We start from the raw sequence: 54,534 nt of genomic DNA on the forward strand, positions 1-54,534 counted from the left end.
GGAAACGAGTTCCAAAGGCGTCAACGCCGGGGCAACGACCATCGCGCCGATGAGGATTGGAATCGAGTTGGTTAGGAGAGCCACGCCAGCAAGCACACCGGACATCGTCATCAAAACAAGATACGACGTATCAAGGCCGACCTGTTCGTTGAGGTTCTCACACTTTTCGACGAGTGAGACTCCGGGAGACATATCGAAGAAACACGGGCGTGTCGGTTGAAACAATTGCGACTATGCGAGAGTGTCTAATGATGGAACTCCTGCCGTACTATTGCACTCTTCTTCGCCCCATCTACCCTCTGTGTTCAGCACGCACCCCGCAATACCATCTGTAACTGACATAATTCTCATGGTCAATTCGCACCACACATTGATCAAAACCATCGGATTAGCTACGGACTCGAAACTGGGCAAAGAAACCGTGCTACAAGCTACTGATAGGCGTCTTCTCAGGAAACCCGGGCGACTCCCTCGAAACGCAGAGCGTCACCGAAACGTCAGGTAGTGGCCGTCGGGGTCGCGCACGCGGACGCCGCCGTCGCCGTCCAGTTCCTCGACCGCGCACGCCCGGTCGGCGACGGCGTCGGCCGCCGCGTCGGGGTCGTCGGCCGAGAACCCAACGTCCACGTGGAGTCCACCGCGGGCGTCGGCGATGCCGCGCTGGGGTTCCCAGAGTTCGAGGTCGACCGGGCCGGCGAGTCGGACCCGACGTCGCTCGTCACCCCGGTCGACCGCCTCGAAGCCGAGCGCCCGATAGAACGACTCGGCGCGCGCGAGGTCCTCGACCTCCAGGACGATCTCGAACACGCCGGAGATGGCGTCCTCGCCCGACCCGACGCTCCCGATTTCGACGCAGTTCCCGTCGGGGTCGTAGAAGTACAGCGACCGCGACCCGCCGAAGTCGAACTCCGAGAGGTCGAACTCGGCGTCGAGGCGGTCGCGCCACGACTCGTAGCGGTCCGGCGGCGCGGCGAAGGCGTAGTGGGTGTGGACGCCGCCTCGCGGCACCGGGCCCGGTTCGCGAAGCCGTAGCTCCGTCTCCCCCGCCGAGAGCGCCACTTCGCCGTCGGTTTCGTCGACGACCGGTAAGTCGAGGTGGTCCTCGTAGAACGCGCGGGCGCGGTCGAGATCCTTCGCTTCGAGCGCCAGCCAGCGCAACCCCGAGAGCATCGCTCGGGAGGTACGCGAGCCGTGCGCTTAAACCGTCGGGAACGGGGTCTTTGTAGGTCGAGTCCGTAGCCGCCGACATGCCACTCAAACGGAGCAACCCGGCGACCGACTTCGAGGAGATAGACCGCTGGGACGGCGGCGTCGGCTGGATCGCCCACCCCGACGAGTCGATGGAGCGCGCCAGCCACGCGCTCGCCGTCGACGGTGCGGTGTGGGTGGTCGACCCGGTGGACGCGCCGGACGTGGACGACCTCGTCGGCGAGTTCGGCGAGGTCGAAGGCGTCGTCGTCCTGCTGAACCGCCACTACCGGGACGCCGACCGAATCGCGCGGCGTCACGACGTTCCCGTCTACGTCCCCTCGTGGTTCGACCGACCGGACGACGTGACCGCCCCGGTTCGGGGGTTCGAGAACGGACTCCCCGAGTCGGACTACCGCCTGCTGAAGGTCGTCGACTCGTTCGGCTGGCAGGAGGCCGCCCTCTACGACGGCGAAACCGGGACGCTCGTCGTTCCGGAGGCGGTCGGGACCGCCCCGTTCTTCCGCGCGAAGGGCGAACGCCTCGGTGTCCACCCGATGCTCAGGCTGACCCCGCCGCGCGTGCTCCGCGGTTTCCGACCCGAGCGCGTGCTGGTCGGGCACGGCCGGGGCATCCTCGACGGCGCCGGCGACGCGCTGTCGACGGCGCTCGGCGGCGCGCGCCGCCGAGCGCCCGGCCTGTTCGTGCGGACGGTCCGGGCGCTCCTGACGAACTGACTCGCGGGGTTCCGGTCGAACGATTCGACGGAAACCACTCTCCCGACGGAAACTACTCCTTGCGGGCGGTAAATTTTTGTCGCCATCGGCTCAAATCCCCACCGTGAGCATCGTCCGAGGGGTACGAGCGGGGAGTCTCGGAGGAGGCGGCCGGTGACCGTCTCGTTCGAATCGCTGGCCCGGCCGCCGGGCGTCGAGATACGCGACCGCATCGAGCGTCGGTCGTTCGCGCTCCACACCTCCGGGCGTCCGGACCCGCGACCGGTCGCGACCGACGACTTCGCGTTCCCCGTGGACGCCGCCGTCGCCGTGACCACCGACCGCGTCGTCCTGCCGCAGGTCGTCGTGGGCTACGTCCGGGACGACGAGGGGTCGATGGAACAGGAGATCGTCAACGGGACCAGCCGCGAGCTTCCGCCGGGGAGGTACGACGTGGAACTGTGCGCCCCGATGAAGGTCTACCTCCGGGTCGAGAGCGGAATCTCGGTCGCGGCCGACCGCGACCGCGTCCGACTCGACTTCGCCCCCGAAACCGAGGTGCGGGTCGGCGCTCGCTCCCACCACGAGCGCCCCGAAGCGACGGTGACGACCACCGCCGACCCGCGGGACGTGATGAAGGCCGTCTCGACGTTCGGGTCGGCGCTCAAGACCACCTCGCCCGAGCGGAGTTTCCCGACCCTGCGGGGACACCCGCCGCTGGTCGAACTCGGCGACGAACTCCGGATTCCGCCCGAACTCGACGTCCCGGAAACGGGCATCAGGCTCGAACTGCCGCCCGAGCACCGGTACGTCTTCGTCGCGGCGCCGCTGGCGTTCTACCTCGGCGCCGAGGTGGTCCCCGGTTCGACGCCGCGACTGGTCACCGAAAGCGGATTCGCCTACGACCTCGACGGGCCGGAGGGCTACGAGCGGGCGGTCGAACGGACCCTGAAGCGGACGTTCCTCCTCGATTGCCTCGTCCGGACCGAGGGCTACTACGAGGTCGACCTCCACGAGCGAACCGAAATTGAACCGCTCGTCGACCTCGACTTCGCGGCGTTGTACGACGCGCCGCTGGCCGAGCGAATCGAAGCGTACCTCTCCGTTCCGTGGAGCGTCGTCGCCGACCACGTCCCGGCCTGGAAACTGACGACCCACGTGACGCCGACCGCGGAGAACGTCGAGTCGCTCCCGTTCGTCGTGAACGACCTCGCGGTCGTGCGGACGCCCAGTCTCCGGACGCGCTCGCTACCGCGGCAGTCCGACGTCATCGGGGAGTTCGCCCGCGACTCCGAGTTCACCCGGAGCACGGCCGACTCGAGCGCGGAGATTCCCGTCGTCCGACCGGAGCGGTCGGACTCGGTCGAGGAGGCGTGGATCGGCGACCACGCGCCGATGGACGCGAGCAAGGCGACGACCGCGGCGTTCAGGAATCGGCTCTCCCGCGACGTCTCGGCGGAGACGGTCGACATCACCGTCGTCTGCAACGACACGGAGATGGGCGACGAGCGCGACCTCGCGGCCGAGGTGTACGGTTCCCGCGAGAACCTCCCGTTCGACGTGACGGTCCGGCGCGACCTCACCACCGACGAACTGCGAGCGGTGCTCGAAACCGAGGCGGCGTTCCTCCACTACATCGGTCACATCGGCGAGGAAGGCTTCCGGTGCGCCGACGGCCACCTCGACGCGACGACCCTGGAGTCGGTCGGCGTCGAGGCCTTCATCCTCAACGCGTGCAGGTCCTACGAACAGGGACTGGCGCTCGTCGAGGCGGGGAGCGTCGGCGGCGTCGTCACGTTGAGCGACGTCATCAACAGCGGCGCGGTCCGGGTCGGGAAGACGATGGTTCGACTGCTGAACCGCGGGTTCCCGCTGCGCGCGGCGCTGTCCATCGCGCGCGGCCGGAGCATCGTCGGCAACCGGTACATCGTCGTCGGCGACGGCAACGTCGACGTCGTTCAGACCGAAAGCGGACTCGCGGTGCTCCTCGACGTCGACACCGAGGGAACCGACTTCGAGGTAACTCCGAGGACACACGTCGCCAATCAGGGCGGGATGGGCGGGTTCTTCACGCCGCACGTCGGCGGCGACGAGTACCACCTCGTGTCGGGCGAGCACGGACCCTTCTCGCTCACCCGGGAGGAACTGGCGCTGACGCTGAGCGCCGAGAACGTTCCGGTCAGAATAGACGGTGAGTTCGCGTGGAGTCGGTCTATCGACGTCGACTCGCTGTAGCTCTCTTCCGTTTGCGGTTTACGGTCCGATACAGGTCCCCGCGTACGCGCCGGCGGCGCTTCCCGCCTGGGTGAGTAGCAGCACCATCGTGAACAGGACGCCCATCATTCGCGGATTCTCTGCGAAGTACGTGCTCATGTCAGTCTCTGCCATGACAGCCGCAACTCCACTCGCCACCAATATAAATTTTTTGACAATAGGTTCGACAGATAATCGTCTGACGAGAAGCGGACAGTTGGCAGACGATCGGAACGCGCTCAACGTTCGTCGCGGTAGCGGCGAAGACAGGGCGCTCCGTCACGTTGGGTGGGCGATGGCGTTATACCCGAACGCGACCAAGCGATGGCGTGGTTTACGTCACTCGGGGCCTCGTCGACGCGCTGCTCGAACTCGCGGCGGGGGCCGAACCGGAGGCGCTGACGATCGCGCTCGCGGTGACGCCCGTCGAGCAGTTGGAGGGCGAGGCCGACGCACCCGCGGGAACGCCGGTGTTCACGCACTTCTACCCGCCCGAGACAGGCCGGTCGCTGACCGCCGTGTTCGGCGTCGACCTCTCGATTCCCGCCGGACAAACCCAGGGCCGGTTCATCTCCCACCCGAAGGGGAACCTCGGTGTCGACAGGACCGACGACTTCGCCGAGGCCATGCTGGTCGCGGTACCGCCCTGGGACGACGCATCGCTTGCCGCCTTCGACCGCTCGGGCCGTCGCCAACCCCTGGAGATCCTCGACGCCGAACCGCCGACCGAGTCGTTGGCCTGACCGTCGGCGGGACGGCGCCGGAAACGAGAGCGGTCGAACCCACGACGCCGCGGCGTCGTCGGTTCGACCGTTCGGGAAACGACTATTCGAGGTACCCCAGTTCGCGGAGTTGGCCCGTTATCTCCTCGAACTGCGCCTCGGTGAGTCTGCCCTCCTTCTGGTGCTGGATGACGATGCTCCGGAGCAGAAACCGCACGAGGTCGCTCGTGCTGGAGAAACTCGTTCCTTCGATGGTTTCGTCGACCCGGTCGGCGAGGTCCTTCGGAATCGACACCGTGGTGTACTCCGTCATACCCGAAGGTGGGACGCCGCGCGGGATAGATTTTGTGTCCTCCCGCGGGTCGGAGTCGTTTCTAGGTCGGTCCTACGGTTACAAGTCGTCCTCTGCCGACCACGAACATCATCGACTGAGGCAGTGGCTGCAACGAGAGAATCTTCGAACGCGCGGCCCCTTTCAGTCCCACCCTGCCGGTTGATTCACCGGTCGTCTGCGAAAGTACGAATTTCTGTTCTTAGAACCCCGCGCACTGGCGCGGTCACGTGCCGCGCCAACCTCGCCCGAAAGATGAGCGAGTGACTACAAGGAACGAGCGAATCGGCCGGGGACGATCGACGTTTGGTCTGCGCTCCGCTGGGCAGTGAAGCGTTCGTCCCATAGCCCCAGTCGATCACCGAACTTCCCCTTCACATCCCCATGTCGCTCGCGGCCTCCGGCACGGGGAGGTCGTTCGGGTCGACGCCCAGCAACTCCCCCGCGTGGTCGAGCGCCATGTCGAATCCGTAGTAGCGTTCGAGTTCATCGCCGTCGGCGGTCGGGCGAACCTTCAGCATCGCGTAGCCCTCGACGTTCTGGGCGATGGCGGCGGTGGCCCCGTCGCCGTCGAATTCGAGGACGCGCTCGTCGTCGGTCTCGTAGTAGCGAGCGGCGACGCCGCCGGCGCTCGCTTCGCGGTCGGTCATGGCCGGGGCTTCGGAGTCCCGATAGTCGAAGCTACCGATTCGCGGCGACCGGCGACCCGGCGCGCAAGCGAAACTGACGTACCGCCGGAGTTCAACCGGACGACCATGACCAAGTGGCTCCAGAGCGGTCGTCGCCGGGACCTCTGCGCGTTACTGTACGAGGCCGACGAACTCCGCGGCCAGAAGCTCAAGACCACCCTCGAAGCCCACTACGAGGGCCACTTCGACTCGAAGTCGTTCTACGGCGCGCTCGACTCGCTGGTCGAGAAGGGGTTCGTCGAGCGCCGGACGGAGGGCATCTACGACACCTACGCGCTCACGGGGGCGGGCGAGCGCACGCTGGAAGCGCACTACGAGTGGCTGAAGGAGCGGGTTGAGCCGAGCGAGTAAGCGAAAACGTTCGAAGAGAGAGGCCGAAGGCGGAGCCGCGTCAGTTCAGCAGTTCGTTCGCGATGGTGTTACGCAGGACCTCGCTGGTCCCCTCGTAGATCTCGTTGAGTTTGGCGTCGCGGTAGTACCGCTCGGCGGGGAAGTCCTTGGTGTAGCCGTAGCCGCCGTGGATCTGGATGCCCTCGTTGGCGACCTCCCGACTAATTTCGGAGGCGTAGAGCTTCGCCTGCGCGGCGTGCTTGATGTAGTCCTCGCCGCGTATCTTGCGGTCGGCCGCGCGGTGCATCAGCATCTTGGCAGCCTGGACCTTGGTGTCCATGTCGGCGAGTTTGTGCTGGATGGTCTGGAACTCCGAGATGGGCTGGTCGAACTGCTCGCGGTCCTGGGAGTACGCCAGGGCGTCTTCGAGCGCGCCGCGGGCGAGGCCGATGGACCGCGCCGCGATGGTGATGCGCCCGCCGTTGAGCGTCTTGAGCGCGTGGACGAACCCGCGCCCCTCGTTGCCGAGCAGGCGGTCCTCGGGGATGCGCATGTCGTCGAAGCGCAGTTCTGCGGTCGGACAGCCCTTGTCGCCGAGTTTGTCTTCGGTGCCCTCGACGTAGAAGCCGTCGTCCTCCTCGGGACGGACGACGAACGACGAGATGCCCTTGTTGCCCGCCTCGGGGTCGGTCTTGGCGAACAGCGTGACGGTGTCTGCGACCGAGCCGTTCGATATCCAGAGCTTTCCGCCGTTGACGACGTACTCGTCGCCGTCCTTCTCGGCGGTGGTGTCCATCGCGGGGACGTCCGAACCCGCGCCGGCCTCCGAGAGCGCGAACGCGCCGATGTCCTCGCCGCGGTTGAGCGGGGTGAGGTACTCCTGCTTCTGGTCCTCGTCGCCGAACTCGTAGAGCATGTTGCCCGCGAGGCTGGTGTGGGCCGCGACCACGGTGCCGAGGCCGCCCGACCCGCGCGAAATCTCTTCGAGGCCGATGGCGTAGGAGTGGTAGTCGAGGCCCGCACCGCCGTACTCCTCGGGGAACGGCATCCCCATCAGGCCGAGTTCGGCCATCTCGGAGACGAGGTCGGCCGGGAACTCGTCCTCCTCGTCGATTTCGGCCGCCCGGGGCTTTATCTCCTCGTCGGTGAACTCCGCGACCATGTCGCGAATCTGCTTCTGCTCCGCGGAGAGGCTGAAGTCCATGCGCAAAACTTGCGTCCAATCGGTCCTTTAGTTTTCCCTTCGGGTGCGAGGGGCGACTCGCTCACGCTCGGCGCCCCTCGAAAATAGCGAGCGAGGAGCGAAGCGACGACTTACGAGACGCGAGGGCCGCCTCGCGTCTCGTCCTCAGAACAGTTTCCGGCGAACGTCGTCGGCCGCGACCGCACCCTGCACCAGGAAGGACAGCCCCTTGTGGCGGTGGGCTACGCTCGCCATCCCGAGCAGGAGGAACGCCTGCGCGGGCTTGCCGTTCCGGAGTTTCAGGGCCGCCTGCGCGACCAACGAGAGCGCGTTCAATTTCCCCTTGTTCAGTCCCAGCGGTGCGCCGACCAGCACCTTCGCGGCGTCCTTCGGACTCGGTGGCATGACGCGAAAGACGACCGCGTCCGGCAAAAGGATTTGGACGAGTCCGGCCCGGTCGACCGGGAAATCCGAAGATAGCCCCGATTCCGTACTGGGAACCGCGGCGGTACTGGGGGACGGTTCTGTCCCCGACGCCGTCCGGACGACGAAACCCCGAATCGGGGGCGTCGGCCGACCGCAACCAAGTTCTCTCCGGGAGGTCAGAATCACGTAAACCTCAGTAATGTTGGAAGAAATCCCTGTCTCATTGCTCAAGCTTTTCAGGCTCGGGGTCCAAGGTGTCGAAAGTCAATGGACACGGAGCCTCCCAGCGAGCGCCGTGCGGTCCCCGAAACGGAGTGGTGTTTCGAGGCCGTAGAGGGCGTCTCTCGGACGTTTGCCATCACTATCGACGTGCTAGAGGAGCCGATGGCCTCGGCCATCTGCATCGGGTACCTCCTCTGTCGAGTCCCCGATACGGTCGAGGACGCCGGACACATCCCCGCCGACGAGCAGGCCCGACTGCTCGACGCCTACGACCGGGCGCTCGACCCCGACGACTCGACCGGGGTCGAGACGTTCCAACGGAAGGTCGAATCGTGGCTGCCGCCCGAGGACGAGTGCGACGACGACTGGCGGGTCGTCGCCGAGGTCGACCGCGCCTTCCGGGCGTTCGAGGCCCAACCGCCCTCGATTCGCCGGGCGGTCCGCGAACCGGTCCGCGAACTCGTCTCCGGGATGGAGATGTTCGTCGACCGCTACGCCGACGACGGCGGCCTGCGCATCCAGACCCCGGGCGAACTCGAGGAGTACTGCCACTACGTCGCGGGCACCGTCGGCGAACTCATCACCAACCTCGCCACCCGGGGCGACGTCGACCCCGAGCGCGAACAGCAACTGTACGAGCGCGCCGAGTCGTTCGGCCGCCTGCTCCAACTGGTCAACATCTCGAAGGACGTCTACCTCGACTACCACGAGGAGAACAACGTCTACCTCCCCGAGACGTGGCTCCGCGACGAGGGCGTCTCGCCCGACGAGGTCTGCGACCCCGAGAACCGGGCCGGCGTCGCCGCTGTCGTCCGCCGGACCGCCGACCGGGCGCGAGGCTACCTCGACGAGGCCCAGGCGTACCTCGAATCGGTCCCGCTGGAGCGGGGCAACACGCTCGCGGCGTGGGCCATCCCGTACCTGCTGGCGGTCGGCACCCTCCGGGAGGTCCGCGACCGACCGGAGGACGCGCTCCGGGAGGCCGGCATCAAGATCGCTCGCAAGGAGGTCCACGCGGTCATCGCGGCGTTCGCGGCGGGGGCCGACCGGGAAGCCGTGGGCGAGATTCGGGAGGCCATTGCCCGGGGGCCGCTCCACCGCACCGACGCGACGTGACGCGAGAGAGAACGAATTACCGCACGTCGAACCGAGTCGACCGCCGGTCCGGGGGTCGACTCAGTACTCGTAGAATCCTTTTCCGGTCTTCTTCCCGAGGTCTCCGGCGTCCACCTTTCGCTTGAGGAGGTAGGCGGGCTTGTAGCGGTCGCCGAGTTCCTCGAACAACGTCTCGCTCGCGTCGAGACAGATGTCCAGACCGATGTGGTCGGCGAGTTCGAGCGGCCCCATCGGGACGTTCGTGCCGAGTTTCATCCCCTTGTCGACGTCCTCCTTCGTGGCGACGCCCTCGTCGTAGGCCCGGATGCCCTCGTTTATCCACGGCATCAGGATGCGGTTGGTGACGAAGCCGGGCTTGTCGTCGGACTCCCAGGTTTCCTTGCCGAGCGCCTCGGCGAACTCGTGGGCGAACTCGGTCACCTCGTCGTAGGTCTTCTCGCCGACCACGACCTCGACGCCCGTCATGACCGGCACGGGGTTCATGAAGTGGAGGCCGACGACCTGGGATTCGCGCTCGGTCGCGGCGGCGATGGTCGTGATCGAGAGCGTGGAGGTGTTCGTGGCGAGGATCACGTCCTCCGGCACCGCCTCGTCGAGGTCGGCAAAGATGTCCTGCTTGACGTCCATGTTCTCGACGGCGGCCTCGACCACGACGTCGCACTCGGCGAGGTCCGACAGTTCCGTCGTCCCCTCGATGCGCTCTTTCGCCGCCTCGGCCTCCTCCTCGCTCAGTTTCTCCTTGGAGACGAAGCGTCCGAGGCTGTCCTCGATGGTGTCGAAGCCGTTCCGGACGAACTCCTCCTTGATGTCGCGCATTACCACGTCGTAGCCGTTCTGGGCCGCGACCTGCGCGATGCCGCTTCCCATCGTTCCCGCGCCGACTACGCCGACCGTCTCGATGTCGTCGAGCGTTCGTACCATGCCCGGCAATACTTGCGGTCGGGCCGTAAGCCTACCGAAGGTGGCCGGGCGGACGAGCGACTCTGCCACGTTCGTTCCAGATAGATACACGTACCCCCGGGCTGATTCGTCTCCCCTCCGCACGTCGACATGGGTTGGAGGGCGCTCCGTTCGAGGGAGACGGCACATCTCCTGAAAGTTCGAACCGCTGCGAACCGGTCCCAGAACTCCGTCGACGCCGATTCCTGACGGGGCCTCGAAAATCGGCCGACAGTGAACTCGCGCGAGCGAACTTCGAACGGTCGGATTTGCGTACACGACTCTTTCACCTTATACAAAACATTCAAGACAGATGAGTGTGAGTCCGAAATGAACTGGTGACGTCCCGTGAGCGAACACGCCCCTGACGACGAGAACACGAACGCCGCGGAGACGCCGTCGTCCGACGCGCAGGCGTCGGACGACCCCCGGAAATCGACCGACGACCTCCGGTCGGTCACCGACATCCGCTTCGTCGGCCCGGCGACCGCGGACGTCCTCGCCGAAGCCGACTTCGACGCGACCGGCATCGCCGAGAAGACGATTTCCTACGAGATGCTCGTCGACGCCGGCGTCAACCCCGGCGTCGCCACCCGCCTCCGGCGCGAACACTCCCTCCACTGGTCGTTCGGTGGCGACGAGGACTCCCTCGAACGCCGCTCGTCGAAGGTCCGCGGACTGCAGGACGAGGAGCGCGCCTGGGTCGCCGCGAGCAACGGCGACTGGGAGAACGCCGACCCCGAACCGACCGCCACCGCGACCGCCGACGGGAGCGGGGCGGCCGAGGCCGCCGAGGCCGCCTGGCGCGAGCGGAGCAAGCCCGACCCGGTGACCGACGTGCCGGGCGTGGACGCCGAAGTGGCCGAGCGACTCGCGGAGGGCGGGGTCACCTCGGTTCGGAGTCTCGCCACCGCCGACCCCGAACACGTCGCCGACTCGCTGAGCCTCGACCACGACCGAGTCGTCGAGTGGTGGAAGGCGGCCCGCAGACTCGCCTGATCGGTCTAGCTCTATTTTTACTATCTGAGTAGTAATTTCGCCGGGCGCTCGAACTCGCTCACGTCGCCTCTTTCGGGCGAAAACGCCATCTGTGAACGTCTGTCTCACCGTCGAGCTGACCATTAGACTCTTATGTGAGGTTATCGGAGTTTGGAATGGATGATTCCGCTGACCGACTCCCCAGTGACGCGCGACGGTAAATCTCTTATTCTCGCCATGGACCACGGTCTCGAACACGGTCCGTCGGCGGACTTCGATTCGGTGCCCGAATCGCTGAACCCCGAGACGGTCTTCGAGACGGCCACCCACGACGCCGTCACCGCCCTCGCCGTCCAGAAGGGTGTCGCCGAGACCTACTATCCGTCGTACGACGACGACGTGAACCTGCTGGCGAAGCTCAACGGCACGAGCAACCTCTGGATGGGCGAACCGTACTCGCCGACCAACTGGACGGTCGACTACGCCGCGGAACTCGGCGCCGACGCCGTGGGCTACACCGTCTACTCCGGGTCGAACCACGAACCGAGGATGTACGAGGAGTTCCGCGACGTCCAGGAGCGCGCCCACCGCGAGCACGACCTGCCGGTGGTCATGTGGTCGTACCCGCGCGGCCAGGGGCTGAAGAACGACACCAAGGAGAGCGTCATCGCCTACGCGACCCGCATCGCGCTCGAACTCGGCGCCGACATGGCGAAGGTCAAGTACCCCGGCACCCGCGAGTCGATGGAGTGGGCGGTCAAGTCGGCGGCCGACATGCCCGTCGTGATGTCGGGCGGGTCGAAGGTCAGCGACTACGAGTTCCTCTCCAGCGTCGAGGCTGTCATGGACGCCGGCGGGTCGGGCCTGGCGGTCGGACGTAACGTCTGGCAGCGCGAGGACCCCCAGCGAATCCTCGACGCGCTGGAGCAGGTCATCTTCGAGGGCGCCACCGCCGACGAAGCGCTCGACGAATGAACGACCCCATCGCCGAAGCTATCGAGACGGTCGCAGCGACGGCCCCGGAGATCCGCGCCGGCCTCCCGGGACGACGCCGGAAGGCCGACGAGGAGAACCCCAGCGGCGAGACGCAGATGGCCGCCGACGTGTGGGCCGACGAACTGCTCGCCGAGCGACTCGCCGCCGTCGACGGCGTGGGCCAGTTCGCCAGCGAGGAGCGCGAGGAAGTCGTCGACGCCGGGAGCGGCGACTACGCGGTCGCCGTCGACCCGCTCGACGGGTCGTCGAACCTCAAGTCGAACAACTCGATGGGGACGATTCTGGCGGTCTACGAGGACGAACTCCCCGCGAAGGGGACGGACCTCGTGGCGTCGGCGTACGTCCTCTACGGCCCCATCACGACGATGGTGGTCGCCCGCGAGGGTGAGGTCACCGAGTACGTGATAGAGGATGACGGAAGCAGACGGGCAGTCCGCGAGGATGTCTCGCTTCCCGACGACCCCACGGTGTACGGCTTCGGCGGCCGCGTCCCCGACTGGACCGACCGCTTCGCCGAGTACGCCCGGGAAGTCGAGGATGAACTCAAACTCCGGTACGGCGGTGCGATGATCGGCGACGTAAACCAGGTGCTGACCTACGGCGGCGTGTTCGGCTACCCCGAACTCGACTCGCGACCCGAGGGGAAACTCCGCCTCCAGTTCGAGGCCAACCCCATCGCCTACATCGTGGAGTCGGCGGGCGGGCGCTCCTCGAACGGCGCGGAGTCGCTACTCGACGCCGACGTCGAGGACCTCCACCAGCGGACGCCGGTCTACGTCGGCAACGCCGACCTCATCGAGCGACTGGAGTCGACGTTCACGTAACCCGTCTCGCTTCGCTACCGCTCCGTTTCGCTTTTCGCGCCCGACGCTCCGACGCCCCGGAAGTGTGCGACCGACGCACCTGCGAGTCCGAGCAGTCCGATGGACACCGCCTTCGTCAGGGCGTTGTAACCGACCCCGAACACGATGGCGAGCGACGTATCCGCTGGCGAGAGCGGTGCGGCGAGCAGGACGGCCGCACCGCCGACCAGGAATCCCAGTCCGCCGACGACGCCCGCGGTCAGCGTGAACCCGGCGAACTCGCGGGAGAGGTCGACGCTACTTCCGGCCCAGTAGCCGATCGCCGCGACGACCACCGTCGAGAGGAAGAAGAGAACGAAGCCGAGCACCATCATCGGGAAACCGAGCGAGCGCGGCGTCGAGTCGGAGAAGAGCGCGGGGGCGAGATTCCGTATCTGTCCGACTGCTCCGAGGACGAAACCGAGGAGGGCGAACGCGAGAGAGGCCGAACGTTTCATGCGAATCACTGGTATCCCGATGAGACATAAACCCTGGCACGTCGCCGTCGAGGCTTTCCGACGTCTCCTCGCCGTCTCCCCGACGTCTCTGCCCGGCTACCTCCCGGCGTCCGACTCGCCGACCTCGACTTTCCGCCCGCTTTCGGCCGACTCGTAGATGGCCTCGACGGCTTCCATGTCGGCCAGACCGTCGTGGCCATCGGGTTCGGGGGTCGCGTCCGTGAGGACGCAGTGGGCGAAGTAGTCGAACTCCTCGGCCACCTCGTTGACGAACTCGCCGGTGTACTCGACGCGTTCGCCGTCGCGTTCGACGGTGAGTTTCGGGCTGATTTCGGAGTTGAACGCGGGGTTCAGACTCGCCTGACCCTCCGTACCGATGACCCTGAGCCTGTCGTCGGCCTGAGCTTCGTAACTGGCGGTGCAGGCGGCCGTGGCGGCCCCGGGGAACTCCAACTGGAAGGTGACATGTTCGTCGACGCCGGCGAACGTCTCGTCGGGCGTACGGGTCGTCGCCGTCGCGGCGGTCGGGTCGGCGTCGAACAGGAACCGCGCGGCGTTCAGCGGGTAGACGCCCACGTCCATCATCGCGCCGCCGCCCGCGAGGTCCGGGTCGAGGCGCCACTGGTCGGGGCCGCCGCCGTTCTCCAGGATGTGGCCCGTGAACCAGCCGTGGAACGCGACCGGGTCGCCCAGCGCGCCGTCCCGGATTAGCTCGCGTAGGCGGCGCATCGAGGGGTCGGTCTGCATCCGGTAGGCGACCATCAGCGTCACGCCCGCCTCCTCGCAGACCCGGACCATCTCGCGGGCGCGCTCGGCGGTCGCCTCGATGGGCTTCTCGCAGAGGACGTGCTTGCCGTGGTCGGCGGCGGTCCGGGCGTGGTCGAGGTGGAGCGCGTTCGGCCCCGCGACGTACACCGCGTCGTACGCCTTGCTCGACTCGCCGGCCCCGAACTCCTCGTAGTCGATGGTCGTCGACACGTCGTACTCGTCGGCGACTTCGCGGGCCTTCTCGGGCGACCCGCTGACCAGCGCCGTCACCTCGCAGAAGTCGGTGTCCTCCATCACGGGCAGGACGTGCTCGCGGGAGAACTCCCCGAGGCCGACCAGCGCGAACCGGACCGTCCCCTCGTCGGTCGTCTGCCAGTCGCGCGCCGCGAAGTCCCCGAAGTAGGTGTCGAAGTTCACGCCTCGGTCGTCGGCGCGCAGGCCGGAAAGCGTGTCGGTGGCGCGGGCCGGAGCGGGCGTGTCGGTAGCGCGAGCCAGCGAAGGCGTTCTCGCGAACGCGGCCGGGCCATTCATCTCGCCGGGCCGAGAATGGCCGTCGTGGTCGGGACTGGCATCTGGTACGCGACGCTCGCGGCGCTCGTCTGGGGCGGCTACCTCTTCGAACTGAAACGATACTTCTCGGAGTACCCGCCGGCGGTGGTCATCGTGACGGCGAACGCGGCCGCCGTCGCGTGGTATCTCCCGTACGTCCTGCTCCGCCCCGCCGACGGCCCGGTGACCGGCGAGCTAACGCTTCCGGCGCTGGGACTCGTCGGCTTCGTCCTCGTCGCCAGCGCCGTCGCCTACCTCGCGCTGTTGTACGCGCTGTCGGCCGGCGACGTCTCCTACGTCGCGCCACTCGGGAAACTGGTCCCGGCGTTCACGCTCCCTCTCGAAGTGCTCCTGGTCGGCGAGCACCTCGCGCCCGAACAGGTGGTCGGCGTCGGCTTCGCCACGCTGGCGGTCTACCTCGCCAACTACCAGCACACCGGCCCTCTCGCGCCGATTCGGCGGGCCGCGACCCACCGACCCGCCCAACTGGCGCTCGCGAGCGCCGCGCTCTACGCCGGAGTGGACGTGGGGACCCGGGTGCTGTTGCAGGGCGTGGGCATCCGGTCGGACGTCTGGGCGCTGGTCTACACCGGCGGGGTAGCGGCGGTGTTGCTCCCGATCGCCGTCCGCCAGTGGCCCTCGGGGTTCGCCGCCGCACTACCGAAGTTCCTCGCGGCGGGCGCGGCCGTCGCCGTCGCGACCCACCTCATGATGCAGTCGTTCGCCGTCCTCCCCGCGAGCGTCGTCTCGCCGATTCTCAACACCCAGGCGGTCGTCGCCGTCGTCCTCGGCGGCGTGCTACTCGGCGAGGACCGGTTCGCGCTCCGTCTGGTGGCGGGTGCGGTCGCCGTCGTCGGCATCGCGCTCATCGCGCTCGGCTGAGAATCGGGTCGCGGCAAATTCCACCGAACCCAAAGGGAAAACTGTTTGAAATCGCTCGCCGCATTCGTGGACATGAAAGTCCGCGTCAGCGACGGTGCGACCGACGAGGAGGCCTCGGCCATCGCGGAGGCGCTCGCACAGCACGTCCGCGACGAGGTAGAGGTGTACGTGGGTGACGCCGACACGCCGACGGCGGTCCGCGGGGGACCCGCCGAACCGGCGGGGTCGGCGCCTTCGGCATCGACGTCGGCCTCGGCGTCGTCGGTCGCCGCTTCGGCCGAAGCGGCGACCGACGACTACGGTCCCACCGAGCGCGAGCAGGCGCTGTGGGACGAGATAGAGGACATCGAACTCGGCGGTCCCGAGAAGTACAAGGAACGACTCTCCGAGCAGGGGAAACTGTTCGTCCGCGACCGACTCGACCTCTGGTTCGGCGAGGACGGGATGCTGTTCGAGGACGGGAAGTTCGCCAACTTCGACGCCTGGCACGAGGATAGCCCCGAAGTCGAGGAGGGCAACGACGACAGACTGCCCGGCGACGGCCTGCTGACCGGCGCCGCGGAGTTCGAGGGCCGGGAGGTCCACTTCATGGCCAACGACTTCACCGTCAAGGCCGGGTCGATGGCCGAGAAGGGCGTCGAGAAGTTCCTCCGGATGCAACAGCGCGCGCTCAAGTCGGGCAAACCGGTGCTCTACCTGATGGACTCGTCGGGCGGACGCATCGACCAGCAGACCGGCTTCTTCGCCAACCGCGAGGGCATCGGGAAGTACTACTACAACCACTCGATGCTGTCGGGACGGGTCCCCCAGATCTGCGTCCTCTACGGTCCCTGCATCGCGGGCGCGGCCTACACGCCCGTCTTCGCCGACTTCACCGTGATGGTCCGGGGGATGTCGGCGATGGCCATCGCCAGCCCCCGAATGGTCCAGATGGTCACCGGCGAGGATATCGAGATGCAGGACCTCGGCGGCCCGGACGTCCACGCCAAGTACTCCGGGAGCGCCGACCTGGTCGCCGACGACGAGGAACACGCCCGCGAACTGGTCGCGAATCTCATCTCGTACCTCCCGGACAACGCCGACGAGAAGCCCCCGAAGACCGAGGGCCGAGCGCCCGCGAAGTCGCCGGAGGGCATCGACGGCGTGGTTCCCAGAGAGCCGAACAAGGGCTACGACATGACCGAGGTCATCGACCGCGTGGTCGACGAGGGGTCGTTCTTCGAACTCAAGCCCGAGTACGGCAAGGAGATCGTCACCGCGTTCGCCCGCATCGACGGCCGACCCGTCGGCATCGTCGCCAACCAACCGGCCCAGCGCGCGGGCGCCATCTTCCCGGACGCCGCCGAGAAGGCCGCGGAGTTCATCTGGACCTGCGACGCCTACGACGTGCCCCTGCTGTACCTCTGTGACACGCCGGGGTTCATGGCCGGTTCGCAGGTCGAGAAGGACGCCATCCTGGAGAAGGGCAAGAAGTTCATCTACGCCACCTCGTCGGCGACGGTGCCCAAGCAGACCGTCGTCGTCCGGAAGGCCTACGGCGCGGGCATCTACGCGATGGGCGGCCCGGCCTACGACCCCGAGAGCATCGTCGGACTTCCCTCGGGCGAGATCGCCATCATGGGCCCCGAGGCGGCCATCAACGCGGTGTACGCCCGCAAGCTCTCGGAGATCGACGACGAGGACGAGCGCGCGGAGATGGAGCGGGAACTCCGCGAGGAGTACCGCGAGGACATCGACATCCACCGGATGGCCAGCGAGGTGGTCGTCGACGAGATCGTGCCGCCGAGCACGCTCCGGACCGAACTCGAGAACCGCTTCGCGTTCTACGAGGACGTCGAGAAGGAGCTTCCGGACAAGAAGCACGGCACGATACTGTAGATTCGACGAACACTCCTGTAGTTTCGGCGTCGAACTTTGCCTCCGAGGCTTCTGCGGCTCACAAGCCACGCCTGCCGGCTCTTATCGCCCGAATAACACCTCGAACGACCGTCTCGAACCGCCAGCGGCCGCTTCTCTCCTCGCGCGCCCCCGACCGGCGACGAACCTTCCCGACCGATTAATCGGCCGCGTCGGCGGCTAAGGAGCTGTATAACAATGGTCCGAGCCCCCGTTCGTCGAATCGTGAGGAGGTCCGGTCGGTCTCGACCGCGCCGCCACGAACACCATCATGAGCTCGGACGCACCGCCGTTGCTGACTCGAACCGGCGCAAAGCGCGTCGTCCCCGCCGCGTTCGGGGACGTCGAGGGGATAGAGCGGGCGCTGTGGGTGCTGGTCGCCGCGGCGCTCGTCGGCGACCTGTTGACGACCTACTACGGTCTCCAGATCGGACTCACTGAATCTAACCCGGTCGCCCGCGCCGCCCTGGAGCAGTTCGGCTTCGCCGCGATGTTCGCGATGAAGCTGTTCGCGGTCGGCGTCGGCGTCTTCTGCCGGCAGTTCCTCGCAGGCCGGCACGTCCTCCTCGTGCCGGTGGGGCTGGCGGTGCCGTGGACGGCGGCGGTGGTGGTGAACCTATCGCTGTACGCGACCGTGCTCTGAGGCGGGTCCGGTCCCCGATTTCCCTTTTCGCAATCCATTTACACCCGGTCCGTAAGTGACCGGACGTGCCACCCACGTCCCGACGGCGACTCCTCCGACGCTCATCGGTACTCGCGGCGACGGCGCTCGCGGGCTGTACCGGCGGACTGTTCGGCGACTCCGCCGAGGAAACCCGACTCCGCGAGCGCGTCCGGAAACTCGAACGGAAGAACGCCAACCTCAGCGCTCGACTCCGGAGCGAGCGGAACGAGAGTCGGCGCCTGGAAGCGAACCGGACCCGCCTCGCCGACCGGTTGGCCGCCGAGCGAAACGAGACGCGCAGACTCCGTCGGCGACTCGAAAACCGGACCGCGGAACTGGAGACTCTCAGGGGCGAAATTCGGGCCCACGAACGGCGAATCACCGAGCTACAGGCGGAGATCTCGGTCCTCAAGGAGGGAAACTCGGGGAGTCGCTTCGCCGAGTCGGTCCGGTCGAAGGCGCTCACCGTCGGCGAGCGCGTCCGGAAATCGGTCGTGTTCGTCCAGACCGAGGGTGCCGACAGCGTCGGCCACGGCACCGGGCTCTTCCTCGAAGACGACCTGGTCGTGACCAACAGCCACGTCATCGCCGGCGCCGACGAAATCGACTGCTGGACCCTCGACGGCGACCGCCTCGACGCGACCGTCGTCGGTCGCGTCGAGGACCGGGACCCGGACGTCGCGGCGCTCCGGACCGACGCTGACGGTCGTCCGCTGGATACCGGCGACTCGTCGGGACTCTCGTCCGATCAACCGCTGTTGCAGGTCGGCCACCCCGCGGCGTTCGGCAACTGGGTCATCGCGCTCGGTCGGTTTCACGGGCGCGTCCGCTACCGGAGCGCCGACGGCGGCACCCACCCGGAGCTACGAACCTCCGTGCCCACCTTCCAGGGGAGTAGCGGGTCGCCGCTCGTCACGCTCGACGGTCGAGTCGTCGGGCTGACGTACGCGTGGACGCCCAAGAAGTACAAGCAGGCCGACGAGGCCCCCGAACCCGCCCCGGCGAAGGTCTACGAGGCGGTGTCCCCGAACACGTACTCGCTCCACGAGACGGTCGAACGCGTGCTGGCGCGGGTCGAAGACTGGGAGTGAGCCTCGCCGGTTCGCCCGGCGTTACCGGTTCTCCTTCTTCAGCGAGAGCACCGTCCGGTCGAACTCGCAGACCAGCGTCTCGTCGTCCTCATCGTCACCGTCTCCGCCGTCGCCCGCGCCGTCCCCGTCGTTCACTTTGAACGCCTCGACGTGCATCGTCACGACGCCGCGCTCGCCGTCGCTCGTCTCGCGCTTGTCGGTGACAGTCGACTGGGCGCGGATGGTGTCGCCGTGGAACACGGGATTCGGATGCTCGACGTTGTCGTAACTGAGGTTGGCGACGATGGTGCCGTCGGTGGTGTCTGGAATCGAGACGCCGACCGCGAGGCTCATCGTGTAGAGGCCGTTGACCAGTCGCTCGCCGAACTGGGTTTCCTCGGCGAAGGCGGCGTCGAGGTGGAGCGGTTGCTGGTTCATCGTCATGTCGCAGAACTGCTGATTGTCCGACTCGCTGATCGTCCGTCGCTTGTCGTGTTCGTAGGTCGCACCGACCTCGAACTCCTCGTAGTAGAGTCCAGTCATGCCACCAGAGTCGCCCGCGGGGAGCAAAAATCCCGACGGTTCACGGCGATACGACGAAATTACCCGGGATGAAACGAATCGCAACGGTCGTTAATCGGGTCATAACGAAGGGTACTGTCTGAATACGTACCTTCGCAGTCTGACACAGCCGACACCTAATCCATGTCCAAGGACGCATCTCGATTCGAGTGGGCCACGCCGCGAACAGGGGAATGTGAGCGCGCCGACTCCGCCTCCGGACGCGAAGCGGCGAGTACGCCGCGGGGCCGAGCGCCCTCGGCCGGAGGTCCGGCGGGTGCGCGCGGCGACGGGGACCCCTTCCCGTCGCCGCGCGCACGCACGCTGGGAGTCGGACAGGCCCGCACTGAGCGTGTGACCGAGGACGAACCACGGGTCCGCTGGCGTTTCGGGACCGACGGCCGGTTCGACGCCGAACCGTCGGTCGATTCGGGAACGGTGTACCTCGGCTGTACGGACGGCTGCGCGTACGCGCTCGACGCCGAAACCGGCGCCGAGCGCTGGCGATTCGACACCGGCGGCCGACCGACAGCCCCGACCGTCGCCGACGCGGCGGCCGCAGACGGTGCGACCACTAAGAGGTCGGCGTACGTCGGAACGGACGCGGGCGAACTGCTCGCGCTCGACGCCGAAACCGGCGCCGAGCGCTGGCGGTACGCGACGGCCGGCGGCCTGGAAGCCGCGCCGGTCGTCGCCGAAGCGGCGGTGTACGCGGCCGACGACGGCGGCCGCGTCGCGGCGGTCCACGCGGTCGACGGATCGCGACTTCGCACGTTCCAGAACGCCGCGAGAGCCGTCTGCTCGCTCGCCGTCGACGACGGTCGACTGCTACTGGCGAGCCTCGACGGCGGCGCGTACGCCCGCGACCGGACCGACGGCCGCGAGCGCTGGCGATTCGAACCCGGCGCGGCGGTCCACGGTGCGCCGACGGTCGACGACGGCCTCGCGTACCTCGGGACGGTCGACGGCGGACGGGTCCACGCCGTCTCGGCCGTCACCGGCCGCGAACAGTGGCGCTTCGAAACCGGCGCGGGCGTGTGGGCCGCGCCGGTCGTCGCCGACGGAGCCGTCTTCGTCGGCGGCGGCGACGGGCGCGTCTACGCGCTCGACGCCGCCGACGGGACGGAGCGCTGGCGGTTCGACACCGGCGCGCGAATCTGGGCGTCGCCGACGCTCGACGACGGAACCGTCGTCGCGGGCAACGACCGCGGCGAAGTGGTCGCACTCGACGCCGAAACCGGCGCCGAGCGCTGGCGCTTCCGCGCCGACGACGCGGTGGTGTCGTCGCCGGTCGTCGCCGACGGGTCGGTCTACGTCGGCGACTGCGGCGGAACGGTGTACGCGCTCGACCCGCCGGCGTAACCCCTTTCGCCGACGGGTCGGCGTCGCCGAGCGTTCTCGGCCGGTGTGCCGGGCGATGGGAGAGAGAACTGTCGTGCCATTCGGCGCGCCGGACCTCGTCGTGAGGAGCGAGGTCCGGCGCGCGTTCGTGTTTTCGTCGCGGTTCGTCTCGATTTCGACCTTCTGCATCGACCCCGAGCGCGTTTCGACCACCGTTAAACCGCCGGCGCGCGTCGTGCCGAACATGCCACGACGAAGCGTACTGTTCACCCCGGGCGACCGCCCGGAGATGCTCCGCAAGGCCCCCGGCGCGGGCGCCGACGTCATCGTCTTCGACCTGGAAGACGCGGTGGCCCCCGGTCGGAAGGACGAGGCCCGCGAGGCGGTGCGAGAGGTGCTGGCCGACCCCGAGTTCTCGCCCGACTGCGAGGTGTGCGTCCGGGTGAACCCGACCGGCATCGCGGCCGACGACGACGTCCGGGCCGTGGTCGGCGGCGGGACGGACCTCGACGCCGTGATGCTCCCCAAGACCGAGTCGGCCGACGACGCCGAGACGCTCTCGCGACTGCTGGACGAGCGCGACTGCTCGGTGCCGATCCTCGCGCTGGTCGAGACGGCCGCGGGCGTGCTCGCCGCCGAGGAGATAGCCGAGTTGCCGGACGTCGACGCGCTGGTGTTCGGCGCCGAGGACCTCACGGCCGACATCGGCGCGACCCGGACCGCCGAGGGGACCGAGGTGCTCCACGCCCGCGAGCACGTCGTGCTCGCGGCGAGCGCCGCCGACGTCGACGCCATCGACACCGTCTACACCGACATCGAGGACGCCGAGGGGCTCCGCGAGGAGACCGAGTTCGCGGTCGAACTCGGCTACGACGGCAAGATGGCCATCCACCCCGCGCAGGTGTCGGTCGTCAACGAGGCGTTCACCCCGGCGCCCGAGCGCGTCGAGTGGGCCGAGCGCGTACTCGCGGCCCGAGAGGAGGCCGACGCCGAGGACCGGGGCGTCTTCCGCGTCGACGGCGAGATGATAGACGCGCCGCTGATCGCGCAGGCCGAGCGAATCATGGCGTACGCGCGCGCCGCCGAAGAGGAGTAGCGTAGCGGTTTATCCGTCTCTCAGTGCTCTTCGACCAGGCCGAGGTTCTCGTCGAAGACGAACCGGCGCGTCTCGCCGTCGAGCGCGACGGGGACCTCGACGCGGAGCGGTCGGACGCCGACCACCACCGCGAGTCCGGGTCGGAGCCAGTCGAGGTCCCACGGCGGCGTCCGCCGAACATCGACGCCGTGCTCGTAGTGGAACGCGACGAGCGCGGGGTGCGTGAGGACAGCTATCGGGACCACGGTGGTCCAGCCGTCGCCGCACCGGTCGCACTCGTAGGCGACGACGGCCTCGAAGTCGCTGTCGCGGACCCACACCGGCACGCCGTCGTCTGCCGACGCGTGGACCGTCCGGTCGATGCGGCCGTCGCAGGTCGGGCAGAATCCCGTCTCGGCGGTCCAGTGCATCCTGTCGAGCCACCGGGCGACGACCGACGGCAACTCCGCTCGCGGCCACCCCTCGAAGACTCCGGGCGGCATGTCGAAGTCCGTGTAGTCCCCGCAGTCCGGACAGGTGACTTTGACGCCGCCCTCGCGGAAGCGCAGTTCCATCGGGTCGCCGCACTCCAGGCACGGCGCGTCGGTCGTCAGCGCGTCGGCGTCGAATCGCTTGGAGTAGCTTCCGGAGAGGACGGCCCCGACGACTCGCCGACCCGCGGCGGTGAGTTCGTAGCCCCCGTCGGTCGCGTCACCGTCGGCGTCGGTCCCGCCATCTTCCGAGTCCGACGCATTGCCCCCTCCGGAATCGGCGCGACGGACGAACCGCCCGACGAGTTTCCCGAGGTGGTAGTTGAACCGCCCGGCGTCGCGGACGCCAACCCGCTTGCGGAGGTCGCTGAACGCGAGCGGCCCGCCCCCGGCGTCGTTCAGGGTTTCGAGGATGGCGAACCGCGTCTCGTGAGCCAGTAGTTCGAACGCTTCGTCCGGGGGAAGGCGCTCGACCGCGACGTCGGCGTCGTCGGACATGCGAGGGCGTTCGCTCGTGACGTTAAAATAACGTCCGACGAAGAGAGTTCGCGATTCGCGGTGGGAGTTCGACCGCTCTCAGGGCCAGAGGCCGCGGACGCTCTTGGCCTCGGCGATGCGCGAGAGCGCGACGACGTACGCGGCGTCGCGCCAGCTAACGTTGCGCTCTTCGACCTCCTCGCGGACGGCGTTCCAGGCCTTGAGCATCTCCTCTTCGAGTTCAGTGTTGACGCGTTCGAGCGACCACGACCGCCGGTTGATGTCCTGGAGCCACTCGAAGTACGACACCGTCACCCCGCCCGCGTTCGCCAGGATGTCCGGGATGACCTGCACGCCGTTCTCTTCGAGGATGGCGTCGGCGGCGAACGTCGTCGGGCCGTTCGCGCCCTCGACCAGGATGTCGGCCTGGACGTCGCCGGCGTTGTCGGCGGTGATGACGTTGCCGATGGCGGCCGGAATCAAGACGTCGACGTCGAGTTCGAGAATCTCCTCGTTCGAGAGCTTCTCGGGCGCGTCGTAGGTCATGACGGCTTCGGGCTCCTCCTCGTGGGTCGGCACGTCGCGGGTGTCCAGACCCGAGGGGTCGTAGATGGCGCCGTTGACGTCCGAAACCGCCACCACGGTCGCGCCCCAGTCGTCGAGAAGTCGGGCGGCGTTCGCGCCCACGCTCCCGTAGCCCTGCACCGCGACGGTGGTGTCTTCGAGGTCGTAGTCGTAGTAGTCGACTGCCTCACGAGTGATGATGGCCACCGAGCGACCCGGCGCCTCCTCGCGGCCCTCGCTCCCGCCGACGGAGGTCGGCTTGCCGGTGACGACGCCGGGGATGGTTTCGCCCTCCTGCATCGAGTAGGCGTCCATGAACCACGCCATCGTCTGGGAGTCGGTTCCCATGTCCGGCGCGGGGATATCCTTCTTCGGGCCGATGAACTTCCGCAGTTCCTCGGCGAACCGGCGGGTGAGTCGCTCCTTCTCGTCGTCGCTGAGTTCCTTGGGATTGACGACGATGCCGCCCTTGCCGCCGCCGAACGGGAGGTCCATCACCGCGCACTTCCAGGTCATCCACATCGACAGCCCTACGCACTCCTCCTCGCTCACGTGGGGGTGGAAGCGCAGGCCGCCCTTGTAGGGACCGCGGACGTCGTCGTGCTGAGCGCGGTACCCCGTGAACACCTCGACCTCGCCGCTGTCGCGTTTCAGCGGTACGGCGACGCGGTGGACCGTCGTCGGGTGCTTCAGTCGCTCGATGACGCCGGGGTCCACGTCGAGGTGGGCCGCGGCGTGTTCGAGCTGCCGCCGCGCCGTCTCGAGCGCCGATTCGGGCTCTTCGCTCTCTTCGCTCCCCTTCGTGTCCGTCTGCTCGACAGTTCCTGAAGACATGTTAGCTCCTGTGCTCGTCCGACGCGCCGCGTCGCGGACCGACCACGCTCCGACGGAACTCCGCGACGTTGCATCGTAGCCGGTAGGAATCCGTACTCGCTTAAAATATTAATGATATAGTTGTGAATTAGGGCCTTATACGCACGGATACGTTTGGGCGGTGTAGGTGTGACAACTAGTCTACCGGGTCGGCGCGAGAATGGCTGATAACGGCGTTTACGCCGATTCGCCGTATTAGACGTTACCAGTACACTTACCAGCGTAGCCGGAATTTACCGAATCATGGCCGAGCAAGCCAATCCCTTCGAGAGTTTGCAGGAGCAGGTGGACGACGCGGCCACGCACGTCGACGTGGCCGACGACGTGCTGAATCGACTCAAACACCCCGAGCGCGTGCTCGAGACGAACCTCTCGGTCGAGATGGACGACGGTGCCATCGAGGTGTTCAAGGCGTTCCGCTCGGAGTTCAACGGCGACCGCGGCCCGTACAAGGGCGGTATTCGGTACCATCCGAACGTCTCGCGCGACGAGGTGAAAGCCCTCTCTGGGTGGATGGTCTACAAGTGCGCCATCGTCGGCATCCCGTTCGGCGGCGGCAAGGGCGGCATCGTCATCGACCCCGACGAGTACAGCGAGGAGGAACTCGAACGGATCACGCGGGCGTTCGCGACCGAACTTCGCCCGCTCATCGGCGTGGACAAGGACATCCCCGCGCCCGACGTCAACACCGGCCAGCGCGAGATGAACTGGATCAAGGACACCTACGAGACGCTGGAGAACACCACCGCTCCGGGCGTCATCACCGGCAAATCCATCGAGAGCGGCGGGAGCGAGGGCCGCGTCGAGGCGACCGGCCGGTCGACGATGCTCACCGCGCGCGAGGCGTTCGACTACCTCGACCGCGAGATGGCGGGCGCGTCGGTCGCGGTCCAGGGCTACGGCAACGCCGGGTGGATCACCGCGAAACTCGTCGACGAACTCGGCGCGGACGTCGTGGCGGTCAGCGACTCCTCGGGTGGCATCTACCGTGAGGACGGCCTGGACCCGGTCGCGGTCAAGAACCACAAGAACGAAACCGGCAGCGTGGTCGGCTACCACAACGCCGCCGAGGAACTCACCAACGAGGAACTGCTGACCCTCGACGTGGACCTGCTGGTGCCGGCCGCGCTCGAGAACGCCATCGACGGCGACCTCGCCCGCGAGGTGCGGGCCGACGTCATCGTCGAGGCCGCCAACGGCCCGCTGACGCCCGAGGCCGACGAAGTGCTGGCCGAAACCGACACCTACGTCTTCCCGGACATCCTGGCGAACGCGGGCGGGGTGACGGTGTCGTACTTCGAGTGGGTCCAGAACCGCCAGCGGTTCCACTGGTCCGAAGAACGCGTGAACGACGAACTCGAGGACATCATCGTCGCGGCGTTCGACGACCTCATCGAGAAGTACGAGGAGACGGGCGCGTCCAACATGCGGACGGCCGCGTACGCCGTCGCCGTCCAGCGGGTCGCCGACGCCTACGCCGAGAGCGGCAACTGGCCCTGAACCCGCCGCGCTTTTGCGGCGCGTTCGGATTCGACACGGACGCCGCGCGTCTCGCGTTGAATTCTTCGCACTTCGTGTTAGTTTCTATACTTTGGAGAAGTACTAATTGGGTGTGCTAGGGGAATTAAGCCCTTAAGAGCCTTCAGGACGCAGAATTGCTCGAAACCTGTTCGGTTCTCATACGTGATAACGGCGTTAGGGATTTAAGGTGGTACTCTGAGAAGAAGCCCTCAGACGAGGGACAAATATGACGGATACACTGAAAGAGAGAGCCGCTGACCGCGGTCAGGTAGGTATCGGCACGCTGATCGTGTTCATCGCGATGGTGCTGGTCGCGGCAATCGCCGCGGGCGTGCTCATCAACACCGCCGGCTTCCTCCAGACCAAGAGCGAACAGACCGGCCAGGAGAGCACCGCGGGCGTGACGAACCGCGTGAACGTCGTGAGTAGCGTCGGCATCGTCGCCAACGACGAGACGATCAGTCTGGTCAACCTCACCGTGATGAAGAACTCCGGGTCCGGCGACATCGACCTCTCGACCGCCACCATCGAATGGCTCGGCCCGAACGACGGCCGAATCCTGGACGCCGCGCCCAAAGGCGTGAAGGCCAGTGCGACGCAGTTCAACGTCACCACCATCAAGGACATAGAAGACACCTATCCCGTCCTTCACAGCCAGGAAGACCGATTCCGCATCACGATTAGCACGAAGGCGATAGGTCAGGACGCCGGCGACACCGACGGCGGTCTCGAGGGTGGCGAGGAGTTCACCGTAAAGATCGTCACCTCCGCCGGTGCGATGACGTATCACCACAGCGTCCCACCGTCGCTCTCGCAGAAAGACGCGGTACAGCTCTAATCGGTTTCTCCTTTTCGTCGACCGCGTTTCCACGTTTCCACAGTCCCGACGCCGTAGCGACTGCCGCGTGAAATAGCGTCGTCGCTCACCGTCGGTGCGCCTCCGCCCGCCGAAAAGGAGTCGCCGGTCTACAGTCCGAGTTCGCGACCGATGACGAGGTGCTGAATCTCGCTGGTCCCTTCCCCGATCTCCATCAGTTTCGCGTCGCGGAAGAACCGCTGGGGGGCGAAGTCCTCGGTGTACCCGTAGCCGCCGAGGGTCTGGACCGCGTCCTCGGCGACTTCGCGGGCGGCCTCGCTGGCGTCGAGTTTGGCGAGGGCGCTCTCGTGGGACACCGAGTGGCCCTCGTCGTACCTGCAGGCCGCCTTGTGGGTCAGTAGACGCGCGCGTTCGACCTTGCGGTCCATCGAGACGACCTTGTTCCGGATGGCGTCGAACTTCGAGATGGGTTGGCCGAACTGCTCGCGTTCCTTACTGTACTCCTTGGCGGCTTCGAACGCTCCCTGCGCGAGGCCGGTCGAGAGCGCCGCGATGGAGATGCGGCCGCCGTCGAGGGTCTTCTTCGTCTGGTCCCAGCCGTCACCCTCCTCTCCGAGGAGGCGGTCCTCGGGCAGGCGGACGTCGGTGAGTTGAATCTCGCAGGTCGGCGAGGCGTTCAGCCCCATCTTGTCCCAGAGGGTCGTGACCTCGAAGCCGTCGTCCTCCTCGGGGTCGACGATGAACGTCGAGATGCCGTCGTAGCCCGCGCCGGGGTCGGTGACCGCCTTCACGAGGACCGACCCCGCCTCGCTCGCGTTGGTGATGAACTGCTTGGTGCCGTTGATCACCCACTCGTCGCCGTCCTTCTCGGCGGTGGTGTCCATGTCGCTCGCGTCCGACCCGCTGCCGGGTTCGGTCAGCGCCCACGACCCGAGGTACTCGCCCTCCGCCAGCGGGCGGAGCCAGCGCTCTTTCTGCTCGTCGGTGCCGAACAGTTCGATCGGCTTGCTGGCCAGCGAGACGTGGGCGGCGTACGAGAGCCCGATGGACCCCGAAACCCGGCCGAGTTCTTCGGTTACCAGCGCGTACATCAACTGGTCGCCGCCGAGGCCGCCGTACTCCTCGGAGACGGGGACGCCCATCATGTCGAGGTCGGCGAGTTGGTCGAATATCTCCTCGGGGAACCGATGCTCGGTTTCGATGTCCTGGGCGATGGGTTCGATCTCCTCGTCGCAGAACTCCCGGACGGTGTCCCGAATCATCCGATGCTCGTCGGGAAGGCTGAAGTCCATGGGCAAAAATTGCGCGAGCGGTACCATAAAAACAGCGAACGGCCGCGCATCGGCGGTCCGAAAGACGGTGGCCCCGGAAGCGGCGGTTTCCGGGACTACCGTGTACCCGAATCGCGCGTCCCACTTCTCCGCCACAATCCAGTTACTGGAGAATCCCGTAACTCGCTCCAGATGCAGTCACAGCCACCACTTCGGGTCCTCTTCGCCACCGTCTCGCTGGTCGTGGCGGGGTCGCTCGTCGCCGGGTTCGTGACCGCCGGACAGTCACCAAACGCGGCTTACGAGCACGCCGCGTCGGGGGCGACCGCACGTGGCGACCGAGTCGTCGAACCCAGACGCGGCGTCACGGTCGTGACGGTACAGAAGGGAGACATGCGCGGCCTCTCGGGGGAAATCGTCGCGTTCGCACCGAACGGGTCGGTCCTCTACCACTCCGACCGCCACAGTTCCTACTGGGACGTCGACCCGAGTCCGCGCGGGCGACGGACGGTCACCTACGTGGCGACCAAGTGGCTCAACGAGTCGGTCTGCGGGTCCGGACCCCTGCTCGCCGACCGCGGCGACTGCCGGCGCAACGTGGTCGAGCGCCTCAACCTGACCACGGGCGAGCGGACCGTCCTCTACGCACACCGGATGGAGGGCGGGCGCTGGCACGACGTCGACGTCGTCAACGACACCCACGTTCTGGTCGGCGACATCGGAAACGAGGCGGTGTTCCTCGTGAACACCTCCTCCGGTATCCGGGAGTGGACGTGGACCGCCGAGAGCGAACTCCCGATAACCGGCGGTGGGAGCTACGACAAGGACTGGGTCCACATCAACGACGTGGAACTGCTCGAAGACGGCCGCATCATGGTCGACCTCCGCAACCAGGACTCGGTCGCTTTCCTGAACCGAAGCCGGGGAATCGTCGACGGCTGGACGCTCGGAAGCGACGGTAACTACGAGGTCCTCCGCGAACAGCACAACCCCGACTACATCCCGAAGTCGGAGGGCGGTCCCGCGGTGGTGATCGCCGACAGCGAGAACGACCGCATCGTCGAGTACCAGCGCCGGAACGGGTCGTGGGAGCGGACCTGGACGTGGGCCGACGAGCGCATGCAGTGGCCCCGCGACGCCGACCGCCTGCCGAACGGCCACACGCTCATCACCGACACCGTCGGCGACCGGGTGTTCGAGGTGAACGAGCAAGGTCGAATCGTCTGGCGCGCGCCCGTCGACCGGGCCTACGAGGCCGAGCGACTCGGGACGGGCCCCGAGAGCGCGGGCGGACCGTCGGCGACGAAAGCGAACCTCGAATCCCGATACGCGACACCGCGGGACGGCGGTCCGGCCGACCGATTCGAAGCGTTCGTCAGAAGCAAGGTGCCCGTCGAGACCCAGAACGCCCTGCTCGGCTACTTCTTCCCCTGGTGGATGGGGTTCTACGACGTGCTCGCCGTCTTTGCGCTCGCGCTGGTCCTGCCGGTCTGGGGCGCGGTCGAACTCCGGCGGTCGTCGCGGTCTGTTGCGGAGCGCCTCGCTGGGGTCGGGGCGGTCGTCCAGCGGGCCTCGACGCAGTCGCTCCTGCTACTCGCGGCGCTAGTCGTGGGAGGGTCGGTCGCGGTGGTGGTCGCCTCGCTCGTCTGAGGGCGGTTGCGGCCGCTCGCTGTGGTGGTGGCCTCCCCTGGTGGCGCAATAACCACCAGGGGGAGGCCACTCGCTATGGGGGCGCGCCGGCGCGCCCCCACAGCGAGAGACTTTATCACCCGGGGCGGCTAATCGAGTGACGATGAGCATCCGGCGGTTCGTCCGCGGCACCATCGAGTGGGACCGCCTCGAAGTCGTCTTCGAGGAGATGGCCGACCGGTACGACCAGCCGGAGCTCCGCGTCGAGTTCCTGGACGCCGACAACTGGCTGTCGACGCCCGCGGTGGTCAACGACGAGTGGTTCGTGAAGATAATCACCGGCCAGAACTCGCTGGTCCACGCGCTGTTCACGGGCGCGCGCAACCTGGGAGCGTTCACCTCCGGCACCGAGGGCTTCTTCGAGCACTTCGCCGACCCGATGCAGATGGCCGAACACGAACTGGAAGCGACCGAGCGGATGCGCGAAATCGGCCTGAACGTCCCCGCGCCCGTCGAGTGGTTCGAGGTCGACGGCATGGGCGTGCTGGTGATGGAGTACCTCCCGGACTTCCGGACGCTCGACGACCTCCCGCCCGAGGGCATCGAGCGCTACGCGCCCGCCGTCTTCGAGGCGCTGTCGGTGATGCACGACCACCGATTGGCCCACGGCGACCTCCGCGGGGAGAACGTCCTTATCCACGACGACGAGATATTCTTCATCGACGCGACGAGCGTGCGCGAGGACGGCATCGAGGAGGCGCGGTCGTACGACCTCGCGTGCGCGCTCGCGGCGCTCGAACCGCTCGTGGGGGCCAGGGAGGCGGTGGCCGCGGCCGCCGTCCACTACTCGCCGGAGGCGCTGCTCGCGGCCCGGGAGTTCCTCGACTTCGTGAACATGCGCCCGGACCACGACTTCGACGCGGTAAGCGTCAAGGGTGAGATCGAGAAATTGGCCGACGCGAAGTCGGCGTAGTTGGGCGCTACCCACCCCAGAGGAGCGCCGCCGCGACGATCGCTACCGCGAGAATCGGCCATCGCGAGTACCGTCGGCGCGCTCCGTGCCGGCGGTCCTCGGTGGCCGAGGACGGTACTCCGGGTGGTCGATTTTGGTCCGTAATGAGAGTCTTTTTTACTGCGCCCGTCCCAATTTTTGCCTATAGTATGAGCCAACAGGCCAGTCAGGAAACGTACGAGCACTACATCGGCGGCGAGTGGGTAGAGGGACACGGCGACGAGACGTTCGAGAGCGTCAACCCCGCGAACCAGGAGACGCTGGGCACGTTCCACAGGGGGACGCCCGAGGACGTCTCGGACGCGCTCGCGGCCGCGGAGGAGGCCGAGGACGAGTGGGCCGCCCTCTCGTACATCGACCGCGCGGAGTACCTCTGGGACGTCTACCACGAACTCAAAGAGCGCACCGACGAACTCGGCGAGATCATCACCAAGGAGTGCGGCAAGGAGATTTCGGAGGGCAAAGCCGACGTGGTCGAGGCCGCCCACATGGTCGAGTGGGCCGCGGGCAACGCCCGCCACCCCCACGGCGACGTGGTGCCGAGTGAAATCGGGAGCAAGGACGCCTACATGCGGCGCAAGCCCCGCGGCATCGTCGGCTGTATCACGCCGTGGAACTTCCCGGTCGCCATCCCGTTCTGGCACATGGCGCTCGCGCTGGTCGAGGGCAACACCGTCGTCTGGAAGCCCGCCGAGCAGACTCCCTGGTGCGGCCAGATCGTCGCCGAGATGATGGTCGACGCCGGCATCCCCGAGGGCGTGTTCAACATGATCCAGGGCTTCGGCGACGCCGGCAACGCAATCGTCGAGGACGACCGCGTCGACACCGTCCTCTTCACGGGCAGCAGCGAGGTCGGCCACAAGATCGCGGGCAAGGTCGGCGGCGAACCCGGCAAGCTCGCGGCCTGCGAGATGGGCGGCAAGAACGGCATCGTCGTCACCGAGAAGGCGGACCTCGACGTCGCGGTCCACTCGGCCATCATGTCGTCGTTCAAGACGACGGGCCAGCGCTGCGTCTCCTCCGAGCGCCTCATCGTCCACGAGGACGTCTACGACGAGTTCAAGGAGCGCTACGTCGAACTCGCCGAGAACGTCTCGGTCGGCGACCCGCTGGAAGAGGACACGTTCATGGGCCCGCTGGTCAACGAAGAGCAGGTCGAGAAGTTCGGCAAGTACAACGACCTCGCCCGTAAGGAGGGCGCGAACGTGCTGGTCGACCGCGAGGAACTCGACGAGAGCGAGATTCCCGAGGGTCACGAGGACGGCTACTGGGTCGGCCCGTTCGTCTACGAGGTCGACTACGACCCGGACCTCCGGTGCATCAAGGAGGAGGTCTTCGGCCCGCACGTCGCGCTGATGTCGTACTCGGGCGACGTCGAGCGCGCCATCGAAATCCACAACGACACCCCGTACGGACTGGCCGGCGCGGTCATCTCCGAGGACTACCGTCAGATCAACGCGTTCCGCGACCAGGCCGAACTCGGTCTGGCCTACGCGAACCTGCCGTGCATCGGCGCGGAAGTCCAGCTCCCGTTCGGCGGCGTCAAGAAGTCCGGCAACGGCTACCCGAGCGCCCGCGAGGCCATCGAGGCCGTCACCGAGCGCACGGCCTGGACGATGAACAACAGCAAGGACATCCAGATGGCCCAGGGGCTGTCGGCCGACATCAAGACTTCGAAGGACGACTAGGCTGCGAGGCCCGCCGTAGCGTGGCCAAGCACACGTAGTGGTCCTTCGAATAAGACGACGATTGAGCTGCGAGACTCCGTGAGGAGTCGAGCTCACTGAATCTCGTCTGAGCAGAAGGACGACGACTGAGCTGCGAAGCCTCGAAGCGAATTGGACGTCCTCACTTTCTCTGCCCGAACTGAACCGAGGGAGCCTCGCCGTCGGCCGGCCCGACGGTCGGGCCGGCCGACGATTCTCATCGCGGAAGAATCGCCGCCGTAGGTTGGGCTACCCGTCGGCTGTCCGGTAACGAGCCGATGAATCGAGTTACCCGGCGCGAAACAAAGTGGTGGACCCCCGTCGTTCGGGTAATCGTGAGAAACGAATCGAGAGCCGACGGCGTCCTCGTCCTCGACGGCAACGGCCAGTCGGCGCTCGCCGTGACGCGGTCGCTCGGTCGGCGCGGGGTCCCCGTGACCGTCGCCAGCGAGGTCGAGCGGTCGCTCGGGTCGCTGTCGAAGTACGCCGACGACCGGTTCGTCACGCCGCCGATGGACGACGCCGAGGCGTACCTCGCGGCGCTCCGCGACCACCTCGCAGACGCCGACTACTTCGCGGTCTTCCCGGTGCGAGACGAGACGACCGCCCTCTGCTCGAAGCACAAGGCCGACCTCGAATCGACCGGCACCCTCGTGGCCGCCGAGGACTGGGAGACGTTCGAACGAGCCTACGACAAGGCCCGACTGTTCGACCTCGCGGACGACCTCTCGGTCCCGACGCCCGAGACGCGCGCGCCCGAGTCGGTCGCGGCCTGCGAGGAGATCGCCGACGACATGCCGTATCCGGCCGTGGTCAAACCCCGCGGGAAGACGGCGTGGGACGACGACGGGCGACTCCACCACTACCGGGTTTCGGGCGGGAACTACGTCGACTCGCCGGCCGAACTGGTCGAGACGTTCGCGTCGATGGTCGAGTCGGACCCCGTCCTCGCGTCACGGCCGCCCATCGTCCAGGAGTACGTCGAGGGGACGACCGTGACGACCGTCGGCGTCGCCGACGGCGGCGACCTCCGGGCGCACTTCCAGGAGGAGCGGATTCGAACAACACCGCCCGGCGGCGGTAACTCGACGCTCCTCGGTGCGCTCTCGGACCCGCGACTGACCGGCTACGCACGGGAGGTGCTGGGCGCGCTCGACTGGACCGGTCCGGCGATGGTCGAGTACATGCGGACGCCCGACGACGAGGTGTACCTCATCGAGGTCAACGGCCGCTACTGGGGGTCGCTACCGTTCGCCGTCGCGAGCGGCGTCGACGTTCCGTGGCTCCACTACTCGCTGTTGCGGGGACAGCCGATTTCGCAACCGGAGGTGTACCGAACCGACGTGCGCCAGCACCGACTCCTCTACGAGGACCTGGAGTGGCTCCGGGCGAAGCTCGACGCCGGGGAGCTGTCGGCGATTCCCGAGTTCGTCCGGACGTGCGCGACGGCCAAGCAGACTTTCGTCTCCTACGAGGACCCGCTACCCACGCTCGGTGCGCTCTGGCAGGCCGCAACCACCGGAACGCGCGTGCTCGCCGACCGCGTCGGCGTGGGGTCGAACCGCGGAGAAATCGGGCAGGAACGGTCCGAAGTCCTCGAGAAGGGAGCGGAGCGCGAGCGACCGGAGCGCCGGGCGGAGTCGGAACGTCCCACGGAGTTGGAACACTGAGCGACGTCGCGGCCACGATGGCGAGGTCGAGACGCTCCCCGGCGCCTCGACCGCTCAAGTCCGGTGTCGAAGAAGCTTCGGCCCCTCCACGGCCATCACGAACGAGACGCTGAGCATCATGAACGTGACCGTGAGCAGTCCGTAGAGGTTCTCGGTCGTGACGTGGGTGGCCGGCGCGGTGCCGAGCCAGTTGCCCGCGATGACCGCGCTACCTATCACCGCGGTCCAGAGGAAGTACCGACTCCACTGGTGGGAGAAGCCGGTCGGGCGCTGTTCGTCGGTTCCGAGCAGTTCCCGGATTCGGTTCTCGTCGCCGGTGAACGTGACGATTCGGGCGTTGGCGTCGTACTCGACCAGTCCGTGTTCGGAGAGTCGCGGGATGTGGGTCTGGTAGAGCGAGGAGTAGACCTGCTTCTTCTGGCGGGACGTCAACTCGGAGACGGGCCTGCCGTTCTCGACGGCCGCCAGGCGGGCGCTCAGGTCCGTGAGCGTGATCGTAGGCTCTTCTAGGAGGTGACGGAGGACGCGGCGACGCCGCGCGTTGCCCAGCAGGTCGAAGAGGTCGTCCCGCGAGGGAGTCGGCGTCCCCGCACCGCCCGTCCCGGTCGTCGCAGGACGGTCTGTCGTCTCGGCCATCTGTCGTTTAATGAGTAATTATCTTGTACCGTAATTAATGTTAGGGTTCCAGCGTCTCAGCGGGCAAGACGCGTGTCAGACGCCGAATCGCGTCCGGTGGGCACGCACACTTAAAATATTTCTTACATAGCGGTTCAGCGACTTCACCGCCGCCGGTCGCGCCACGCCGGAAACTCCTCGCGGACGCGCTCGACCTTCCCGACGTCCACGTCGGCGACGACCAGGTCCGGTTCGTCGTCGGTGCTGGCGAGCGTGGTTCCCCACGGCCCGTAGACGCTCGACCGCCCGAGGAGCGTGGCCTCCTCGAACGACCCGGACCCGTTGACCGGCGCGACGAACACCTGGTTCTCGACGGCGCGCGCACGCGGGAGGAGTTTCCAGTGCTCGATTCGGGGGTAGGGCCACGCGCTCGGGACCAGAATCAGGTTCGCGCCAGCCCCGGCGATGTCGCGGTAGAGCTCCGGGAACCGGAGGTCGTAGCAGGTCGTCATCCCGACCGTCGCCTCGCCGAAGTCGGCGACGCCGAGTCGCTCGCCGGGGACCAGCAGTCGGGCCTCGGCCGACTCGTAGCCGAACAGGTGGTGCTTGCGGTAGACCGCGAGGCGCTTGCCCTCGCGGTCGAACAGCACCGAAGTGTTGGCCAGGCCCTCGTCGGCCGGCGTCTCGACCGACTCCGTCGCGGCGAGGTCCTCGACGATGCTCCCCGCGAGGACGCCGATGCCGTGCTCGCGGGCGGCGTCGGCGATGGCCGTCAGCGTCGGCCCTTCGACCGGTTCGGCCGCGCGCTGGTACGCGTCGAACGCGAAGTACCCCACGTTGAAGATCTCGGGCAGGGCCACGAGGTCGGCCCCGCGGTCGGCCGCGGCCGCGACGGCGTCGAGGGCGCGGTCGCGGTTCGCCGCGACCGCGCCCGACTCGATTTCGAGTTGGGCGAGCGCGAGTCTCACGCCGCCGCCTCCTCCCGAAGCGCGGCTTCGAGGTTGTCGAGTTCCTCGTCGAGGTGTTTCCGGAAGTAGCGTTCGATGCCAGGCACCCGACCCTCGACCACGAACCGGTTGATCAGTCGGCTACCGCCGGCGGTTTCCTCGATGCGGTGTTCGCCGGTGACTTGCATCGCGGACGACCGACCGACGAACTTCACGAACCGCGGCGGGTCGCGCTCGACGTCCTCGGTCCTGACCGGCACCGTGGTGTCGAGGAAGGGAATCGGGAGTTTGACGTGCCAGACCGAGGTGGTCTCGCCCGTCTGTTCGTAGTGGTCAACGACGCTGATGGCGTTCGCGCGTCGCTCCGGGTCTGCGATGAACTCCCAGACCTCTTCCGGCGGAACCCCGAGGTCGAACGTCCGCTCCACCCGGACAGTCATACCGGCAGTTAGGCGCGTAGTCTCAAAAAACCGCCGAACCGCGGCGAGTCCCGCCGCGTCGGCGCCGTCCGTCGTTGCGCCGGCGCGGGCGCACCACGGTCCCACCGCGGTCGGCTATCCGGGCGTGACTTTCCACGTCGTCGAGCGCGCCCGGCCCCATTTCTCGATATCTACTTCCTCGGTCTTCTCGGCCAGTTTCGGGAGTCTGACGCCGACCTGTTTGGAGGAGAGACCGAGTTGTTCGGCGATGTTCTTCGCGCGGAAGTACCGCTCACCCCGGGAAACGCTCTCGTGGAGGTACGCGAGGATGCGCCGTTCCTCGTCGCTGTAGTCAGTCATCCTCACCGGGGATAAGGCGCTCGTACTCTTAACGATTTCCCGTGGGTAACTGTCCAATTACCGGATAAATCGCGTCGGTCGAGGAGTCCGGGGTCACCAGTAGAGGTGGACCGCCGCGACCGCGAACACGCCCGCGGTCATCGCGGCGGCGAATCCCCACGCCGCGATTTCGGTGCCCGGCGTCACGACCATCGCCACGGTCGCCGCGGTCGCCAGCAGCGTGAACAGCGTGGCGAGTCCGATTCCCATGTCGCTCGAAACCGTCTCGTGTTCGGCCATAGGCGAACTTCCGGCGGCCGCAACTTAGTTCATTCTACTCCGAACGGGAGTCAACACCTTTTAGCCGGTCGCGTGCCCCTCCTCGGGCAATGTTTGGGCTATTCAAGTCATTGTTACTCGGGAGTAAGATTCGTGTACTTCTGGCGGTCGTGGCGGCGCTCGCCATCGTCGCCGCCGGTGGCGTCTCGATAGGCGTCCTCGGCGCGCCGAGCGTCGCGGGCGTGGAGAATCGATTCGGTAACGTCACCGACGAAACCACCGAGATTCACACCGACCTCGCGGTCCACAACCCCAATCCGTTCGGCGTGAAATTCGGCGACGTCACCGTCTCCTACGACGTCCGGATGAACGGCATCCGGTTGGCCAACGGCACGAAGCAAGGCGTCGCGGTCGGGGCGGGTAACAGCACCGTCCCGTTCCGCTCGACCGTCCACAACGAGAAGATGCCGGCATGGTGGGTGAGCCACGTCCGGAACGGCGAGCAGACGACTGTCCGCGTCGACGCGAGCGTCACCTCGGGGACGCTCGGCCGGACGTTCTCGGCCCCGCCGGTGAAGCGCGAGGTTTCGACCGACATCATCTCGCAGTTCAACTCCACCGAACCCCGTCCGGTGAACGCCAGCCAACCGTTCGTCTCGGACCCGGTAGCCTACGTCAACGAAACATCGGCCCGCTGGGGGCAGGTGACGAGCGCCGAAACCCCCATCGACATGCGATTCGTGGTGTACAACCCCAAGGCGACCCCGCTGGTGGTCACCCAGATCGGCTACAACGTCACGATGAACGACGTCGCGGTCGGCAACGGGACGACCGACCGCGAACATCTCATCGAGGGCGGCACCCAGGAAACCATCGACGCTCGGTCGGTCATCCGGAACGAGAAACTCGACGAGTGGTGGGTGACCCACCTCCGGAACGACCAGGTGACCAACCTCACCATCGACTTCTACGCGAAGGTCGAACTCGGCGGGCAGACCTACCGCGTCCCGCTCTCGGAGTTGACCTACACCAAGACCATCGAGACGGACATCTTCGGCACCAAGAACGAGACGGCCGCGGGGTCGAGCGAGGCGACGAGTACGACCGCGGCTGACGAGAGCGGGTCGGAGACGACCGCGGACGAAGGTCGGTCCACCTCGTCGGAACCGACTGCGACCACGACCGACCAGACGAGCACGACCGACGAAACGAGCACGACCGAGGAGAACGGTACCACGTCCGAGCGTGGGACCGACGGCGAAAGCGGGACGACCACCGACGGCGGACTTCTCGCGCTCGGAAGTTCGGCTCTCCGGTAACTCAGGTGACCGAACTCGCGCGATTCGGTCGGCGTCGCCGACCGAATCGCGCGACCGCGGCGGCGTCCGGCCACAATTGCGGTCGCCGGTAGAGTTTTTAACTCCGCCCTACGAGATAGGATTGCATGACACGGAGTGTTCAGGCTCCTGATCGAGTTCTTCTCGGGCGATGAGAACGCGGTTTCGGTGAGGAGAGAAGGTGAATCGATAGTTCTGGCAGTGGACGGTGCCGACTACCAGTTGAACAGGGACGAGGCCGCCGAGCTCCAGGAGGCGGTCGGCGACGCGCTGACCGAGCGCCGGGAGTTCTTCCGCACGGCGGGGACCCACCGCGAAGACGGCACCTACGAGGTGGCCCGGCGCGGCGCCGACTCGTCGGGCAACTCGAAGGTGTTCGAGAGCTTCGAGGCGCTGCGGCGGATGTTCGACCGCCTGCCGGCGGAGTTCTCGGCCGACGACGTGGGCCGAACCGGCATCACGGGTTCGCGGCGGCACATGCTCGTGCGCCACTTCGCCGAGCATCCCGAGTTCGACTGCAAAATCGGTCGGCGCAACCCGCTGACTGCCGAGAAGACCCGCTCCGACCCCGCGGTCGAGGGCGGCGAGACGAGCGCCGATGGCGGCGAGGTGGCCAACGCGGACTAGGCCGCCGGTGCGCGGGTCGTCTTCTGATTTTCAGGACCGGCACGGAATACGAGGAGTTGCGTCACCGGTACGCGACTAGCCGACTTTCGTACGAGCGAGTGCGGAAGGCGCTCTGGCGTCCGTCCCGTGGAACTATGTATTCCTACGAAATTTCTAAGATGGAAATCATGAGCGGAGAATCCGATGCGGTCGCCGACGTGCGGCCGGACCACGAGGTCGAGGAGGTGCAGGTGATGCTCCTCGGGACGTACCACATGGCGAACCCCGGCAACGACGAGGTGAACGTCGACGCCGACGACGTGCTGGCCGCGGAACGACAGGCCGAGCTCGAAGAACTCGCAGGCCGACTCGTGGCGTTCAACCCCGACCGAATCGCCGTGGAGTGGCCCTACGACTGGCAGGAGGGTGTAACCGAACTCTACGAGGAGTATCGGTCGGGTTCGCGAGCCTACGCCGACGAGGAATCCATAGACGCCGAGCGATTGTTCGGCGCGGACGCCGACCTCGACTGTCGAAACGAAGTCGTGCAGGTTGGTTTCCGACTGGCGGACCGTCTGGACCACGACCGACCCATCGCGGTAGACGAACATCCCGAAGAACCGGACGCCGACCCCTTCGAAGACCGGGAGGTCGATTCGACCCGGAAAACGTCGGTCGAGTTGCCGGACCCCGAGTCGATGCAACGCGAAACCGAGGAACGACTCGCGTCCTCGACCATGCCCGAGTATCTGGCGTGGGTGAACGGCGAGGCCAACCTCCGCGAGAATCACGACCTGATGTTCGACAGGGCCATCCGAGCGACGGACGACCAATTCGGGAGTCCGATCGCGCTGGCGCACTGGTACGACCGGAACCTCCGGATGGTCCACCACCTGTGGCGTGCGATCGAACCCGGCGACGAACGCGCCCTGCTCCTCGTCGGGTCGGGCCACGTCCGCGCGCTCCGACACCTGCTCACCGAGGCACCGATGTTCTGCCCCGTCAGCCCTCTACCGCATCTCGAATAACGGCCACCGGCTACGCGTCCGGCCGCATGTCGAAGCCCCCGACCTCCTTGACGTCGTCCGACCCGCAGTTTGGACAGCTGTCGAGGGGTTCGTCGAACGTCTCGCCGCACTCGGTACACTTCAGCGCGACGCCCGGTTCGTTATCCGACACGAGTACGTCTTTGATGGTGTCGACTATCCCCATACTCGAACTGCCGGTCCCGAAATCAATAGTGGTTGTTGCCGCGCGAGCCGTCGACGAACACGGCCGACGCCGGTCGAAGAAATCGGGTTCCGACTCCGTCGACGGCCGGTCAGTTGATGGTCGTGTGCTCGCTCTCCTCGTTGAGCGCGAGGTTCGCCGCGATTTCGGCGTTCCGCATGGCGTACTGGGCGGTCTGCTGGAGGCTCACCAGCACCTCCCGGACCGCGAGCAGGTCGTCGTTGTCCATCTCCGGCAGGTCCGAGAGAATCTCGCTTTCGCGGTCGCCGATCTCCTGGAACAGCGCCCGGACCTCGAGTGTCTTGTCGTAGTCGCGCTCGACCGCCGACTCGACCGCGAGTGCGGTGATCTCGTCGACCTGGTCGGTGAACTCCCGGATGCGGCGCATCGTCTTCTGGTCGACATCGAGGGTGTGGCCCTCGGCTTCGAGGACGATCTCCGCGATGTCCTCGGCGTTGTCGGCGGTGAGTTCGAGGTTCTTGGCGATGGAGCGGTAGCCGATGAGCGGGAACCCGCTGTCGAGGTCGACCGCACGGGCGAGCGTGGGGTTCTGGTAGGCGGTGAAGATGAGTCTGAGCAGGAGGACGAATATCTTGTTCGCCTGTCGCTCGCGGTTGAGCGCGCGCTGGGCGAGGTCGGGGTTGCCGTGGGCCAGCGCCTTGACCGCCTCGCCGCGCATGGTCGAACCGGTGTTCTCGAGTCGTTCGAGCAGGTTGTCGAGGTTGAAGTCCTCCGGGTCGACCGAACACCGGATGGCGATGCTCTCGGGGGTTTCCTCGACCACGCCCAGCCCCATCAACTGAGTCTCGGCCTTGTAGACCGCGTTGATGTGGGCGCTGTCGAGGGCGTCCTCGCTCTGGACGTGGATGACCCGCCGCCCGAGCACGTACTGGGCGACGATGGCCCGCTCGACGGCGTCGGCGTCGAGGTTCTCGGCGTGGATGATGGCCTCGGCCTCCTCGGTGTGGACCGATTCGGGGAGGACGGTCAGCGTTCCTTTTCCACCCATCCGGAGCGACACCTCGTCGCCCTTCTCGACGTTGTTCTCCTTGGCCCACTCGGCGGGAAGTGTCATCGCCAGCGTCGAGGGACCCAGTCGCTGGACTTTCCGCGTATCCATGTACTATCCCCTATAGTCGGGAGGGGCCTTAAGCTTCTCTAGGTGCCAATAATTGTTCTTTAAACTACCTTCATCATCCTGCGTTCGAATCGCCCGACTCTGACCTTCCGCCAGCCCCGTAGCGACTCGTCGACCGCCTCGTCACCAGTGTCGACTCGAAGCGCGCCCACGTCGTCCAGTTTTCGCTTCGAGGCGACCACCTCGACCTCCGAGCGCCGGAGCACCTCGGGAGAGAGCTGGTCGTTGCCCCGCCCGAAGACGAACCCCTGACCGCCGATGGGCGAGACGACGACGACGTTGTGCTCGCCCAGGTGGTCCAGAATCCCGACCTCGCTCGCGTCGCGGACAAGCACTTCACCATCCCGCCACACGTCGACGCCGAGCGGCGACCCCTCGAAGCCGAGCGCTTCCTTCACCGCGCCGACGGTGCCCCCTGGTCCGAGGACGTAGGTCGTGCCCGGATTTCCGCGGGCGTCGTCTGCGACGCCCGCCGCGAGGCTCTCGACGGTGCCGCCGCCGAGTTGCTTGCTCGACTGGAGGTCCTCGGCGACCGGGACCTCGGCCAGCGCCTTCAGTTCGGCCCGAACCTCGCCCTCGCGGTAGGCCGCCTCGTCGATGTCGTTGACCTCGCGGGTTTCCGTCCGGTCGAAGTCGGCCGCCACCCGGCCCGCGGCCTCCGGCGTCACCCCGAAGACCGCGGAGTAGACCTTCACGCCCGCCGGCACGCCCAGCATCGGAATCTCGGCGTCGAGTTCGTCCAGCGTCTCGGCGACGTCCACGGCGGTCCCGTCGCCGCCGACGAACAGTATCAGGTCGACGCCTTCCTCGGCGAACCGCCGGACCGCTTCCCGGGTATCCTCGGCACTCGTCTCGGAGTCGCCGACAGTCGTCTCCGCGTCTCCGGCGGTCATCTCCGCACCTCCGACGGTCGTCTGCTCGCCCGCGGGCGAGCAGACGACCGTCGGGTCGAAGCCCGCTTCCCGCGCTTCGTCCTCGCCCATCTCGCCGGCGCAGGTCAGGATCTCCGCGCCCTGCTCCGTACCGTCGGGACTCGTCGCCGCACCGTCCTTCGCTTCCTCGCTCGCGGGTGCGCGGGTCCCGCGCACCCGCGAGCGAAGCGCCGCGAGCGCGTCGACGGCCCGCTCGGGCGCGCGGGGTTCGGCGCCGCGCTCGCGGGCCTCCGCCACCTTCCCGTCGGTGCCCTTTAGGCCCACGCGACCGCCCATCCCCGCGATGGGGTTGACGACTACGCCGATGCGTCGCATGGACGAGGGTACGCGATTGCGGCGCAAAAGCAGTCCGGTCGCTCCGGGCGTCGAGACGTCGTCAGGAAAAGAAACGTGGTACCGGTGCAGCGACGGTTTCGCGCAATTCGGCCTTCGGCTAGCGGCGATTCTCAGCGTCCTTCTGCGACGGGGTCAGTACGTCTGGCCGCCCGAGAACTGCTGACCCTGCGGCTGCTGGTACGACTGACTCTGCGGCTGCTGAAAGGACTGCTGACCCGTGGTGCCGGACTGCTGGCCGCCCATCGACTGCTCGCCCATCTGGCCGCCCTGCTGCTGAACCTGCTCGCGGATGCCGGTCGTCGGACTCTGCTGGCCGCCGCTGATGGAGTCGAGCAGCTTGTTGATGGCGTCCGTCGACTGCTGGACTGCCTGGAGCGTCTCCTGAACGTGGGGCGACTGCTGGTGCTGCTGGAGGATCGGCATGCCGTGCTGAGCCACCTTCAGGAACGCCTCGGCGAGTTCGGGTCCGTTGATGGAGTCGCGAGCGATCATCTTCTCGTTCAGCGACGCGAGGTCGGCGAGGTCCTCACAGAGCCGCGCGCAGTCGGCCATCTGCGGGCCGCTCTCGATGCACTTGTCTGCGCACCACTCTGCGATCTCGACCACGCGGTCGAGCGATTCGAGCGCCTCGTTCAGTTCGGGGGTCAGGGACTGCTCGAACTGCTGACCCACACGCTGGTGGGTCTGCTGGTGGGTCGAACCGGACTGCTGGCCGAACTGCTGAGTGCCCATCTGGCCGCCGGTCTGCTGGCTCTGCATCGGCGGCTGTTGCTGGCTCATCTGACCGCCGTACTGGCTCTGCTGACCGATGCTTCCCGTGGGCTGCTGGTACTGTTGTGTCATCGTTGTATTCCTCCCCGCCCACCCGGACGACCGCGCTCGACGACGCCGTCCGAGGGTCGGCGGTTACCCGGTCGTTCGCCCGATTCGCAGATAAACGGCCGCGACCGTTGGCAATCGTTCAGTCCGACCAACGGTGTATTTCCGGCTCGTACGCCGATTAAAAACCCCCTTCCGAGCGACGTAGAGAACGCGCAGTTACGCCGACGGTTCGGGACCGTTCCGACGTTCAACGGTCAGTTTCGGCGTCGACCGTCCGACCGGCGTGTGACACTCTCACTTCCCTTCGCCGGCGTCCTCGGTCCTAACGACTCGTTTCCCTGCGCGGTCGAGCGGCGGCGGCGTCGGTAGGCGGGGCGCTTGGCAACCGTTAAGACGCCGGCCCCACAACCCCCGGACATGTTCGTACTCGCAGAATCCACGTCCGTTCCCGCGAACGCCTCGGGGATCGTCGTCACCGCCGTCGGCATCCTGCTCACCGCCGCGTGGCTCGTGTACCTGTACCGATAGTCGACCCAGATTCGGCTCTCGTCTTCTCGCTACCGCCGTTCGTCGACCGGAGCGACGCGTTCGCGGAGCCACGTCGCCGCCCGGTCGAGTTCCTCCGGGTCGGTGCTCGACAGTTTGAGCCGGACGTGGTCGCCCGGGTAGCTCCCGACCGTCACGTCGAAGCGCTCGCGAAGTTCGGCAAGTCGCTCGATCAACGCGCTCTCGGGTTCGTCGGCCCTGACCGTCTCGACGTGCCGGCGCTCGCCGGAGAACTCCCCGGCGACGCGCTCGAACATCGACTTCATCTCCTCGGGGACGCCCGGCAGGACGTAGATGCCCTCGACGACGCATCCCGGCGCGACCCCGACCTCGTTTTCGAGGAGTCGACTCCCTCGCGGGAGGTGGGTCGTTCCCTCGGTGAGGTCCGAGCGCTGATAGTCGTCGTGCTCGGCTATCCACGCGACCGCGTCGGGGTGCTCTTCGACCGGGACGCCGACCGCGGCGGCGACCCCTTCCATCGTCAGGTCGTCGTGGGTCGGGCCGAGACCGCCCGTCACGACCACGGCGTCGTACTCCGCGCGGAGTTCGTTGACCACCCGGGCGATGTCGGCCACCCGGTCGGGGACCACGACGACCCGTTCGACGCTCGCGCCGCGTTCCGTGAGGCGCTCGCCGAGCCACGCGGCGTTCGTGTTCACGGTATCGCCCGCCAGCAGTTCGTCGCCGACGGTGACGAGGGCTACCTGCATGGGAAGCGGTAGTGGTCGCGCGACCAAAAAGAGGGCGTTCCCGAGGAAAGGCGGTGGCCGGCGGCCGGAGCGCACTCGGTGACGCAGGCCTCGTGCAGACACTCGGTGACACGAACGACCGCAAACGCTCGGCGAACTGTCCCACAGGTGGGACTGAAAGGGGCCGCCCGCTCGCGTCCGAAGGACGTGGTCGTCTCAGCGACCCCTATCGGGCGAGCGGCGGAGCCGCGAGCCAGATATGTCGGTGAGCGACCGCGAGCGGGCGGGGGCTTTCGAGTTGGGTACGTTCACAGTCCTACCTACGGTTTCGTAGCGAGCAGAGAAGGCAGAAAGCGAACGGACTCGAAAATCGTCCGTTTCGAGAACGAACGACAGGCTCCGCCCTACCCCATCCCCGGCGGCGGCCCCTGATCGAACTCGTCGCCGGTATCGACGTTCAGCCCCAGTTCCTCGCGCTCGCGTTCGAGTCGGCGAATCTGGAGCCGATAGTACGCCAGTCCGGCCAGCGCCACCAGCACGCCGACCGCGATGAGTCCCGCGAAGATGACGAGGTCGCGGGCCAGGTAGTACCGGACGACGACGCTGTCGGCGGTCACGTCCTCCGTCCAGCGGATGTGCACGCGGTTCGTTTCGGCGTCGAGTTCGGTCTGATACCCGTCGGGGCGGACCTGGCTCAACAGGAAGTTGCCGACCCGCATCCCCTTCGGGAGAATGACCTCGTAGGAACCCTCGACGTAGGCGGGCGTGCTGAACGACTTTCCGCGGTGGGGTGCGGTGTAGGCGAGCGTTCCGTAGTCGCTGGGCGGCGTGATGACGGTCCGGGACTGCTTCTTTTGGACGTGCTTCTGTTCGAGTTTCACGACCGTCCCGTTCGGATACCGGAACTGGACCGCCGACACCTCGACGGGTTGTTTGTCGCCGAGCGACGCGTACTGATAGACGCTCAGCTTCGAGCGGTTCGAGAACTCGTACACCGCGTGGTACTCCCCGCTCGTGACGTTGAGCGTCACGTCGGCGGTCGTGTTCCAGTCGTAGTCCGCGTCCTGCGCGAGGCGCTTGTCGCTGATCTCCCCCGGCCCGAAGATGCCCGAGGTACAGCCGGCCGTGACCGCCAGCAGCGCGAGCGCGCCGAATCCGAGGAGGAGTCGCCGATTCATGGAATGACGCAACGAAGCTCCGCCGGGAGGTAGTTCCCGATGGCCGCGAGCAGTCCCGGCGGGTCAGTTTCGTCGCGGCAGACGATGCTCTGTTCGAGCAGTCCGAGGCGTTCGACCGTCACGATGTCGCGGGCGTGGCCCGCGCGGTTGACCGTCGCCCGGACCTCGCCGCGCGTCGCGCTGTTGACGTTGACGCGGCCCGCGCCGCGGGTCCAGTCGTAGAGGCGGTCGCGCTCCGCGTCGGCGAGGCGGTGGGGGAGGTCTTCGCCCGTGTCCTCGTCTTCCCCTCCGTAGACGAACTTCATCGGCATGTGCTGGACGAGGCCGAACCGCTCGACGATCTGTATCGGGGTGCCCTGCCCGAGGCCGAGTTCGCTCGCGGGAATTCGGACTTCCTCGCCGGCGTCGAGGGTGATTCCCTCCTCGTCCCACGATTCGAGCGTGCCGACGTAGGTTTCGCCCGGTTGGAACTGGTCGGTCACCTCGCCGAACTCCTCGCGGAGGACGTTCCGGGCGACCACTTCGTCCTCGCCCTCGACGGTGACGACCGCGAAGTCGTCGTGGCGCGACCCGACCGTGTACTCCACGTCGAGCCCTTCGAGTTCGTTGGCGACGAGCGAGTCGAGCGCGTCGAGCGCCCGGTCTTCGGCCTCGCCGCTGACGTACACTTTCGTCGCGAGTACGACCATCTATGCTTCTGCCTCTTCGAGGTGTTCGACGTTGAGTTCGTCTCGCAGTTCCGCGATTCGTCGCTCCATCGCCTCCACGAGTCGGGAGTTCTCCATCGATTCGAGCGGCGACCCGCACTCGGGGCACTCGAAGCCGAAGTCCATCGCCTCGCCGAACTCGAAGCGGATCGAACACACCTCACAGAGGTAGAACTCGTGCTGGCGTTCGTAGTCCTCGCGCTGTTCGAGCGCGTCGAGCAGGCGGTGCATCTCCTCTTCGAGGTTGCCCGGGATGTTGTCGTACTCGAACGTCCAGAGGTACGTCAGCCACCCCGAGTCCTCGTCGCGCAGGCGGCGGTACGTCGCCAGGTCGTTCTCGTAGAGGATGAACAGCGCCCGGCGCACGTCGTTGAGTTCGAGGTCGAGTTCCTCGGCGAGTTCCTCGTCGGTGACCTCGCCGTCCGGCGGGGCCGCCGCGACGGGCATTCCCTTCGGACCGACCAATTCGTGAAGATACTTCTGAATTACCGGGTCCTCCAGTAAGTCCTCAAAAGCCATTGTTGTACAAGGGGTGGTTCAGCCGTTTAAAACCATCGGGAAACAGTCATTCACCTCGGCGGTCCCGAGTGGCGACTCGCGGGCGAGTCCGTGCCGGGACCTCCGAGTCGCTAATCGTCGAGCGAAACCGCCGGGGTCTTGGACGAACGCGGCGAGGGAACGGTACGCTCGGGGGTGTCGGCCGCCGGCCCGCCCTCGTCCTGACTCTCGGGTTCGACGTCGGTCGCGTTCCGGAGTTCGTCGTCCGTGTCGGTCCCTTCGTCGTCGGCGAGCGGATTCGGCGAGCGCAGGTACGCGATGAGGCTCCACATGAGTCCGGTGAGCAGGGCGCCGAACGCCGAGAGGGTCATTCCCATCGTGAGGAAGGCCGTCCCGTAGATGCCGCCGATGAGCGCGGAGGGGAGGGCGGTTCCGAGCGGGACGTTCGCCATCTCGTCGCGGAGGGTCGGGACCAGGACGAGGAGCGAGAAGACGTTTCCCGCGAGGAACACCACGTCCTGCCAGATCATGGTTTCACCTCCGACTCCGTAAGCGTGAAGGACAGAAGTCCCACCATCGAACCGCGTTACCGGCGCTATATTCAAAAGTATTGTCGCCGTTCGTGTAACCGACTCCCGGGGGCGAATCAACGACCGCGGCGCGGAATCCATCGAGCGCCGCGCGCGAATCTACCGACCGCCGCCGGCGAGTGGCCGTGAGTCGGGCGAACCGTCAGTTCCTGCTTACTGCGGGGGTCGCTCGCGACCGCGAGCGACTCCCGCGGGCAATCGTCACTCGTCGTCGGTCGGTTCGTCGGTTGGCTCGTTGGCCGACTCGTCGGTCGGCACGACGGTCTTGCCGGTCGCCTCCGGGACCACACGCCGGTCGGCGTCCTCCCATCCGCGGTCGAGTTCCCGGCCCTCGAAGAGGCGGTCCAGGAACACCGCCAGTCCCGCGACCTCCGAGTGTGGCTGGTTGGTGACGCCCACGTTCCAGTCGGCGCGCTCGTACACGTCGAACGAGACCTTCTGGGAGCCGACGACCGCGAGAATCGGCTCACCGTCGTCGCCTGTCGCGCCGCCGTGGGCGGCGCGAATGTCGTCCTCGACGTCCTGGATTCGCTCGCCGTACATCGTGAGGTGGACGACCGGTCCGTTCCAGTCCCGGATGACGGCCTTCGGCGAGTCGGTCAGTTCGACGTCGAAGGGACCGCCGAACCGGTCGGTAATGTCGGCGACGGTGTCGACCGACTTGCTCGCGTCGCCCGCCAGGATGGCGCGGTCGGCGCCCAGCGCCCGGGCGGTCAGGCCGACGTGGGTGGTCATCCGCTCGTCGCGGCCGGGCCGGTGGCCGAGGCGGAGGACCGCGACCTCGGGTTCGCCTTGCATGTTCGGAGGTGGGCGACCCGGCGGTTAGGGGGTTTCGAAACGCGGCGGGCGGCCCGATAGCCCGGTTTGAAGACCGGAAAGCACTTCCCGGCCTCCGTCGCAATCCACGACATGAACCTCTCCGACAAGCGGGTGCTGATCACCGGCGGTGCCGGATTGGTCGGCTCGCACCTCGCCGAGCGACTCGCCGCCGACAACGACGTGGTCGTCGCCGACGACCTCTCGAAGGGCGAATCCGAGCGGGTCACCGACGAGGCCGAACTGGTCGTGGCCGACATGACCGACCCCGACGACGTCGCCGAGGTCGTCACCGAGGACCTCGACGTCGTCTTTCACTTCGCGGCCTACACCGACACCAACTACGACGACGACCGGAAACTGTTCGAGGAGAACGGCGCGATGACCTACAACGTCCTCGAACGCATGGACGAGGTCGGCGTCGACAACATCGCGTTCACCTCCTCCTCGACCGTCTACGGCGAAGCGCCGATGCCCACCCCCGAGGACTACGCGCCGCTGGAGCCCATCAGCATCTACGGTGCGAGCAAACTCGCCGACGAGGGCCTCGTCTCGACGTACGCACACTCCTACGGGATGCAGGCGTGGGTCTACCGCTTCGCGAACATCGTCGGCCCGAACCAGCGCGGCAACGTCGTCCCCGACTTCATCGAGAAACTGCTCGACGACCCCGAGGAGCTGACCATCCTGGGCAACGGCCGCCAGGAGAAGTCCTACCTCCACGTCGAGGACTGCATCGACGCGATGTGCCACGTCGTCGAGAACGCCGACGACGACCTGAACATCTACAACCTCGGCACCCGGACGACCACTTCGGTCAACGCCATCGCCGACATCGTGGCCGACGAGATGGACCTCGACCCCGACTACGCCTACACCGGCGGCGACCGGGGCTGGACCGGCGACGTGCCGAAGATGCGGCTGTCCATCGAGAAGCTCTCGGCGCTCGGCTGGGAGCCGCCGACGTCCAGCGACCGTGCGGTCCGCCGGGCCGCACGGCAGTTACTCGAAGAACTTCGGGCCGAGCGCGCCGAGCAGTAGCGGCCCCGTCGAGCGCCGGAAGCTACGACACCGTAAACTCGGTTTGGGCCTCCAAGTCCTCCTCGGTGACGTCCAGCGTCGCGACGACGGTGTACTCGCCCGGGTCAGGGTCCTCCCACGCGCCGGGGAACGTCTCGGTCGCGCCGGCGTCGAACGTGTGGGGCCGGAGCGCCTGGGTGAACATCCGGCCGTCGCTGGCCCGCCAGACCTCCTCGCCGTCATCGAAGACCACGAAGTCGGCCGACAGGCCGCTCCGGAACGTGATCTCCTCGGGGTCGTCGCCGGGATTCTCGACCGCGAACTCGAAGACGACCGCGTCAGCCTCGACCGTCGCCGTGACCGAACTCCGTAGCGTCATGGGTCGTAGTCGGGACGCCGGGACCGAAAACTTTTCTCCGAAACCGCCGACAAAAAGGAAAACTCCGGTTCGCGCCGGTCGCTTCGAGCGCTAGTCGTCCGAGGAGTCGAGGCCGACGGCCGCGGCGGCGTCGACCAGTCCGTATCCCTGCTCGTCGGCCGGGAGTCCGAGGTCCTCGGCGGTGTCCCGCATCCGGGCCCGCGCGTCTGCACCGGCGTATCCCCGGCTAACGACGAGCGCGGCGACGCCCGAGACGTACGCGGTCGCCATCGAAGTCCCCGAGAGGGTGACACAGCCACCGCCGGCGTCGGTCGTCCGGAGGTCGACGCCGGGCGCGGCGAGTTCTACCTCCGGGCCGCGACTGGAGAACGACGCGAGTTCGTCGTTCCGATTCGTCGCGCTCACCGCGACGACTTCGGGGTAGGCCGCCAGGTAGCCGACGCACCCGTCCGAACAGGGGCCGCTTCCGCCCGCCGCTCCCGCGAGCACCACGCCCCGGTCGGCGGCGTACGCGACCGCGTCCTTCAGCGCCTGAGAACTCGAACTGCCGCCGAGACTCAGGTTCGCCACGTCCCAGCCACGGTCGGCGACGTATTCGACGCCGGCCGCGATGTCCGAGAACGACCCCAAACCCCGGTCGTCCAGCACCTTCACGGCGTGGAGCGTCGCCCCGGGGGCGAGCCGGTCGTGCAGTCGCAGGAATCGCCGGCGCCGACGAGTCCCGCGACGTTGGTCCCGTGGTCGTTGTCGTCGTCCCAGGCTTCTCCGCAGGACGACCCCGAACAGGAGACGAACGCCTCGCCCGACCCGACGTTCGGCAGGCAGGCGTTGTCGCCGTCGATGCCGGTGTCCAGAATCGCCACGTCGACCCCATCGCCGGTCACGCCGCCGGCGTGGGCCACGTCGGCGTCGATTCGGTCGTACCCCCACGGGAGCGCCTGCGCTCGCATCGTCCCGTTAGCCTCGATGTACCGGACGTTGGGGTTCCTCGCCAGGGCCGTCGCCGCCCGCTTGGGCGTCCGGAGTGTCAGCACGTCGATGGAGTCGAACTCCCGGACGACGTCTGCGGCGGCGTCGAGCGCGGCCGCCCGGCCGCGCTCGGACGCGAAGCCGACGTTGACCTCGACGGTGTCGTCGGGTTTCGCGGCCGCCAGTCCCGTGGTGGCAACCGCCGCGAGCGAACCGCCTGCCGTTCGGAGTACGCTGCGCCTCGAAACGCTATCGTTTCTGTCGTGCATCGCATGAAATAAATTTCACTGGCAAATATTAATATTTTATCCTAGTAAACTATGTATGTAACTATACCTCTTGTCGGGGTGGCCTCCCAACTATCCTCACTCCGAGATGTTCCGCGGGAGATTACAGACGGCTGGACCGGTTGTCGGTGGCGGGGTGACCGCTTCAGGTGACGGGTTCGTCGGGTGCGGCACCGACGCGGAAACCGAGGCCGCGGCTGTCGGCGATTCAGTCCGTCGAAAAAGTGCGGAAGCGCTTGCGGAGTCGAACGGCTCAGTTGTCCGAGGAGTCCAGACCGAGCGCGGCGGCGACGTCGAGCAGGCCCGCGCCCGACTCGTTGCTCGACAGGCCGATGTTCTCGGCGGAGTCCTTGAGCGTCTGGCGGACCTGCGAGTTCGACTGGCCGTTGGCCATCAACTGGCCGGCCGCGCCCGCGACGTGGGGAGTCGCCATCGACGTGCCGGAGAACGTGTCGTAGCCGCCGTTCGAAGCGACGGTCGAGTAGATGTCGGTGCCGGGGGCTGCGATCTCGACTTCGGGACCGGTCGAGGAGAAACTCGACAGTCCGTCCGAGCTGTTGGTCGAACTCACGGCCATGAACTCGGGATACGCGGCGGGGTAGCCGACGCAGTCCGAGCACGGCCCGCTGTTGCCGGCCGCGGCGACGAGGAACACGCCCTTACTCTGGGCGTACTCGCCGGCGTCCTTGACGGCCTGGCTCCCGCTGCTGGCGCCGAGGCTGAGCGAACCGACGTCCCAGCCCTGGTCGGCCACGTACTCGATGCCGGCGGCCACGTCGGAGAACGACCCGCTACCGCACTTGTCGAGCACCTTGACGGCGTGGAGGGTCGCCTGCGTCGAGACGCCCACGACGCCCTGGGCGTTGTCGACCGCGTCGGCGATGCCCGCGCAGTGGGTGCCGTGGTCGTTGTCGTCGGTCCACGAGTAGTTACAGGTGTTGTCGGCCGGCTTCGCGCCGTACCGACAGCCGCCTTTCGTCGAACACGCCACGAACGACTTGCCCTCGCCGAGGTTAGCTTGCAGGTCGGGATGGTCGTCGTCGATGCCGGTGTCGATGATGGCGATGTGAGCGCCGTCGCCCGTCTCGCCGTTCCGGTGGGCCACGTCGGCGTCGACGCGCTCGATGCCCCAGGGTTCGGTTTCGGCGAGCGCGTGCATCGTGCCGTTCTCCTCGACGTACCGGATATTCGGGTTCTTCGCCAGTGCGGTTGCCGCCTTCTTCGGCAGGCGGAGCGTCAGCACGTCGATGGAGTTGAACTCTCGAACCGTCGCCGTAGCCTTGCTCTTGGCGAGGGACCGGCCGCGGCTGGATTTGAAGCCGACGTTGACCTCGACGGTGTCGTCGGGTTTCGCGGCCGCCAGACCGCCGGCCGCGGCGGTCGCGACGGATGCGCCGGCCAGTTTGAGTACGTTACGCCTCGAAACACCATTGTCATTATCTAACATCGCACTCTGAGATTAGACCACATCGATAAATATTTTTCTTCTGTGAAATGAAGTTAGAAACTATCTAACTTTTTTCGTACTACTTGAGATGTTAAAAGTAGCCATGACTACGACGGTCGAGGGTTCGAAATCGTCGACGCTCGACGGCCGTCCGTCTCTGTTCGGGAGTCCGTTCGCGCGAGGAGAGCGTCGGGGCGGGAACCGAAGCCGCGACCGTTCAGTCGTCGCTGGAGCTGAATCCGAGCGCGGCCGCCACGTCGAGCAGGCCGTTGCCCTGCTCGTTGCTCGACAGGCCGATGTCCTCGGCGGTGCTCTCGAGCGTGCTCCGTGCCTCGTCGTTGGTCTGTCCGTTGGCCATCAACTGGCCGGCCGCGCCCGCGACGTGCGGGCAGGCCATCGACGTGCCGTTGAAGTAGGCGTAGCCGCTCGGGACCGACGAGTAGATGCTGGTGCTGTCGTTGTTGTCGCTCGCGCCGCCGGGCGCGGCGATATCGACCTCCGGGCCCTGCGCGGAGTAGCTCGCGAGGCTGTCGCTGGGCGTCGTCGCGCTGACGGCGACCGTCTCGGGGTACTTCGCGGGGTACTTCACGCAGTCCGTGCACGGACCGGGGTTGCCGGCCGCCGCGACCACCAGGACGCCGTTGTTGTCGGCGTACTTGATCGCGTCGTGGAGCGCCTGGGACCCCGAGTCGCCGCCGAGGCTGAGGCTGGCGACGTCCCAGCCCTGGTTGGCGACGTACTCGACGCCGGCCGCGATGTCCGAGAACGACCCGCTCCCGGCGCAGTCCAGCACCTTGACGGCGTGGAGGGTCGCCTGGGTCGAGACGCCGACGACGCCCTCGCCGTTGTTGACCGCGTTGGCGATGCCCGCACAGTGGGTACCGTGGTCGTTGTCGTCGGACCAGTCGTTGTTACAGGCATTACTGTTGCCCGAGAACGCGCAGTTGCCGAAGTAGCCGCCGGAGCCGCAGGCGACGAACGCCCTCCCCTCGCCGAGGTTGGCCTGCAGGTCGGGATGGTCGTCGTCGATGCCGGTGTCGACGATGGCGATGTCGGCGCCGGACCCCGTCTCGCCGTTCTGATGGGCGATCTCCGCGTCGACCCGGTCGATACCCCACGGGAGGGTCTGGGCCAGCGCTTCCATCGTGCCGTTTTCCTCGACGTACCGGATGTTCGGATTCCTCGCCAGTGCAGTCGCCGCCTTCTTCGGCAGCCGAATCGTCAGCACGTCGATGGAGTCGAACTCTCGAACCGTCGCGGTGGCCTGGCTCTTTGCCATCGAGCGACCCCGACTGGACTTGAACCCGACGTTCACCTCGACGGTGTCGTCGGGCTTGGCGGCCGCCAGGCCGCTCCCCGCGGCGGTCGCCACGGACGCGCCGGCCAGTTTGAGTACGTTACGCCTTGAAGTGCCATTGTCATTACCAAGCATGACGACCGTAACTAATCGCAAAATAGTATAATATTTTCTTCTGTTAAAAATAGTTAATATGTGTAGATATTCAATGGTCGAAGGAAATTAAATAATACCTCATGCGACCGAGTTCCGCGTCCGGCTGGACGCGGAACCCGACGTGAAGCCGTAACCGGGGGCCACCCCGAACGGCACGCCTTTAACCCGAAGACCCGTAGCCAGCGGCGTGCAAGTCGTTGGCTACGAGACGGGCGCAGGCGGGGCGGAGCCTCCGAGCCTGCTGGTCGCCGACGCCGAAGCGGTGCGACGGGAGGAACTATCGCCGGGAGCGCAACTGTCGTACTCGCTGGGCGAGCGTCGCTGCGCGGGGGCCTTCGACGGAACGACCCACTACGACTGTGAGAACGCCGCCGCGCCGTACTGCGAGGAGCACTCGGGCACGTGGATTTGTGCGCGCTGCACCGGCACCTGCCTCAAGGACGAGATGGACTGTTACGAGGAGCACGCCATCTACCTCGCCGCCTTCGCGCCGGACACGTTCAAAGTCGGAGTCACCCGCGAGTGGCGCCTCGACACCCGCCTGCGCGAGCAGGGTGCCGACCGGGCGGCCCACCTCCGGACGGTTTCGAACGGCCGAATCGCGCGCGAAATCGAATCGCAGATAGCACGGGAGTACACCGACCGCGTCCGGGTCCCGAGCAAAATCGAGAGTCTCCACCGCGAGGTCGACGAGTCGGCGTGGGACGCGGCGCTCGCGGAGTTCGACCC

59 protein-coding genes (2 of these 59 cut by a window edge) are annotated in these 54,534 nt (G+C 67.0%); 25 read left to right on the forward strand and 34 right to left on the reverse strand.

Annotated elements, in window-relative coordinates; all coding sequences use genetic code 11:
• Both NGM07_RS02670 and NGM07_RS02675 read right to left on the reverse strand, forming a co-directional pair.
• A protein-coding gene (locus NGM07_RS02670) for a DUF389 domain-containing protein (protein WP_253516563.1) crosses the window boundary here: on the reverse strand, nucleotides 1-192 show its beginning. 453 nt of this gene lie to the left of the window's left edge; only the first 192 of its 645 coding nucleotides appear in the window; it begins with the start codon at nucleotides 190-192; its stop codon lies off the left edge, out of view.
• Nucleotides 193-486: 294 nt separating this feature from the next.
• Nucleotides 487-1,170: a VOC family protein gene (locus tag NGM07_RS02675; RefSeq protein WP_253516565.1), complete on the reverse strand. Its 684-nt coding sequence runs from the start codon at nucleotides 1,168-1,170 to the stop codon at nucleotides 487-489.
• Between the two features lie 77 nt (nucleotides 1,171-1,247).
• Here NGM07_RS02675 and NGM07_RS02680 point away from each other — a divergent pair, with 77 nt between their 5' ends.
• Together NGM07_RS02680 and NGM07_RS02685 are read left to right on the forward strand one after the other, a co-directional pair.
• Nucleotides 1,248-1,925 (forward strand): hypothetical protein, encoded by a 678-nt coding sequence (locus tag NGM07_RS02680; RefSeq protein ID WP_253516568.1) that lies wholly within the window; start codon nucleotides 1,248-1,250, stop codon nucleotides 1,923-1,925.
• 153 nt (nucleotides 1,926-2,078) lie between these two features.
• On the forward strand, nucleotides 2,079-4,139 hold the full coding sequence (locus NGM07_RS02685; protein WP_253516584.1) for a CHAT domain-containing protein: 2,061 nt from the start codon (nucleotides 2,079-2,081) through the stop codon (nucleotides 4,137-4,139).
• Nucleotides 4,140-4,157: 18 nt separating this feature from the next.
• Here NGM07_RS02685 and NGM07_RS25285 read toward each other — a convergent pair whose 3' ends face one another.
• Complete coding sequence (locus tag NGM07_RS25285) at nucleotides 4,158-4,292, reverse strand: DUF7503 family protein (RefSeq protein WP_256524613.1); 135 nt, start codon at nucleotides 4,290-4,292, stop codon at nucleotides 4,158-4,160.
• A gap of 194 nt (nucleotides 4,293-4,486) precedes the next feature.
• On the opposite strand from NGM07_RS25285, the gene NGM07_RS02690 reads away from it, so the two are divergent.
• Nucleotides 4,487-4,900 carry a JAB/MPN domain protein-containing protein gene (locus tag NGM07_RS02690; RefSeq protein WP_253516586.1) on the forward strand — a complete coding sequence of 138 codons (414 nt, stop codon included), beginning with the start codon at nucleotides 4,487-4,489 and terminating at the stop codon, nucleotides 4,898-4,900.
• An 82-nt stretch (nucleotides 4,901-4,982) separates the two neighbouring features.
• Here the strand turns inward: NGM07_RS02690 and NGM07_RS02695 are convergent, their stop codons facing one another.
• Nucleotides 4,983-5,192, reverse strand: a complete 210-nt coding sequence (locus NGM07_RS02695; protein ID WP_253516588.1) for a ribbon-helix-helix domain-containing protein — start codon at nucleotides 5,190-5,192, stop codon at nucleotides 4,983-4,985.
• Between the two features lie 392 nt (nucleotides 5,193-5,584).
• Complete coding sequence (locus NGM07_RS02700) at nucleotides 5,585-5,860, reverse strand: DUF7111 family protein (protein ID WP_253516590.1); 276 nt, start codon at nucleotides 5,858-5,860, stop codon at nucleotides 5,585-5,587.
• A 105-nt stretch (nucleotides 5,861-5,965) separates the two neighbouring features.
• Between NGM07_RS02700 and NGM07_RS02705 the strand changes: the two genes are divergently transcribed.
• Nucleotides 5,966-6,250: a helix-turn-helix transcriptional regulator gene (locus NGM07_RS02705; protein ID WP_253516592.1), complete on the forward strand. Its 285-nt coding sequence runs from the start codon at nucleotides 5,966-5,968 to the stop codon at nucleotides 6,248-6,250.
• 40 nt (nucleotides 6,251-6,290) lie between these two features.
• On the opposite strand, the gene NGM07_RS02710 is transcribed toward NGM07_RS02705, so the two are convergent.
• Nucleotides 6,291-7,433: an acyl-CoA dehydrogenase gene (locus tag NGM07_RS02710; RefSeq protein WP_253516594.1), complete on the reverse strand. Its 1,143-nt coding sequence runs from the start codon at nucleotides 7,431-7,433 to the stop codon at nucleotides 6,291-6,293.
• Between the two features lie 144 nt (nucleotides 7,434-7,577).
• On the reverse strand, nucleotides 7,578-7,817 hold the full coding sequence (locus NGM07_RS02715) for a hypothetical protein (protein WP_253516597.1): 240 nt from the start codon (nucleotides 7,815-7,817) through the stop codon (nucleotides 7,578-7,580).
• Nucleotides 7,818-8,105: 288 nt separating this feature from the next.
• Here NGM07_RS02715 and NGM07_RS02720 point away from each other — a divergent pair, with 288 nt between their 5' ends.
• The gene (locus tag NGM07_RS02720; RefSeq protein WP_253516600.1) at nucleotides 8,106-9,176 is read left to right on the forward strand and encodes a phytoene/squalene synthase family protein; all 1,071 of its coding nucleotides are present in this window, start codon (nucleotides 8,106-8,108) and stop codon (nucleotides 9,174-9,176) included.
• Between the two features lie 60 nt (nucleotides 9,177-9,236).
• Here the strand turns inward: NGM07_RS02720 and NGM07_RS02725 are convergent, their stop codons facing one another.
• Nucleotides 9,237-10,097 carry a 3-hydroxyacyl-CoA dehydrogenase family protein gene (locus NGM07_RS02725; protein WP_253516603.1) on the reverse strand — a complete coding sequence of 287 codons (861 nt, stop codon included), beginning with the start codon at nucleotides 10,095-10,097 and terminating at the stop codon, nucleotides 9,237-9,239.
• A 366-nt stretch (nucleotides 10,098-10,463) separates the two neighbouring features.
• On the opposite strand from NGM07_RS02725, the gene NGM07_RS02730 reads away from it, so the two are divergent.
• The 3 genes from NGM07_RS02730 to NGM07_RS02740 all read left to right on the forward strand — a co-directional run bounded on the left by NGM07_RS02730 (nucleotide 10,464) and on the right by NGM07_RS02740 (nucleotide 12,913).
• Nucleotides 10,464-11,114: a DUF7409 domain-containing protein gene (locus NGM07_RS02730; RefSeq protein ID WP_253516606.1), complete on the forward strand. Its 651-nt coding sequence runs from the start codon at nucleotides 10,464-10,466 to the stop codon at nucleotides 11,112-11,114.
• A 159-nt stretch (nucleotides 11,115-11,273) separates the two neighbouring features.
• A complete protein-coding gene (locus NGM07_RS02735) occupies nucleotides 11,274-12,068 on the forward strand; it encodes a class I fructose-bisphosphate aldolase (RefSeq protein ID WP_253516609.1) in 795 nt (264 codons plus the stop codon).
• Nucleotides 12,065-12,913: a class 1 fructose-bisphosphatase gene (locus tag NGM07_RS02740; protein WP_253516612.1), complete on the forward strand. Its 849-nt coding sequence runs from the start codon at nucleotides 12,065-12,067 to the stop codon at nucleotides 12,911-12,913. Before NGM07_RS02735 ends, NGM07_RS02740 begins: the two co-directional genes overlap by 4 nt.
• Nucleotides 12,914-12,927: 14 nt before the next feature.
• Here NGM07_RS02740 and NGM07_RS02745 read toward each other — a convergent pair whose 3' ends face one another.
• Nucleotides 12,928-13,389, reverse strand: a complete 462-nt coding sequence (locus NGM07_RS02745) for a hypothetical protein (protein WP_253516614.1) — start codon at nucleotides 13,387-13,389, stop codon at nucleotides 12,928-12,930.
• A 96-nt stretch (nucleotides 13,390-13,485) separates the two neighbouring features.
• The gene (gene gfo6 / locus NGM07_RS02750) at nucleotides 13,486-14,574 is read right to left on the reverse strand and encodes a D-xylose 1-dehydrogenase Gfo6 (RefSeq protein ID WP_253516616.1); all 1,089 of its coding nucleotides are present in this window, start codon (nucleotides 14,572-14,574) and stop codon (nucleotides 13,486-13,488) included.
• Nucleotides 14,575-14,703: 129 nt separating this feature from the next.
• Here gfo6 and NGM07_RS02755 point away from each other — a divergent pair, with 129 nt between their 5' ends.
• The 4 genes from NGM07_RS02755 (at nucleotide 14,704) to NGM07_RS02770 (ending at nucleotide 19,239) form a co-directional block, all read left to right on the forward strand.
• The gene (locus NGM07_RS02755; protein ID WP_382195403.1) at nucleotides 14,704-15,588 is read left to right on the forward strand and encodes an EamA family transporter; all 885 of its coding nucleotides are present in this window, start codon (nucleotides 14,704-14,706) and stop codon (nucleotides 15,586-15,588) included.
• A gap of 72 nt (nucleotides 15,589-15,660) precedes the next feature.
• Nucleotides 15,661-17,466, forward strand: a complete 1,806-nt coding sequence (locus NGM07_RS02760; RefSeq protein WP_253516621.1) for an acyl-CoA carboxylase subunit beta — start codon at nucleotides 15,661-15,663, stop codon at nucleotides 17,464-17,466.
• Nucleotides 17,467-17,755: 289 nt separating this feature from the next.
• Nucleotides 17,756-18,127: a DUF5658 family protein gene (locus NGM07_RS02765; RefSeq protein WP_253516631.1), complete on the forward strand. Its 372-nt coding sequence runs from the start codon at nucleotides 17,756-17,758 to the stop codon at nucleotides 18,125-18,127.
• Nucleotides 18,128-18,192: 65 nt separating this feature from the next.
• Nucleotides 18,193-19,239, forward strand: coding sequence for a S1C family serine protease (locus tag NGM07_RS02770; RefSeq protein WP_253516632.1), 1,047 nt, complete (start codon nucleotides 18,193-18,195; stop codon nucleotides 19,237-19,239).
• 21 nt (nucleotides 19,240-19,260) lie between these two features.
• Here the strand turns inward: NGM07_RS02770 and NGM07_RS02775 are convergent, their stop codons facing one another.
• A complete protein-coding gene (locus NGM07_RS02775; RefSeq protein WP_253516634.1) occupies nucleotides 19,261-19,761 on the reverse strand; it encodes a MaoC family dehydratase in 501 nt (166 codons plus the stop codon).
• 372 nt (nucleotides 19,762-20,133) lie between these two features.
• Between NGM07_RS02775 and NGM07_RS02780 the strand changes: the two genes are divergently transcribed.
• A complete protein-coding gene (locus tag NGM07_RS02780; RefSeq protein WP_253516636.1) occupies nucleotides 20,134-21,141 on the forward strand; it encodes an outer membrane protein assembly factor BamB family protein in 1,008 nt (335 codons plus the stop codon).
• Nucleotides 21,142-21,364: 223 nt separating this feature from the next.
• Nucleotides 21,365-22,216 (forward strand): HpcH/HpaI aldolase/citrate lyase family protein, encoded by an 852-nt coding sequence (locus NGM07_RS02785; RefSeq protein WP_253516639.1) that lies wholly within the window; start codon nucleotides 21,365-21,367, stop codon nucleotides 22,214-22,216.
• Nucleotides 22,217-22,236: 20 nt separating this feature from the next.
• Here the strand turns inward: NGM07_RS02785 and NGM07_RS02790 are convergent, their stop codons facing one another.
• Nucleotides 22,237-23,184, reverse strand: coding sequence for a DUF7351 domain-containing protein (locus tag NGM07_RS02790; protein ID WP_253516642.1), 948 nt, complete (start codon nucleotides 23,182-23,184; stop codon nucleotides 22,237-22,239).
• Between the two features lie 78 nt (nucleotides 23,185-23,262).
• On the reverse strand, nucleotides 23,263-24,561 hold the full coding sequence (gene gdhB / locus NGM07_RS02795; RefSeq protein ID WP_253516644.1) for a glutamate dehydrogenase GdhB: 1,299 nt from the start codon (nucleotides 24,559-24,561) through the stop codon (nucleotides 23,263-23,265).
• A gap of 282 nt (nucleotides 24,562-24,843) precedes the next feature.
• Between gdhB and NGM07_RS02800 the strand changes: the two genes are divergently transcribed.
• On the forward strand, nucleotides 24,844-26,100 hold the full coding sequence (locus NGM07_RS02800) for a Glu/Leu/Phe/Val family dehydrogenase (RefSeq protein WP_253516647.1): 1,257 nt from the start codon (nucleotides 24,844-24,846) through the stop codon (nucleotides 26,098-26,100).
• Between the two features lie 247 nt (nucleotides 26,101-26,347).
• Nucleotides 26,348-26,959: a flagellin gene (locus tag NGM07_RS02805; RefSeq protein WP_253516650.1), complete on the forward strand. Its 612-nt coding sequence runs from the start codon at nucleotides 26,348-26,350 to the stop codon at nucleotides 26,957-26,959.
• 128 nt (nucleotides 26,960-27,087) lie between these two features.
• Here NGM07_RS02805 and NGM07_RS02810 read toward each other — a convergent pair whose 3' ends face one another.
• Nucleotides 27,088-28,230 carry an acyl-CoA dehydrogenase family protein gene (locus NGM07_RS02810; RefSeq protein WP_253516662.1) on the reverse strand — a complete coding sequence of 381 codons (1,143 nt, stop codon included), beginning with the start codon at nucleotides 28,228-28,230 and terminating at the stop codon, nucleotides 27,088-27,090.
• 171 nt (nucleotides 28,231-28,401) lie between these two features.
• Here NGM07_RS02810 and NGM07_RS02815 point away from each other — a divergent pair, with 171 nt between their 5' ends.
• The 4 genes from NGM07_RS02815 (at nucleotide 28,402) to NGM07_RS02830 (ending at nucleotide 34,226) form a co-directional block, all read left to right on the forward strand.
• On the forward strand, nucleotides 28,402-29,859 hold the full coding sequence (locus NGM07_RS02815; protein ID WP_253516664.1) for an arylsulfotransferase family protein: 1,458 nt from the start codon (nucleotides 28,402-28,404) through the stop codon (nucleotides 29,857-29,859).
• A 142-nt stretch (nucleotides 29,860-30,001) separates the two neighbouring features.
• Nucleotides 30,002-30,811, forward strand: a complete 810-nt coding sequence (locus NGM07_RS02820; protein WP_253516666.1) for an RIO1 family regulatory kinase/ATPase domain-containing protein — start codon at nucleotides 30,002-30,004, stop codon at nucleotides 30,809-30,811.
• A gap of 188 nt (nucleotides 30,812-30,999) precedes the next feature.
• Nucleotides 31,000-32,538, forward strand: coding sequence for an aldehyde dehydrogenase family protein (locus NGM07_RS02825; RefSeq protein WP_253516667.1), 1,539 nt, complete (start codon nucleotides 31,000-31,002; stop codon nucleotides 32,536-32,538).
• Between the two features lie 353 nt (nucleotides 32,539-32,891).
• The gene (locus NGM07_RS02830) at nucleotides 32,892-34,226 is read left to right on the forward strand and encodes a carboxylate--amine ligase (RefSeq protein WP_253516669.1); all 1,335 of its coding nucleotides are present in this window, start codon (nucleotides 32,892-32,894) and stop codon (nucleotides 34,224-34,226) included.
• A gap of 54 nt (nucleotides 34,227-34,280) precedes the next feature.
• Here the strand turns inward: NGM07_RS02830 and NGM07_RS02835 are convergent, their stop codons facing one another.
• The 5 genes from NGM07_RS02835 to NGM07_RS02855 all read right to left on the reverse strand — a co-directional run bounded on the left by NGM07_RS02835 (nucleotide 34,281) and on the right by NGM07_RS02855 (nucleotide 36,846).
• Entirely contained in the window at nucleotides 34,281-34,862 is a 582-nt protein-coding gene (locus tag NGM07_RS02835) for a DUF7344 domain-containing protein (RefSeq protein WP_253516671.1), read from the reverse strand.
• Nucleotides 34,863-35,005: 143 nt separating this feature from the next.
• Nucleotides 35,006-35,809: a nitrilase-related carbon-nitrogen hydrolase gene (locus NGM07_RS02840; RefSeq protein ID WP_253516673.1), complete on the reverse strand. Its 804-nt coding sequence runs from the start codon at nucleotides 35,807-35,809 to the stop codon at nucleotides 35,006-35,008.
• Nucleotides 35,806-36,228 (reverse strand): SRPBCC family protein, encoded by a 423-nt coding sequence (locus NGM07_RS02845; protein WP_253516676.1) that lies wholly within the window; start codon nucleotides 36,226-36,228, stop codon nucleotides 35,806-35,808. The genes NGM07_RS02840 and NGM07_RS02845 overlap by 4 nt, the downstream gene beginning before the upstream one ends.
• A gap of 114 nt (nucleotides 36,229-36,342) precedes the next feature.
• A complete protein-coding gene (locus NGM07_RS02850; RefSeq protein ID WP_253516678.1) occupies nucleotides 36,343-36,567 on the reverse strand; it encodes a DUF7123 family protein in 225 nt (74 codons plus the stop codon).
• 93 nt (nucleotides 36,568-36,660) lie between these two features.
• Nucleotides 36,661-36,846, reverse strand: a complete 186-nt coding sequence (locus NGM07_RS02855) for a DUF7525 family protein (protein WP_253516679.1) — start codon at nucleotides 36,844-36,846, stop codon at nucleotides 36,661-36,663.
• Between the two features lie 89 nt (nucleotides 36,847-36,935).
• Here NGM07_RS02855 and NGM07_RS02860 point away from each other — a divergent pair, with 89 nt between their 5' ends.
• From NGM07_RS02860 to NGM07_RS02870, 3 genes are all read left to right on the forward strand, one after another.
• Complete coding sequence (locus NGM07_RS02860) at nucleotides 36,936-38,144, forward strand: LEA/WHy family protein (RefSeq protein ID WP_253516682.1); 1,209 nt, start codon at nucleotides 36,936-36,938, stop codon at nucleotides 38,142-38,144.
• 240 nt (nucleotides 38,145-38,384) lie between these two features.
• Nucleotides 38,385-38,789 (forward strand): DUF7528 family protein, encoded by a 405-nt coding sequence (locus NGM07_RS02865; RefSeq protein WP_382195014.1) that lies wholly within the window; start codon nucleotides 38,385-38,387, stop codon nucleotides 38,787-38,789.
• Nucleotides 38,790-38,956: 167 nt separating this feature from the next.
• Entirely contained in the window at nucleotides 38,957-39,796 is an 840-nt protein-coding gene (locus NGM07_RS02870; protein ID WP_253516688.1) for a DUF5694 domain-containing protein, read from the forward strand.
• A 10-nt stretch (nucleotides 39,797-39,806) separates the two neighbouring features.
• On the opposite strand, the gene NGM07_RS02875 is transcribed toward NGM07_RS02870, so the two are convergent.
• The 10 genes from NGM07_RS02875 to NGM07_RS02920 all read right to left on the reverse strand — a co-directional run bounded on the left by NGM07_RS02875 (nucleotide 39,807) and on the right by NGM07_RS02920 (nucleotide 48,232).
• Nucleotides 39,807-39,980, reverse strand: coding sequence for a zinc ribbon domain-containing protein (locus tag NGM07_RS02875; RefSeq protein WP_253516691.1), 174 nt, complete (start codon nucleotides 39,978-39,980; stop codon nucleotides 39,807-39,809).
• A 109-nt stretch (nucleotides 39,981-40,089) separates the two neighbouring features.
• Nucleotides 40,090-41,118 (reverse strand): phosphate uptake regulator PhoU, encoded by a 1,029-nt coding sequence (locus tag NGM07_RS02880; RefSeq protein WP_253516703.1) that lies wholly within the window; start codon nucleotides 41,116-41,118, stop codon nucleotides 40,090-40,092.
• 59 nt (nucleotides 41,119-41,177) lie between these two features.
• Nucleotides 41,178-42,383, reverse strand: coding sequence for an ATP-NAD kinase family protein (locus tag NGM07_RS02885; protein ID WP_253516706.1), 1,206 nt, complete (start codon nucleotides 42,381-42,383; stop codon nucleotides 41,178-41,180).
• 153 nt (nucleotides 42,384-42,536) lie between these two features.
• Nucleotides 42,537-43,247 (reverse strand): four-helix bundle copper-binding protein, encoded by a 711-nt coding sequence (locus NGM07_RS02890; protein WP_253516708.1) that lies wholly within the window; start codon nucleotides 43,245-43,247, stop codon nucleotides 42,537-42,539.
• 536 nt (nucleotides 43,248-43,783) lie between these two features.
• Entirely contained in the window at nucleotides 43,784-44,482 is a 699-nt protein-coding gene (locus tag NGM07_RS02895; protein WP_253516711.1) for a competence/damage-inducible protein A, read from the reverse strand.
• A gap of 383 nt (nucleotides 44,483-44,865) precedes the next feature.
• Nucleotides 44,866-45,639, reverse strand: a complete 774-nt coding sequence (locus NGM07_RS02900; RefSeq protein ID WP_253516713.1) for a DUF5803 family protein — start codon at nucleotides 45,637-45,639, stop codon at nucleotides 44,866-44,868.
• Nucleotides 45,636-46,328, reverse strand: coding sequence for a DUF2110 family protein (locus NGM07_RS02905; RefSeq protein ID WP_253516716.1), 693 nt, complete (start codon nucleotides 46,326-46,328; stop codon nucleotides 45,636-45,638). Before NGM07_RS02905 ends, NGM07_RS02900 begins: the two co-directional genes overlap by 4 nt.
• Nucleotides 46,329-46,865, reverse strand: coding sequence for a transcription factor (locus tag NGM07_RS02910; protein ID WP_253516719.1), 537 nt, complete (start codon nucleotides 46,863-46,865; stop codon nucleotides 46,329-46,331). It abuts the gene before it with no gap.
• Nucleotides 46,866-46,975: 110 nt separating this feature from the next.
• A complete protein-coding gene (locus tag NGM07_RS02915) occupies nucleotides 46,976-47,374 on the reverse strand; it encodes a hypothetical protein (RefSeq protein ID WP_253516721.1) in 399 nt (132 codons plus the stop codon).
• Between the two features lie 261 nt (nucleotides 47,375-47,635).
• Complete coding sequence (locus NGM07_RS02920) at nucleotides 47,636-48,232, reverse strand: tRNA (cytidine(56)-2'-O)-methyltransferase (protein WP_253516722.1); 597 nt, start codon at nucleotides 48,230-48,232, stop codon at nucleotides 47,636-47,638.
• A 111-nt stretch (nucleotides 48,233-48,343) separates the two neighbouring features.
• Here NGM07_RS02920 and NGM07_RS02925 point away from each other — a divergent pair, with 111 nt between their 5' ends.
• Complete coding sequence (locus tag NGM07_RS02925) at nucleotides 48,344-49,291, forward strand: NAD-dependent epimerase/dehydratase family protein (RefSeq protein ID WP_253516724.1); 948 nt, start codon at nucleotides 48,344-48,346, stop codon at nucleotides 49,289-49,291.
• A 22-nt stretch (nucleotides 49,292-49,313) separates the two neighbouring features.
• Here NGM07_RS02925 and NGM07_RS02930 read toward each other — a convergent pair whose 3' ends face one another.
• From NGM07_RS02930 to NGM07_RS02950, 5 genes are all read right to left on the reverse strand, one after another.
• Nucleotides 49,314-49,649, reverse strand: a complete 336-nt coding sequence (locus tag NGM07_RS02930; protein ID WP_253516735.1) for a BsuPI-related putative proteinase inhibitor — start codon at nucleotides 49,647-49,649, stop codon at nucleotides 49,314-49,316.
• Nucleotides 49,650-49,739: 90 nt separating this feature from the next.
• The gene (locus NGM07_RS02935) at nucleotides 49,740-50,303 is read right to left on the reverse strand and encodes a S8 family serine peptidase (protein WP_253516737.1); all 564 of its coding nucleotides are present in this window, start codon (nucleotides 50,301-50,303) and stop codon (nucleotides 49,740-49,742) included.
• Nucleotides 50,300-50,887 carry a S8 family serine peptidase gene (locus NGM07_RS02940; RefSeq protein WP_253516739.1) on the reverse strand — a complete coding sequence of 196 codons (588 nt, stop codon included), beginning with the start codon at nucleotides 50,885-50,887 and terminating at the stop codon, nucleotides 50,300-50,302. The genes NGM07_RS02935 and NGM07_RS02940 overlap by 4 nt, the downstream gene beginning before the upstream one ends.
• A gap of 271 nt (nucleotides 50,888-51,158) precedes the next feature.
• A complete protein-coding gene (locus NGM07_RS02945) occupies nucleotides 51,159-52,352 on the reverse strand; it encodes a S8 family serine peptidase (RefSeq protein ID WP_253516746.1) in 1,194 nt (397 codons plus the stop codon).
• A gap of 217 nt (nucleotides 52,353-52,569) precedes the next feature.
• Entirely contained in the window at nucleotides 52,570-53,724 is a 1,155-nt protein-coding gene (locus tag NGM07_RS02950; RefSeq protein ID WP_253516749.1) for a S8 family peptidase, read from the reverse strand.
• Between the two features lie 268 nt (nucleotides 53,725-53,992).
• On the opposite strand from NGM07_RS02950, the gene NGM07_RS02955 reads away from it, so the two are divergent.
• Nucleotides 53,993-54,534 carry the 5' portion of a DUF2797 domain-containing protein gene (locus tag NGM07_RS02955; protein ID WP_253516751.1) on the forward strand. It continues 217 nt past the right edge of the window, so only the first 542 of its 759 coding nucleotides appear in the window; its start codon is at nucleotides 53,993-53,995; the stop codon falls past the right edge of the window.

The organism is Halorussus vallis (assembly GCF_024138165.1).
GTDB lineage: Archaea > Halobacteriota > Halobacteria > Halobacteriales > Haladaptataceae > Halorussus > Halorussus vallis.

Excerpts from the sequence above, each read along its gene's own strand:
- NGM07_RS02920 (WP_253516722.1), bottom strand. The coding sequence starts at position 48,232 with ATGCAAGGCGAACCCGAGGTCGCGGTCCTCCGCCTCGGCCACCGGCCC.
- NGM07_RS25285 (WP_256524613.1), bottom strand. The coding sequence starts at position 4,292 with ATGGCAGAGACTGACATGAGCACGTACTTCGCAGAGAATCCGCGAATG.
- NGM07_RS02945 (WP_253516746.1), bottom strand. The coding sequence starts at position 52,352 with ATGTTAGATAATGACAATGGTGTTTCGAGGCGTAACGTACTCAAACTG.
- NGM07_RS02870 (WP_253516688.1), top strand. The coding sequence starts at position 38,957 with ATGAGCGGAGAATCCGATGCGGTCGCCGACGTGCGGCCGGACCACGAG.
- NGM07_RS02800 (WP_253516647.1), top strand. The coding sequence starts at position 24,844 with ATGGCCGAGCAAGCCAATCCCTTCGAGAGTTTGCAGGAGCAGGTGGAC.
- NGM07_RS02705 (WP_253516592.1), top strand. The coding sequence starts at position 5,966 with ATGACCAAGTGGCTCCAGAGCGGTCGTCGCCGGGACCTCTGCGCGTTA.
- NGM07_RS02850 (WP_253516678.1), bottom strand. The coding sequence starts at position 36,567 with ATGACTGACTACAGCGACGAGGAACGGCGCATCCTCGCGTACCTCCAC.
- NGM07_RS02760 (WP_253516621.1), top strand. The coding sequence starts at position 15,661 with ATGAAAGTCCGCGTCAGCGACGGTGCGACCGACGAGGAGGCCTCGGCC.
- NGM07_RS02695 (WP_253516588.1), bottom strand. The coding sequence starts at position 5,192 with ATGACGGAGTACACCACGGTGTCGATTCCGAAGGACCTCGCCGACCGG.
- NGM07_RS02875 (WP_253516691.1), bottom strand. The coding sequence starts at position 39,980 with ATGGGGATAGTCGACACCATCAAAGACGTACTCGTGTCGGATAACGAA.
- NGM07_RS02725 (WP_253516603.1), bottom strand. The coding sequence starts at position 10,097 with ATGGTACGAACGCTCGACGACATCGAGACGGTCGGCGTAGTCGGCGCG.
- NGM07_RS02855 (WP_253516679.1), bottom strand. The coding sequence starts at position 36,846 with ATGGCCGAACACGAGACGGTTTCGAGCGACATGGGAATCGGACTCGCC.
- NGM07_RS02905 (WP_253516716.1), bottom strand. The coding sequence starts at position 46,328 with ATGGTCGTACTCGCGACGAAAGTGTACGTCAGCGGCGAGGCCGAAGAC.
- NGM07_RS02895 (WP_253516711.1), bottom strand. The coding sequence starts at position 44,482 with ATGCAGGTAGCCCTCGTCACCGTCGGCGACGAACTGCTGGCGGGCGAT.
- NGM07_RS02740 (WP_253516612.1), top strand. The coding sequence starts at position 12,065 with ATGAACGACCCCATCGCCGAAGCTATCGAGACGGTCGCAGCGACGGCC.
- NGM07_RS02785 (WP_253516639.1), top strand. The coding sequence starts at position 21,365 with ATGCCACGACGAAGCGTACTGTTCACCCCGGGCGACCGCCCGGAGATG.
- NGM07_RS02710 (WP_253516594.1), bottom strand. The coding sequence starts at position 7,433 with ATGGACTTCAGCCTCTCCGCGGAGCAGAAGCAGATTCGCGACATGGTC.
- NGM07_RS02775 (WP_253516634.1), bottom strand. The coding sequence starts at position 19,761 with ATGACTGGACTCTACTACGAGGAGTTCGAGGTCGGTGCGACCTACGAA.
- NGM07_RS02755 (WP_382195403.1), top strand. The coding sequence starts at position 14,704 with ATGGCCGTCGTGGTCGGGACTGGCATCTGGTACGCGACGCTCGCGGCG.
- NGM07_RS02910 (WP_253516719.1), bottom strand. The coding sequence starts at position 46,865 with ATGGCTTTTGAGGACTTACTGGAGGACCCGGTAATTCAGAAGTATCTT.
- NGM07_RS02825 (WP_253516667.1), top strand. The coding sequence starts at position 31,000 with ATGAGCCAACAGGCCAGTCAGGAAACGTACGAGCACTACATCGGCGGC.
- NGM07_RS02700 (WP_253516590.1), bottom strand. The coding sequence starts at position 5,860 with ATGACCGACCGCGAAGCGAGCGCCGGCGGCGTCGCCGCTCGCTACTAC.
- NGM07_RS02880 (WP_253516703.1), bottom strand. The coding sequence starts at position 41,118 with ATGGATACGCGGAAAGTCCAGCGACTGGGTCCCTCGACGCTGGCGATG.
- NGM07_RS02820 (WP_253516666.1), top strand. The coding sequence starts at position 30,002 with ATGAGCATCCGGCGGTTCGTCCGCGGCACCATCGAGTGGGACCGCCTC.
- NGM07_RS02930 (WP_253516735.1), bottom strand. The coding sequence starts at position 49,649 with ATGACGCTACGGAGTTCGGTCACGGCGACGGTCGAGGCTGACGCGGTC.
- NGM07_RS02805 (WP_253516650.1), top strand. The coding sequence starts at position 26,348 with ATGACGGATACACTGAAAGAGAGAGCCGCTGACCGCGGTCAGGTAGGT.
- NGM07_RS02745 (WP_253516614.1), bottom strand. The coding sequence starts at position 13,389 with ATGAAACGTTCGGCCTCTCTCGCGTTCGCCCTCCTCGGTTTCGTCCTC.
- NGM07_RS02835 (WP_253516671.1), bottom strand. The coding sequence starts at position 34,862 with ATGGCCGAGACGACAGACCGTCCTGCGACGACCGGGACGGGCGGTGCG.
- NGM07_RS02815 (WP_253516664.1), top strand. The coding sequence starts at position 28,402 with ATGCAGTCACAGCCACCACTTCGGGTCCTCTTCGCCACCGTCTCGCTG.
- NGM07_RS02790 (WP_253516642.1), bottom strand. The coding sequence starts at position 23,184 with ATGTCCGACGACGCCGACGTCGCGGTCGAGCGCCTTCCCCCGGACGAA.
- NGM07_RS02675 (WP_253516565.1), bottom strand. The coding sequence starts at position 1,170 with ATGCTCTCGGGGTTGCGCTGGCTGGCGCTCGAAGCGAAGGATCTCGAC.
- NGM07_RS02900 (WP_253516713.1), bottom strand. The coding sequence starts at position 45,639 with ATGAATCGGCGACTCCTCCTCGGATTCGGCGCGCTCGCGCTGCTGGCG.
- NGM07_RS02940 (WP_253516739.1), bottom strand. The coding sequence starts at position 50,887 with ATGCACGACAGAAACGATAGCGTTTCGAGGCGCAGCGTACTCCGAACG.
- NGM07_RS02765 (WP_253516631.1), top strand. The coding sequence starts at position 17,756 with ATGAGCTCGGACGCACCGCCGTTGCTGACTCGAACCGGCGCAAAGCGC.
- NGM07_RS02860 (WP_253516682.1), top strand. The coding sequence starts at position 36,936 with ATGTTTGGGCTATTCAAGTCATTGTTACTCGGGAGTAAGATTCGTGTA.
- NGM07_RS02915 (WP_253516721.1), bottom strand. The coding sequence starts at position 47,374 with ATGATCTGGCAGGACGTGGTGTTCCTCGCGGGAAACGTCTTCTCGCTC.
- NGM07_RS02680 (WP_253516568.1), top strand. The coding sequence starts at position 1,248 with ATGCCACTCAAACGGAGCAACCCGGCGACCGACTTCGAGGAGATAGAC.
- NGM07_RS02720 (WP_253516600.1), top strand. The coding sequence starts at position 8,106 with ATGGACACGGAGCCTCCCAGCGAGCGCCGTGCGGTCCCCGAAACGGAG.
- gdhB (WP_253516644.1), bottom strand. The coding sequence starts at position 24,561 with ATGTCTTCAGGAACTGTCGAGCAGACGGACACGAAGGGGAGCGAAGAG.
- NGM07_RS02810 (WP_253516662.1), bottom strand. The coding sequence starts at position 28,230 with ATGGACTTCAGCCTTCCCGACGAGCATCGGATGATTCGGGACACCGTC.
- NGM07_RS02735 (WP_253516609.1), top strand. The coding sequence starts at position 11,274 with ATGATTCCGCTGACCGACTCCCCAGTGACGCGCGACGGTAAATCTCTT.
- NGM07_RS02890 (WP_253516708.1), bottom strand. The coding sequence starts at position 43,247 with ATGACACAACAGTACCAGCAGCCCACGGGAAGCATCGGTCAGCAGAGC.
- NGM07_RS02925 (WP_253516724.1), top strand. The coding sequence starts at position 48,344 with ATGAACCTCTCCGACAAGCGGGTGCTGATCACCGGCGGTGCCGGATTG.
- NGM07_RS02845 (WP_253516676.1), bottom strand. The coding sequence starts at position 36,228 with ATGACTGTCCGGGTGGAGCGGACGTTCGACCTCGGGGTTCCGCCGGAA.
- NGM07_RS02885 (WP_253516706.1), bottom strand. The coding sequence starts at position 42,383 with ATGCGACGCATCGGCGTAGTCGTCAACCCCATCGCGGGGATGGGCGGT.
- NGM07_RS02715 (WP_253516597.1), bottom strand. The coding sequence starts at position 7,817 with ATGCCACCGAGTCCGAAGGACGCCGCGAAGGTGCTGGTCGGCGCACCG.